The 57,671-nt window shown below is 69.8% G+C and carries 44 protein-coding genes, 1 tRNA gene, 1 pseudogene and 1 riboswitch (2 of these 47 only partly in view); of the genes and pseudogenes, 8 read left to right on the forward strand and 38 right to left on the reverse strand.

What is annotated here, in order from left to right:
• The 7 genes from ACFO6Q_RS15005 to ACFO6Q_RS15035 form a co-directional block, all read right to left on the reverse strand.
• Positions 1-253, reverse strand: partial view of a c-type cytochrome biogenesis protein CcmI/CycH gene (locus ACFO6Q_RS15005; RefSeq protein ID WP_380021919.1) — the beginning only. It extends 977 nt beyond the left edge of the window; the window shows 253 of its 1,230 coding nt (coding positions 1-253); it begins with the start codon at positions 251-253; its stop codon lies beyond the left edge, outside the window.
• Position 254: 1 nt separating this feature from the next.
• A complete protein-coding gene (locus ACFO6Q_RS15010; protein WP_380021920.1) occupies positions 255-716 on the reverse strand; it encodes a cytochrome c-type biogenesis protein in 462 nt (153 codons plus the stop codon).
• A gap of 221 nt (positions 717-937) precedes the next feature.
• Positions 938-1,483, reverse strand: a complete 546-nt coding sequence (locus ACFO6Q_RS15015) for a DsbE family thiol:disulfide interchange protein (RefSeq protein WP_380021921.1) — start codon at positions 1,481-1,483, stop codon at positions 938-940.
• Positions 1,480-3,504, reverse strand: a complete 2,025-nt coding sequence (locus ACFO6Q_RS15020; RefSeq protein WP_380021922.1) for a heme lyase CcmF/NrfE family subunit — start codon at positions 3,502-3,504, stop codon at positions 1,480-1,482. The genes ACFO6Q_RS15015 and ACFO6Q_RS15020 overlap by 4 nt, the downstream gene beginning before the upstream one ends.
• 149 nt (positions 3,505-3,653) lie before the next feature.
• On the reverse strand, positions 3,654-4,343 hold the full coding sequence (locus ACFO6Q_RS15025) for a c-type cytochrome (protein ID WP_380021923.1): 690 nt from the start codon (positions 4,341-4,343) through the stop codon (positions 3,654-3,656).
• Between the two features lie 94 nt (positions 4,344-4,437).
• Complete coding sequence (locus ACFO6Q_RS15030; protein WP_380021924.1) at positions 4,438-7,023, reverse strand: MtrB/PioB family outer membrane beta-barrel protein; 2,586 nt, start codon at positions 7,021-7,023, stop codon at positions 4,438-4,440.
• 17 nt (positions 7,024-7,040) lie between these two features.
• Positions 7,041-8,099 (reverse strand): DmsE family decaheme c-type cytochrome, encoded by a 1,059-nt coding sequence (locus tag ACFO6Q_RS15035; protein ID WP_380021925.1) that lies wholly within the window; start codon positions 8,097-8,099, stop codon positions 7,041-7,043.
• 245 nt (positions 8,100-8,344) lie between these two features.
• Here ACFO6Q_RS15035 and ACFO6Q_RS15040 point away from each other — a divergent pair, with 245 nt between their 5' ends.
• A complete protein-coding gene (locus ACFO6Q_RS15040; RefSeq protein WP_380021926.1) occupies positions 8,345-9,331 on the forward strand; it encodes a LysR substrate-binding domain-containing protein in 987 nt (328 codons plus the stop codon).
• Positions 9,332-9,346: 15 nt separating this feature from the next.
• Here ACFO6Q_RS15040 and ccmE read toward each other — a convergent pair whose 3' ends face one another.
• The 19 genes from ccmE to ACFO6Q_RS15135 all read right to left on the reverse strand — a co-directional run bounded on the left by ccmE (position 9,347) and on the right by ACFO6Q_RS15135 (position 31,888).
• A complete protein-coding gene (ccmE, locus tag ACFO6Q_RS15045) occupies positions 9,347-9,790 on the reverse strand; it encodes a cytochrome c maturation protein CcmE (protein ID WP_380021927.1) in 444 nt (147 codons plus the stop codon).
• Entirely contained in the window at positions 9,787-9,969 is a 183-nt protein-coding gene (gene ccmD, locus ACFO6Q_RS15050; RefSeq protein ID WP_380021928.1) for a heme exporter protein CcmD, read from the reverse strand. The genes ccmE and ccmD overlap by 4 nt, the downstream gene beginning before the upstream one ends.
• A gap of 149 nt (positions 9,970-10,118) precedes the next feature.
• Positions 10,119-11,777: a hypothetical protein gene (locus ACFO6Q_RS15055; protein ID WP_380021929.1), complete on the reverse strand. Its 1,659-nt coding sequence runs from the start codon at positions 11,775-11,777 to the stop codon at positions 10,119-10,121.
• Between the two features lie 167 nt (positions 11,778-11,944).
• On the reverse strand, positions 11,945-12,697 hold the full coding sequence (locus ACFO6Q_RS15060) for a heme ABC transporter permease (RefSeq protein WP_380021930.1): 753 nt from the start codon (positions 12,695-12,697) through the stop codon (positions 11,945-11,947).
• Positions 12,694-13,377, reverse strand: a complete 684-nt coding sequence (ccmB, locus tag ACFO6Q_RS15065) for a heme exporter protein CcmB (protein WP_380021931.1) — start codon at positions 13,375-13,377, stop codon at positions 12,694-12,696. Before ccmB ends, ACFO6Q_RS15060 begins: the two co-directional genes overlap by 4 nt.
• A complete protein-coding gene (gene ccmA, locus ACFO6Q_RS15070; protein ID WP_380021932.1) occupies positions 13,374-14,147 on the reverse strand; it encodes a heme ABC exporter ATP-binding protein CcmA in 774 nt (257 codons plus the stop codon). The genes ccmB and ccmA overlap by 4 nt, the downstream gene beginning before the upstream one ends.
• A 100-nt stretch (positions 14,148-14,247) precedes the next feature.
• Positions 14,248-15,723, reverse strand: a complete 1,476-nt coding sequence (locus ACFO6Q_RS15075; protein ID WP_380021933.1) for a hypothetical protein — start codon at positions 15,721-15,723, stop codon at positions 14,248-14,250.
• 70 nt (positions 15,724-15,793) lie between these two features.
• A complete protein-coding gene (locus ACFO6Q_RS15080) occupies positions 15,794-16,348 on the reverse strand; it encodes an ECF-type sigma factor (protein ID WP_380021934.1) in 555 nt (184 codons plus the stop codon).
• A gap of 79 nt (positions 16,349-16,427) precedes the next feature.
• Positions 16,428-19,322 (reverse strand): serine/threonine-protein kinase, encoded by a 2,895-nt coding sequence (locus ACFO6Q_RS15085; protein ID WP_380021935.1) that lies wholly within the window; start codon positions 19,320-19,322, stop codon positions 16,428-16,430.
• Between the two features lie 94 nt (positions 19,323-19,416).
• Positions 19,417-19,899, reverse strand: a complete 483-nt coding sequence (locus ACFO6Q_RS15090; RefSeq protein ID WP_380021936.1) for a DUF3293 domain-containing protein — start codon at positions 19,897-19,899, stop codon at positions 19,417-19,419.
• Positions 19,896-21,311 (reverse strand): FAD-dependent oxidoreductase, encoded by a 1,416-nt coding sequence (locus tag ACFO6Q_RS15095; protein WP_380022213.1) that lies wholly within the window; start codon positions 21,309-21,311, stop codon positions 19,896-19,898. Before ACFO6Q_RS15095 ends, ACFO6Q_RS15090 begins: the two co-directional genes overlap by 4 nt.
• Positions 21,312-21,398: 87 nt before the next feature.
• Positions 21,399-22,724 carry a glycosyltransferase gene (locus ACFO6Q_RS15100; protein WP_380021937.1) on the reverse strand — a complete coding sequence of 442 codons (1,326 nt, stop codon included), beginning with the start codon at positions 22,722-22,724 and terminating at the stop codon, positions 21,399-21,401.
• 7 nt (positions 22,725-22,731) lie between these two features.
• Positions 22,732-23,841 (reverse strand): non-hydrolyzing UDP-N-acetylglucosamine 2-epimerase, encoded by a 1,110-nt coding sequence (wecB, locus tag ACFO6Q_RS15105; RefSeq protein WP_380021938.1) that lies wholly within the window; start codon positions 23,839-23,841, stop codon positions 22,732-22,734.
• The gene (locus tag ACFO6Q_RS15110) at positions 23,838-26,543 is read right to left on the reverse strand and encodes a methyltransferase domain-containing protein (RefSeq protein WP_380021939.1); all 2,706 of its coding nucleotides are present in this window, start codon (positions 26,541-26,543) and stop codon (positions 23,838-23,840) included. The genes wecB and ACFO6Q_RS15110 overlap by 4 nt, the downstream gene beginning before the upstream one ends.
• Positions 26,540-27,826, reverse strand: a complete 1,287-nt coding sequence (locus tag ACFO6Q_RS15115; protein ID WP_380021940.1) for an ABC transporter ATP-binding protein — start codon at positions 27,824-27,826, stop codon at positions 26,540-26,542. The genes ACFO6Q_RS15110 and ACFO6Q_RS15115 overlap by 4 nt, the downstream gene beginning before the upstream one ends.
• A complete protein-coding gene (locus ACFO6Q_RS15120) occupies positions 27,826-28,620 on the reverse strand; it encodes an ABC transporter permease (RefSeq protein WP_380021941.1) in 795 nt (264 codons plus the stop codon). The genes ACFO6Q_RS15115 and ACFO6Q_RS15120 overlap by 1 nt, the downstream gene beginning before the upstream one ends.
• A 282-nt stretch (positions 28,621-28,902) precedes the next feature.
• Positions 28,903-30,177: a kynureninase gene (gene kynU, locus ACFO6Q_RS15125; RefSeq protein WP_380021942.1), complete on the reverse strand. Its 1,275-nt coding sequence runs from the start codon at positions 30,175-30,177 to the stop codon at positions 28,903-28,905.
• Between the two features lie 173 nt (positions 30,178-30,350).
• The gene (locus tag ACFO6Q_RS15130) at positions 30,351-30,863 is read right to left on the reverse strand and encodes a hypothetical protein (RefSeq protein ID WP_380021943.1); all 513 of its coding nucleotides are present in this window, start codon (positions 30,861-30,863) and stop codon (positions 30,351-30,353) included.
• A gap of 5 nt (positions 30,864-30,868) precedes the next feature.
• Positions 30,869-31,888, reverse strand: a complete 1,020-nt coding sequence (locus ACFO6Q_RS15135; protein WP_380021944.1) for an amidohydrolase family protein — start codon at positions 31,886-31,888, stop codon at positions 30,869-30,871.
• 239 nt (positions 31,889-32,127) lie between these two features.
• Here ACFO6Q_RS15135 and ACFO6Q_RS15140 point away from each other — a divergent pair, with 239 nt between their 5' ends.
• The gene (locus ACFO6Q_RS15140; protein WP_380021945.1) at positions 32,128-33,771 is read left to right on the forward strand and encodes a hypothetical protein; all 1,644 of its coding nucleotides are present in this window, start codon (positions 32,128-32,130) and stop codon (positions 33,769-33,771) included.
• A 206-nt stretch (positions 33,772-33,977) separates the two neighbouring features.
• Here ACFO6Q_RS15140 and gcvP read toward each other — a convergent pair whose 3' ends face one another.
• From gcvP to ACFO6Q_RS15155, 3 genes are all read right to left on the reverse strand, one after another.
• The gene (gcvP, locus tag ACFO6Q_RS15145; RefSeq protein ID WP_380021946.1) at positions 33,978-36,884 is read right to left on the reverse strand and encodes an aminomethyl-transferring glycine dehydrogenase; all 2,907 of its coding nucleotides are present in this window, start codon (positions 36,882-36,884) and stop codon (positions 33,978-33,980) included.
• 40 nt (positions 36,885-36,924) lie between these two features.
• A riboswitch (glycine riboswitch) is annotated at positions 36,925-37,032 on the reverse strand.
• A 185-nt stretch (positions 37,033-37,217) separates the two neighbouring features.
• Entirely contained in the window at positions 37,218-40,970 is a 3,753-nt protein-coding gene (locus ACFO6Q_RS15150) for a GEVED domain-containing protein (protein WP_380021947.1), read from the reverse strand.
• Positions 40,971-41,187: 217 nt separating this feature from the next.
• A tRNA-Leu gene (locus ACFO6Q_RS15155) sits at positions 41,188-41,272 on the reverse strand.
• A gap of 124 nt (positions 41,273-41,396) precedes the next feature.
• Between ACFO6Q_RS15155 and rnr the strand changes: the two are divergent.
• Positions 41,397-43,718, forward strand: a pseudogene (rnr, locus tag ACFO6Q_RS15160) (ribonuclease R); the annotation flags it as partial.
• Between the two features lie 80 nt (positions 43,719-43,798).
• The gene (gene rlmB, locus ACFO6Q_RS15165) at positions 43,799-44,542 is read left to right on the forward strand and encodes a 23S rRNA (guanosine(2251)-2'-O)-methyltransferase RlmB (RefSeq protein ID WP_380021948.1); all 744 of its coding nucleotides are present in this window, start codon (positions 43,799-43,801) and stop codon (positions 44,540-44,542) included.
• A 183-nt stretch (positions 44,543-44,725) separates the two neighbouring features.
• On the opposite strand, the gene phoU is transcribed toward rlmB, so the two are convergent.
• The 7 genes from phoU to rnt all read right to left on the reverse strand — a co-directional run bounded on the left by phoU (position 44,726) and on the right by rnt (position 50,687).
• On the reverse strand, positions 44,726-45,457 hold the full coding sequence (gene phoU, locus ACFO6Q_RS15170; RefSeq protein WP_380021949.1) for a phosphate signaling complex protein PhoU: 732 nt from the start codon (positions 45,455-45,457) through the stop codon (positions 44,726-44,728).
• 134 nt (positions 45,458-45,591) lie between these two features.
• Positions 45,592-46,416 carry a phosphate ABC transporter ATP-binding protein PstB gene (pstB, locus tag ACFO6Q_RS15175; protein WP_380021950.1) on the reverse strand — a complete coding sequence of 275 codons (825 nt, stop codon included), beginning with the start codon at positions 46,414-46,416 and terminating at the stop codon, positions 45,592-45,594.
• On the reverse strand, positions 46,409-47,302 hold the full coding sequence (pstA, locus tag ACFO6Q_RS15180) for a phosphate ABC transporter permease PstA (RefSeq protein WP_380021951.1): 894 nt from the start codon (positions 47,300-47,302) through the stop codon (positions 46,409-46,411). The genes pstB and pstA overlap by 8 nt, the downstream gene beginning before the upstream one ends.
• Positions 47,299-48,294, reverse strand: a complete 996-nt coding sequence (pstC, locus tag ACFO6Q_RS15185; RefSeq protein WP_380021952.1) for a phosphate ABC transporter permease subunit PstC — start codon at positions 48,292-48,294, stop codon at positions 47,299-47,301. The genes pstA and pstC overlap by 4 nt, the downstream gene beginning before the upstream one ends.
• Before the next feature lie 168 nt (positions 48,295-48,462).
• Positions 48,463-49,539, reverse strand: a complete 1,077-nt coding sequence (pstS, locus tag ACFO6Q_RS15190; RefSeq protein WP_380022214.1) for a phosphate ABC transporter substrate-binding protein PstS — start codon at positions 49,537-49,539, stop codon at positions 48,463-48,465.
• A 174-nt stretch (positions 49,540-49,713) separates the two neighbouring features.
• The gene (locus tag ACFO6Q_RS15195) at positions 49,714-50,034 is read right to left on the reverse strand and encodes an FmdB family zinc ribbon protein (protein ID WP_380021953.1); all 321 of its coding nucleotides are present in this window, start codon (positions 50,032-50,034) and stop codon (positions 49,714-49,716) included.
• Positions 50,031-50,687 (reverse strand): ribonuclease T, encoded by a 657-nt coding sequence (gene rnt, locus ACFO6Q_RS15200; protein WP_380021954.1) that lies wholly within the window; start codon positions 50,685-50,687, stop codon positions 50,031-50,033. Before rnt ends, ACFO6Q_RS15195 begins: the two co-directional genes overlap by 4 nt.
• 197 nt (positions 50,688-50,884) lie before the next feature.
• Between rnt and ypfJ the strand changes: the two genes are divergently transcribed.
• On the forward strand, positions 50,885-51,760 hold the full coding sequence (gene ypfJ / locus ACFO6Q_RS15205) for a KPN_02809 family neutral zinc metallopeptidase (RefSeq protein WP_380021955.1): 876 nt from the start codon (positions 50,885-50,887) through the stop codon (positions 51,758-51,760).
• 9 nt (positions 51,761-51,769) lie between these two features.
• Here the strand turns inward: ypfJ and ACFO6Q_RS15210 are convergent, their stop codons facing one another.
• Positions 51,770-52,726: a peptidylprolyl isomerase gene (locus tag ACFO6Q_RS15210; protein WP_380021956.1), complete on the reverse strand. Its 957-nt coding sequence runs from the start codon at positions 52,724-52,726 to the stop codon at positions 51,770-51,772.
• 260 nt (positions 52,727-52,986) lie between these two features.
• On the opposite strand from ACFO6Q_RS15210, the gene ACFO6Q_RS15215 reads away from it, so the two are divergent.
• A complete protein-coding gene (locus ACFO6Q_RS15215; RefSeq protein ID WP_380021957.1) occupies positions 52,987-53,400 on the forward strand; it encodes a DoxX family protein in 414 nt (137 codons plus the stop codon).
• A 56-nt stretch (positions 53,401-53,456) separates the two neighbouring features.
• Here ACFO6Q_RS15215 and ACFO6Q_RS15220 read toward each other — a convergent pair whose 3' ends face one another.
• Entirely contained in the window at positions 53,457-54,704 is a 1,248-nt protein-coding gene (locus ACFO6Q_RS15220; RefSeq protein WP_380021958.1) for a polyhydroxyalkanoate depolymerase, read from the reverse strand.
• 269 nt (positions 54,705-54,973) lie between these two features.
• Between ACFO6Q_RS15220 and ACFO6Q_RS15225 the strand changes: the two genes are divergently transcribed.
• Complete coding sequence (locus tag ACFO6Q_RS15225; protein ID WP_380021959.1) at positions 54,974-56,905, forward strand: M61 family metallopeptidase; 1,932 nt, start codon at positions 54,974-54,976, stop codon at positions 56,903-56,905.
• A 14-nt stretch (positions 56,906-56,919) separates the two neighbouring features.
• A protein-coding gene (locus tag ACFO6Q_RS15230; protein WP_380021960.1) for a winged helix-turn-helix domain-containing protein crosses the window boundary here: on the forward strand, positions 56,920-57,671 show its 5' portion. The gene runs 511 nt beyond the window's last position; the window shows 752 of its 1,263 coding nt (coding positions 1-752); the start codon lies at positions 56,920-56,922; the stop codon falls past the right edge of the window.

The following is a 57,671-nucleotide window of genomic DNA, read 5'->3' on the forward strand; positions in this document are numbered from 1 at the left end:
CGAGCAGGACGCCGAAGGCCAGGCGCGAAGGCGCCGCCGGCCGCGCGTTCTCCGCCGCGCCGAGCGCGGCACGCTTGGCGGCGTACTCGTCGGCGTCGACGACGCCTTCGGCCAGCGCCTGGTCGAGCGCGCGCAGGCGGCGCGCCACGGTGTCGTGGGCGGGAGCGCTGCGCGCGTGGCGCAGCAGCGGCACGACGACGAAGGCCAGCGCGGCGCCGATCATCAGCGCCGCGAGCGGAAGAAATGCGCTCATATCACCAATCGTCCTCGAGATCGCCTGCCGGTCGCGTTGCCGAGGCCGCCGATGGCCGCGCGGTCTTCGCGCGCCGCCGCACCGTCACGAAGACGGCGCCGGCGCCGGCGGCCAGCACCAGCAGCGGGCCGAACCAGAGCAGCCAGGTCGCGCCGCGCAGCGGCGGGTCGTACAGCACGAAATCGCTGTAGCGCGCGGTCAGCCACTGCTTGATCTCCTCGTCGCTCTTGCCGGCCTGCATCTGCTCGAACACGTCGCGGCGCAGGTCCGCGGCGAGCGGCGCGCTGGAGTCGTTGAGGCTCTCGTTCTGGCAGACCAGGCAGCGCAGCTGCTTGGTCAGGTTCTGGAAGCGCAGCTCCTCGGCGCGGTCCTTGAACGGCAGCGGATCGACCGCGGCGAGGGCGGTTGTGCTCAGCACGAGTGCAGTCAGCAGCGTCCAGAGGGTCCGTTGCAGCGAACGCACGAGTCGCCGGGGCGCAGCGGCGCCGCGCCCGCGGCGGCCGGCATCCGTGGCGTGTCCCGCAATGGATTCCCGCGTTCGCGGGAATGACGGCGAGTGGGGTGCATCGCAGGCGCAGAGCGCGGGAGAAGAAATCGCGACGTCATGCCCGCGCAAGCGGGCATCCAAGGTGCTCCGCATGGCAGATTCCCGCGTCCACGACGGTGAGGAGGGTGGCAACGCCTTCATCGCGTTGTCTCCTTCATCTTCGCGATGCGCGGCAGCAGCTGCGTGGCGATGACGTCGGGCGTGATCGGGCTGATGTACTTGTAGACGACGATGCCGTTCGCGTCGACGAGGAAGCTTTCCGGCGCACCGGTCACGCCGAAGTCGATCGCGACGTCGCCGGGCAGGTCGGCGACGATGAGGTCGTAGGGATTGCCGTACTGCGCCAGCCAGCGCTTGGCGTCCGCAGGCTCGTCCTTGTAGTTGAAGCCGACCAGCCGGATGCCGAGCTGCTTGCCCAGTCCGCTCAGGATCGGGTGCTCCTCGCGGCAGGCGAAGCACCAGCTGGCGAACACGTTGAGCAGATACGGCGCGCCGGCGAGGTCCTGGTTGGTGATGCGCCGCTCCGGGTCGTCCAGTGTCGGCAGCGAGAACGCCGGCGCGGGCTTGCCGATCAGCGGCGAGGGCACTTCCTGCGGATTCTTGTACTGGCTCCACCATACGCCGAAGCCGAGCAGGGCCAGCACCAGGACGAAGCCGGCGAGAGGCAGCAGACGGGCGTTCATGCTTGAGAACCGGGAATCGGGAGTCGGGAATCGGGAATGGGAGAAGCGGGGATATTTCCGTCGTCGCTGCTTGTGCGATTGCCGATTCCCGACTCCCGATTCCCGGCACTCAACCGAAACCGCCGATCTGCCGCCGCGACGAAGCCGCCGAGCATCATCAGCAGCGCGCCGAGCCAGATCCAGCGCACGAAGGGCTTGACGTAGATGCGTACGGCCCAGGCGCCGTCGTCGCCGACCGCCTCGCCGAGCGCGACGTAGACGTCGCGGAACAGGCCCGGGTCGATGGCCGACTCGGTCTGCACCTGCTCGTTGCGCGTGTACTTGCGCTTCTGCGGATGCAGCACCGCGACGACCGCGCCGTCCTTCGATACCGTGATCGCGCCCTGTTCGGCGGCGTAGTTCGGGCCCGGCATCGACTTCACGCCGTCGAAGCGGAAGCTCAAGGCGCCGATCTCCACGCTCTGCTCCGGTGCCAGGCGCACGTCCTTCTCCACGCTGGTCGCCTCGACGATCAGCACGCCGGCGAGGAACACCGCGACGCCGAAGTGCGCGCAGATCATGCCGAGCATCTCCGGCGTGAAGCGGCGACCCGCCGGCGCGTTGCGCCAGCGCGAGAGCGCGTACAGCGCGATGCCGAGGCCGACCCAGAGCGAGGCGGCGACGCCGAACAAGGCCTTCCACGGCAGCTCGCCGGCGATCAGCCAGGCCGCGATCGCGGCGAGCACGGCGACCGCCGCCGCCGGCCGCAGCGCGCGCAGGGTCGTGTCGAGCCTGCCGGCGCGCCATTTCAGCATCGGCCCGAACGGCAGCAGTGCGACCACCGGCAGCATCAGCAGCACGAACATGAAGCCGAAGTAGGGCGGGCCGACCGAGATGCGACCGAGGTTGAAGGCCTCGCCGATCAGCGGATACAGCGTGCCGAGCAGGACCATCGCGGCGGCGCAGGTGAACATCAGGTTGTTCACCAGCAGCACGGTCTCGCGCGACACCGCCGCGAACGGTTCGCCGCCGGCGACCTTCGGTGCGCGCAGCGCGTACAGCAGCAGCGAGCCGCCGATGACCACGGCAAGGAAGCTCAGGATGAACAGGCCGCGCTCCGGATCGGCGGCGAACGAATGCACGCTGGTCAGCACGCCCGAGCGCACCAGGAAGGTGCCGAGCAGGGACAGCGAGAACGCGAAGATCGCCAGCAGCAGGGTCCAGGCGCGGAACGAGCCGCGCTTCTCGGTGACCGCCTGCGAGTGGATCAGCGCGGTGCCGACCAGCCACGGCATGAACGAGGCGTTCTCGACCGGATCCCAGAACCACCAGCCGCCCCAGCCCAGTTCGTAGTACGCCCACCAGGAACCGAGCGCGATGCCGAGCGTGAGGAAGCCCCAGGCGACGTTGGTCCACGGCCGCGCCCAGCGCACCCAGCGCACGTCGAGTTCGCCGCCGATCAGCGCGGCGAGCGCGAACGCGAACGCGACCGAGAAGCCGACGTAGCCGGTGTAGAGCATCGGCGGGTGCACGATCAGGCCGAAGTCCTGCAGCAGCGGATTGAGGTCGACGCCGTCTGCCGGCATCGGCAGCTCGCGTCCGAACGGATTGGAGGTCAGCACGGTGAACAGCAGGAAGCCGAAGCTGATGAAGCCGAGCACGCCGAGCACGCGCGCGATGAAGTCGTCCGGCAGCCTGCGGCTGAAGGCGGCGACGGCGACGGTCCAGACGTTGAGGATCAGGATCCACAGCAGCAGCGAACCCTCGTGCGCGCCCCACACCGCGGAGAAGCGGTAGTACCACGGCAGCAGCGAGTTCGAGTTCTGCGCGACGTAGGCGACCGAGAAATCCTGCGTGGCGAAGGCGTAGGTCAGGATCGCGAACGCGAAGACGACGAACACCGCCTGGCCGGCGACCGCCGGCCTGCCGACCGCCATCAGCGCGCGGTTGCCGGTGTGCGCGCCGAGGATCGGCAGCACGCACTGCGCGGCCGACAGCAGCAGGGCGAGGATCAGGGCGAGTTGGCCGAGTTCGGGGAGCATGCGCGAGCCGGGAGGAGCGGGGACTGCCTAGAGTACGCGAGACGGCCAGGCGACAGAACCGCGCCGCCCGCGGTGGATGGCTGCACTCGCGCTGCGCCGGGGAGCGAGGCGGCCGCCGGCGCGCGCCGGGCCGGGCCGCCGCGAGGCGTTCAGGGCGCGGTCGGCGGCAGCGAGGACAGGTACGCCGCCAGGGCCTGGATCGAGGCGTCGTCGAGCGTGCGTGCGACGCCGTGCATGATGAAGTCGTTGCTGGAATCGGCCAGCTTGCCGTCGCGGTAGTTCTTCAGGCGCTGCACGAGGTACTCGCCGTTCTGTCCGCGCAGGGACGGCCAGGCGCGGTAGTGGTCCGGCCCGGCCGCCGGGCCATTGGCGTCGGCGCCGTGGCAGCCCTGGCACGGCGGCGCGCCGCGCTCGGGTTCGCCGTGCGCGTACAACGCCTCGCCGCGCAACAGCACGGCCGTGTCCGGCGCCGGCTGCGGCGAGGCCTGCCGCGTCTGCGCGGCGAAGTAGACGGCCAGATTGCCGATGTCCTCGTCGGTCAGCGGCATCGCCAGCGCGGTCATCGGCGAATCGGGCCGCGTGCCGCGCTTGAACTTGAGCAGCTCGTCGTGGATGTACTCGGCGCGCTGCCCGGCCAGCTTCGGGAAGGCCGGCACGATCGCGTTGCCGTTCGGGCCGTGGCAGGCGACGCAAACAGCCGCCTTGGTGGCCCCGGCGGCGGCATCGCCGCGGACCGGCTCGACGTGCCGCTGGTCGAGATAGGGCGCGCCGGCCGCGGCGATGGCCGGTGCGGCGGCGAGGAGCAGCGGAACGAGAAATTTCGGCGTGAAGCGGCTCATGGGGCGGATTCCATCGATGGCCTTCCCTGGAACGTTCTGCGTTTCCCCGCGTCGCCGCAGGGCGGTGCCTTCGCTCGGCCGGACGGCTGCGGCCTCACAGCTTCACGTTGACCAGCAGGCCGACCATGTTGTTGCTGTAGCTCTGCGGCCCGCCGTCGGTGTAGAGCATGCCGCCGATGAAGCGGCTCTGGTCGAAGCCGAGGTAGTGCCAGTCGGCGAAGCGGCCGCGTTCGTAGTAGTCGAAGATGCGCAGCGAGACGCGCTCGACGATCGGGATCGTCACGCCGACGTTGAACGAGTTCACGCGGTAGACCGTCGGCGAGAACCCACCGCTGCCGGGGCCGGCCGGCACGGTGTCGGGGTAGGCGAGCGCGTCGGGACCGGCGTAGCGGTAGTCGTCGGTGCCGCGCGAATAGATGTAGTTCCAGCCCGCGTCCAGGCGCACGCGTCCGATGCGATGGTCGAACTGCGCGCCGGCGTAGTAGTCGCGCTGCTTGTCGCGCAGCCACCACTGCGCGTCGTACGGATAGGTCGGCCCGCCCAGGCGCGGATCGACGCCGGCGCCGTTCTCGAGCGCGTCGTTGACGTTGGACATCCTAAGGCGCGAGCGGTCGTAGCCGAAGAAGGCGCTGACGTTGGTGGTCGCCGCCGGCTGCCATTCCCACTGCAGGGTGGCGCTGCCGGTGTCGTAGTCCTGGCGGCCGATCTGCGCGTCGTAGGACTTGCGGTCCATGCGCGCCGAGGCGCTCAGGGTCATGTCGTCGCGGATCGCCCAGGTCACCATCACGTCGAGCTTGTTCTGGTCGTAGCTGGACATGTCGTACTTGCGCATCGTCGAGGTGGTGATCACCGGCGTGCCGCCCTCCGGCACCACGTAGCCGGGCAGGCCGGCGGAGACGAATTCCTCGTACGGGTCGTAGTCGTAGCGGTCGCCGCTCTGCTTGAGGTAGGTGTAGTTCACGCGCAGGGTCAGCGCGTCGAGCGAGCGGTTGACCCAGGTCAGCTTGACGCTGGAGTCGTTGATCTCCTGGCGCTCGCGGTTGGTCGGCTCGTAGCGGCTGTAGCCGAAGGTGAAGCCGAGCGTGTTCTTGTCGTCGAACTTCCAGTCCGCGCCGAGGTTGGCGTCGACGGTCTGGATGTCCAGCGGGATGTTGTGGATGCGCATGTTGCCGACGCTGGTGACCGGCCCGACCGGAAATCCCTCGCCGGGGATGATGCTCGGCTGCGAGCCGTTCTCGGCGATGTAGCCGTACTGGCCGGTCAGCGGGTTGTACAGCGTGTAGCCGCCGGTGCGGTAGTCCTGGCGGTCGTACTTCACGTTGCCGCGCACGGTCCACTGGGCGGTGGGGTTCAGCACGATGCGCGCGTCGGCCATGGTGGTATCGATGCGCATGTTCGCGCTGCGCCGCGACAGCGCGGCCGGCGTGTTCCACTGGCTGCAGTCGCCCAGCAACGGGTTCTGCGGACCGAGCTGCAGGTTGCCGAAGCCGATGCCGAACACGCCGCGGCAGTCGATCGGCGCGATCAGCGTGTCGTCCTGCTCCATGCGCCCGCCGGCGGCGCTGAAGGACACCTCGCCGTTCCACGGCAGCTTGCGCGTCAGCGTTGCCTGCAGGTTGTGGTAGTCGTTGTCCGGCTCGGTCGACATCTGGCCCTGGTAGACCGGCGCCGACAGCGCGCCGGGCACCGGCGAGGCCATCACGAACGGCGATTCGAACGTGTAGCGCGTGTTGGCGTCGCGGTAGAACGAGCCGCTGTAGCTGAAGTCCATGCGCCAGAGCTTTCCGGCGTAGCGCACGCCGCCGTTGACGTTGATCGTGCTGTCGTCGATCGGCTTGACCGTCTCCATCGAGCCGCCCAGGCCGGGAAAGAAGAACGAGCCGCCGTACGGCCGCGCGCCCTTGCGCTGCTCGTTGGTGGCGTTGGCGTAGGCGGTCCATTCCGGCGTCAGGTACATGCTGTAGCCGAGCCCCTGCTTCTCGCGCGTGACGCGCAGCATGCGCTCGGGCGCGGCGGCGGAGGCGGCGGCGATCTGCTGCGGCGTGCTGCCGCCGGGCACCAGGCTGCTGGGCAGGGTCAGGCGGTTCGAGCCGGTGCCGTTCCAGATCGACTTGGCGTTGCTCGACAGCACGTTGGGCATGTCGCGCAGGAAGGCCTGGATCTTGTAGCTGCCGGCGCGGCCGAAGGTGGCCTGGTAGTACTCGTCGTCGTCGCTGATGCGGCTGGCGCGGATGTTGGCGTAGGTGCCGTCGGAAGGGCGCTCCAGCGTGTAGTCGAGCAGGCCGAGGATCGGGCCTTCGTCCCAGTCGGCGTAGCGGTTCCACAGCGCGTTGCGCTCGTCGCCGGTCGGCACCATCACCGCGCCGATCTGCAGCGTGCCGTAGCCGCGCCAGTCGCCGTATTCCTCCGGCTTCGGCGGCGTGTACGGGCCCGGATACAGGTTGCCGGTCGGCGAGCGCTTCTGCCCGGGACGCAGCCACGTGGTGCCGTTCTCGTCCGGCGTTTCGCTCTTGCTGCCGGCGCTCGGATCGAGCTTGTTGCCGCGCCAGGTGTCGATGCCGATGCCGCTGTCGGCATGAGCGAAGGAGGCGCAGCACAGCGCCGTCATCGCCGCGCAGGCGGCGGCCAGCGTCCGCCGGCGCGGAAACAAGGGACGGGAGGAAGCCGAAAACACGTTCATCGCATGCCTCCTCGGTCTCATTCGTGGAGTTTCGGACCCGACGGCGCATTCGAGCCGTGGATGTTGGCGTGGCAGGTCAGGCAGCCGCGGCCCATGACGCGGAAGTCCGGGTTGGAGCCCGTGCCGGTGGACTGCATCGTGTGCAGGTTGTCGGGGTGGCGCTGCGCCGTGTGGCACTGCTGGCACAGGAACGGGATCGGCGCGACCAGCAGCGCGTGCTGGTTGGAGCCGTGCGGGCTGTGGCAGTTGAGGCAGCCTTCGCGCACCGGCGGATGCTCGAACAGGAACGGCCCGCGCTTCTCGGCGTGGCACTGGTAGCAGGTCTCGTTGACGGTGTTGGTCTTCAGCAGCGGGCTGGTCAGGCTGCCGTGCGGGTTGTGGCAGTCCACGCAGCTCATCTGGCCTTCCGGCAGCGGCATGTGCGAGCGGCGGTTGAACTGCATGCGCACGTCCTGGTGGCACTGCGCGCAGGTGTCGTTGATCGAGTTCCTGGCGAGCGAGCCCTCGATCGAGAACTTCGCCATCGGGTTGTGGCAGTCGCTGCACGACAGCCCGTTGCGCTGGTGGATCGAGCCGAGCCAGTGGTCGCGCGGGCCGCCTTCGTGGCAGGTCAGACAGGTCTGGGTCTGCACTTGGATCGGCGTGCCGCCGTTCCTGGTGTAGGCGATGATCGAGCCCTTGGTCAGCGGCGCCTGCGCGTGCTGCGAGCCGGGGCCATGGCAGGTCTCGCACACCGGAATCGAGGCGTCGGCCTTGTTCGCCGCGTGCAGGCCGAGCGAATGCAGCGTATGCGTGAAGTGATCGGCCTCGAGCTGGTGGCAGGCGGTGCAGGTGCGCTCGCCGACCGGCGTCGCATCGGGAAAGGCCGGATTGACCGCGACTTTCGCCTTGGCGAAGCCCGGCGCGGCGAGCAGGGTCTGGCCGGTGGACTGCACGTCCTCGTTGGACAGCCCCGAGGAGGGCAGGTCGCGCGCGAGTTCGGCGCGCGTCTGCTGGGCCTGGGCGAGGGGAAGGCAGGCGAAGAACCAGACGCTGGCGAGGGCGACGGCGCGAAGGACGCGGTTTCGCGGATGCATGTTCGGGTCGTCTCCCTGGCTGGCGTGACGCTGGCTGGCTTGAGCGGACGAGTCCTGCGGCTTCGCGACAGGCCGTGCGGTCGTCCTGCGACCGGTGGCCGTGCGAGCGGAGCTTTACCCTTCCTTCACATCCGAGTGTGTCTGGCGGCCGCTGCTTTGAGTAGGCGCATCTGGCGAAAACATTGTTCGGAAATCGGAACAGTTCTAAGCTCGCGACGCCGCTCGTGCGCATGGAGTGCCATCGCTTGAACGATCTCAACGACCTGTTCTACTTCGCCAAGATCGTCGAGCACGGCAGTCTCAGCGCCGCCAGCGCGGCACTGGGCATCGCCAAGTCCGTGCTGAGCCAGCACCTGTCGCGGCTCGAGGCGCACCTGGGCGTGCGCCTGTTGCAGCGCGATACGCGCAAGCTGCAGATCACCGATGTCGGCGCGCGCTACTACCAGCGCTGCCGCGCGGTGCTGGCCGAAGTGGAGCGCGCCAACTCGGTCATCGACGATGCGCGCGGCACGCCGCGCGGCGTCGTGCGCGTGACCAGCCCGGTCAATTTCGCGCAGACGATCCTGGCGCCGCTGCTGGCCGACTTCATGCTCGAGTATCCGGAAGTGGAGATCGTGCTCGACATGACCAACCGCGAGGTCGACCTGATCGCCGAGGGCTACGACGTCGTGCTGCGCATCGCGCCGGGCATCCGCGCCTCCTCGCTGGCGGTGCGCTCGTTCGTGCTGCGCCGCCACCAGCTGGTGGCGAGCCCGGCCTACGTCGAGCGGCACGGACTGCCGCGCGCGCCGGAAGACCTGCGCGGCGCGATCGGTCTCGGCGGCCTGCTCGACCTGGGGCGCGGCAACCGCCACAGCTGGCGCCTGACCGGACCGGACGGGCAGATCACCGAGATCGCGTTCTCGCCGCGACTGGTCACCGAGGACATCGTCGTGATCCGGCATGCCGCGCTCGGCGGCTGCGGCATCGCCGAGCTGCCGACCGTCATGTGCCGCGACGAGATCGCCGACGGGCGCCTCATCGTGCTGCTGCCGGAATGGTCGCTGCCGGAGATGACCCTGTACACGGTGTTCCCGTCGCGCAAGGGGCTGGCGCCGGCGGTGCGCTGCTTCATCGACTATCTGTCCGAACACCTGCGCGAGGCGCTCGACAGCGCGTTCTCCGGCGTGCAGCCGTTCGGCGAGGTCTGGTCCGCGGCGTCGCCGCGGCTGCGCGTGGCGTCGTCGGGCTGAGACGGCTCGCCGAGGCTACTTGCCGTCGGCGTGGGCGGTCTTGGCCTTGGCGATCGCGTCGGCGACTTCCTTCGGCATGTAGGTCTCGTCGTGCTTGGCCAGCACCTCGGTGGCGACGAAGCGGCCGTCCTGCAGAGCGCCGGTGGCGACCACGCTCTGACCTTCGCGGAACAGGTCGGGCAGGATGCCGGTGTATTCCACCGGCAGCTGCTTGAAGCGGTCGGTGACGACGAAATCGACCTTCAGCGAATCGTTCGCGCGCGCGATCGACTTCTCCAGCACGACGCCGCCGAGGCGGAAGCGCGCCGAGTCCGGTGCGTGCCCGGCTTCGACCTCGCTCGGCGAGTAGAGGTAGGTCATGTTCTGCTGCAGCGCGAGCACGGTCAGGCCGGCCGCCACGAACACGGCGACCAGGATCAGCGAAATCAGGATCAGGCGGCGCCTGCGCGTCGGCGTCATGGCTGCGCGCCGCCGGAGTCGCGCGCGGTGCGGCGCTGGATGCGGCCGCGGATCTCGGCCAGCACGCGCCGGCGCTGCGCGCGCGGCGCCAGCGCCTCGATCGCCAGCACGACGAAGAACACGGCGTAGGCGGGCCAGACGTACCCGGCGTAGCCGCCCATCGAGAGGAATTCGTTCATGGTTGCAGGTCTTCGCGCCGGCGGCGCGACGAAGGAACGCGCAGCCTACCAAATTCCCGCGAAGCCTCCTTCGGGCCCGGCGGCGCGCAGCGGCGAAACGCCGCACGCCGGCAGCCCTGAAAGGCCGGCGTGCGGAGGCCACGCAACGCTCAGGAGCCGTCGAAGCCGTTGCGGAAGATCACGTCGCCGCGCGGCGCGACGCGCAGCGTCGCCACCATCTGCCGGCCGCGCTGGTCCGCCGGCACCGAGGCCTGGTTGAAATAGCGCACGTCGCCGGCGACCGAGAACGAGTCGTCGCCGTTCGCCGCAATGCCCCAGAAGCCCGAGTGCCGCGACCGCGCCGCGCCGACCGTGTCGGCGTAGGCGTAGCCGCGCCAGGATTCGAGAGCGCCGGTGGCGGCGTCGATGACGGCGACCTCGCCGTCGACGTTGTCCTCCGGACAGGTCTGTCCGATCGGGCAGAGCACGCCGGGGCCGTAGACGTTCAGGCCGGACACGCCGAGCTTGCCGTTCGACAGCACGATGTCGGTCGGATAGTCCGCGCGGATCGACTGCTGCAGCCAGCCGAGGTTGCACGAGGTCGCGCTGGCCTGGTCGCTGCCGCCGTAGCGGACGTGACCGTTGATGCCGAACGTGGTCACCGCGCTGCCGCTCTGCCCGAGCTTGAGCACGGCGATGCCGTTCCTGCACGCCAGCTCGACGTCGGCGAGCAGGAAGACCTCGTCCTGCGAGATCGTGCCGAAGCCGCCGTCGACGACCAGCTTCTGGCCGCCGCTCTGCGAACTCACGGCGAGGGATTCGGTGGTGTAGAGGCCGTTGCTGCCGAAGCCGGTGCGCGGCGTGCCGCTGGAGTTGAGGCTGGCGGCGAATGCGTCCCAGCCGGCGTCCCAGCCGATCGTGCCCGGCGGCGGGCCGGCGTGCCAGCGCGAACCGGCGACGTAGATGCGCGGCGCCGAGGTCAGGGTGGTGCGGCCGCCGAGCGCGATGCCGCCGAACTGGCAGAAGTCGCCGGGGCCGCAGTAGCTGCCGAAGGCCGGCTCCATCGCGTCGACCTCGCTCGTCAGCGTGCCGTCGCTTTCGACCTTGAAGCGCGCGAAGCGCGGACGGTAGATGCCGTCGACGATGCCGGTGCCGGCGTAGACCAGCGAGGTCACGGTCGGAAACGAGCCGTTGTCGTACAGGGCGATGCCGCCGCCCATCACTGTGCGCGAGCCGTCGTCGGCGTACGCGTCCGAATCCATCACCCCATAGGACTGCAGCGCGCCGTCGGTGCCGAACACGAAGACGTCGACCGACGGCCGCGCCACCCACACCGGCAGCGGCGGATTGCCGCCGCCCGATTCGAGGCGGAAGTCCTCGGTGTCGGCGAGCACGAACACGCGGTCGCCGAAGCGGTAGATGCCCTTGACGTCCTTGACGTCGCCGCACCACAGGCCGCTGACGCAGGGCGTGATGACGTACTGGCCGTCGTAGAAGCCGTTGGTGCCCGGATTGCTCCAGGTCTGGCGGACGCCGGCCGCGTCGTAGCGCACCAGTCCGAGCTTCTGGTGGCCGGCCGCGGCGCCGACGCCCGGCACCACACTCGCCACGATGACGTCGCCGTTGTCCAGGCGCGCGATCTTCTTGCCGACGCGGTAGTCGTAGGTGGACGCGGCGAAATTGTCGGCGCCGATCAGACCGTGGTTCCAGGTCGGGTCGGGCACGTAGTCCTCGGCCTGCGCCGGGAGCGCGAGCCCCGTCGCGGCCAGCAGAGCCAGGCGGGCGACGATCCGCCTGCGGCGTGCGGCGGCGGTGAGTGGGCGATCCATGGGTTCCTCCTTGCGAATCGGCGGCAGGGGCCGGTCGCCAGGGGATACGCGGGTTTTCGCGCGGACCGGACATGCCGGCCGAGCCGCGGGCGTTCGAGGTCCTGTCCGCGCAGGCGGACGTCGCATCGTGAATCGCGGGGGCGTCCGCCCAGGCGAGCAGTGCCCGCCTAGGCGCGCTCGCCGAGCGCGATCTTGCGCACCCAGTCCTTGCCGGCGTCGAGTTCGAGCAGGCCGATGCGCGTGCGTGCGAGCACGCTGCCGAAGAACCAGATGTGGGTGGCCAGCGCCATCGTCAGCAGCGGCCAGATCATCGCCGAATCGATCTTCGACGGACCCATCAGGCGCACGGTCGAGCCCTGGTGCAGCGTGTTCCACCAGTTCACCGAGAAGTGCACGATCGGCAGGTTGACGATGCCGATCAGGGCCAGGAAGCCGGCCGCGCGCGCCGCCTGGCGGCGGTCCTCGATCGCTGCGTACAGGCCGATCACGCCGAGGTAGAGGAACAGCAGCACCAGTTCGGAGGTCAGGCGCGCGTCCCAGGTCCACCACGTGCCCCACATCGGCTTGCCCCACAGCGAGCCGGTGACCAGCGTGATGAAGGTGAACGCGGCGCCGATCGGCGCGCTTGCCATGGCGAGGATCTCGCTGAGCTTGATGCGCCAGACCAGCGCGACGAACGCGTTCGCCGCCATGAAGAAGTACGCGAACAGGCTCATCCACGCGCACGGCACGTGGATGAAGATGATGCGGTAGGCGTCGCCCTGCTGGTAGTCGCGCGGCGCCAGCACCAGGCCGCCGTAGAGACCGGCCAGGCCGAGCAGCAGCGCGATGGCGTAGCACCACGGCGCCAGGCTGCCGGCGATGCGGTAGAACGTCGGCGGCGAGCCGATCTTGTGGAACCAGAGCGTCAGCGCATTCATGACAGGGAAATCCTGAGGGCCGCCGCGCAAGCCAGCGGCGCCAGCACCAGCGCCAGCACCAGCGCCGCGGCCAGCCACAGCAGCGGTGCGAGGTACGGCAGGCCGACCTGCGCGGCATTGCAGGCACCGGCACCGAAGATCAGCACCGGCACGTACAGCGGCAGCACGAGCAGGGCCAGCAGCATACCAGAGCGGTGCATGCCGACCGTCAGCGCCACGCACACCGCGCCGATCAGGCTCAGCAGCGGCGTCGCCAGCAGCAGCGCCGGCAGCATCACCCAGCGCACGTCGTCGGCCAGATGAAGCAGTTCGCCGAGCAGCGGCGCGACGACGATCAGCGGCAGCGCGGTGGTCAGCCAGTGCACGGCGATCTTGCACGCCAGCAGCAGCGACAGCGGATGCGGCGACAGCACCAGCTGTTCCAGCGAGCCGTCCTCGTAGTCGCTGCGGAACAGCGTGTCGAGGGCGAGCAGGCCGGCCAGCAGCAGGGCGACGAAGACGACGCCGGCGGCGATGCGCTGCAGCTGCTGCGGCTCCGGCCCGAGCGCGAGCGGAAACAGTGCGATCACGATCAGCGCGAACAGGATCGGGTTGAGCGCATCGCCGCGCCGGCGCCAGACCAGGGTCAGGTCGCGCCGAACCAGCGCGGCGCACGCGGAAAAGGTCGATCCGGAACTCATTCGGTCGCTTCCCCCGCGTGCGGGGGAAGCTCCCCGAAGGGGTGATGGGGGTTACGCGCCGATGCCCCCCGTTCCGCCCCTGCCGGGGCACCTTCCCCCGCACGCGGGGGACGGGAAGGCGAGAGCGGAATCCTGCGCGGCGTGCCGGAGGTATACGCATACGCGCCGTGCGAAGTGATCAGCGCCGCGCCGCCGCCGTTGGCGTGGCGTTCGAGCAGCCGGTTGACCAGCTTGATGCCGTCGAGGTCGAGGTTCGCGTACGGTTCGTCGAGCAGCCACAGCGCGACCGGCGCGAGCAGCACGCGGGCGAGGGCGACGCGTTTCTTCTGTCCGGCCGACAGCTGGCGCGTGGGCACCTCGCCGTAGCCGTCCAGGCCGACGCCGGCCAGCGCGGTGGCCGGCGAAATGCCCTTGCGCTGGCCGTGCAGTCCGGCGGCGAAGCGCAGGTTCTCCAGCGCGGTCAGTTCGTGCTTGAGCCCGCTCTGGTGCGACAGCAGCGCGACCTGCGGCGACAGCCGCGCCAGCGTCAGCGGCTCGCCGCGCAGGCGGATCTCGCCGGAACCCGGCGCGAGCAGCCCGGACAGCACGCGCAGCAGCGTGCTCTTGCCGGCGCCGTTGTCGCCTTCGATCAGCACGACCTCGCCGGCGTGCAGGGCGAAGTCGAGCGGGCCGAAGATCGGCTCGTCGTTGCGCGCGAAGGCGAGGCCGCGCGCTTCGAGCAGGGCGGGGCGGTCGTGAAAGTCGCGGGAGGCGTCGGAAATCGGCGGCATGCCGCGCGCATGCTAGCGGCAGCCGCGCCGCAAGGCCATGCGCGCGATGTCGCGCCCGGGCATTTCGCCGTCGCCGGGAAGCGCCCGGCGCGGCGCCGCTTCAATCGAAACCGTCGGCGAAGATCAGTTCCGATTGCAGACGCGTGATGACGCCGTCGAAGTCGGTCACGGACGAAATGCTGTCGACGGCGCTGCCGAGGATCACCGGCTGCGAGCCGTCGAACCGCACCTGCTTGAATTGCGTGTGATAGGCCTGCGAGCCGTTGCTCGGCGCGACGATCAGGACGCTGCCGCCGATGCCGAACCCGCTGTCCGGCGTGCCGTCCGCGTTCAGCCGCGTGACCAGGCCGGCGTGGGTGAAGGAGTTGCCGGCCGGGCTTTCGACGTCGTCGAGCGATGCCGGGCCGACGCCGAAGCTGGACGTGTCGCCGACCATCACGATGCGGCCGTCGCTGCGGATCGCCGCCGATTGGCCGGCCGAGCCGGCCGTGCTGCCGACGTAGCAGTCGTTGCAGCCGGCGGTGGCGGCGTGGCCGACGAAGGTCGGGTCCGAGGCCAGCGTGGTGTATTGACTGCTGCCGTTCTCGGTGCCGGCCTTGATGCGCATCGCGGCGAACCTGCCGCTGGCCGATCCGACCAGCACGATCGTGGTCGGATCGGCCAGGACCGCGTCTGCGAGGGTGTCGTAGAGCGAGCCGCCGGGTCCCGGCTCGTCGACCGGGAACGTGGCCGATCCGACGAAACCGGACCACGGCCCTCCCGACGGCGTCAGGATGCGTGCGGCGAAATCGGTATCGGTGGAGGAATACACCGAGGTGCCGGCGACGACGTAGTAGCCGCCGGCGATGCGCAGGATGCGGCTGGCGTAGGCGTCCCTGCCGTCGGCGAACTCGTCCTCCGTGCCGAGGAAGCCGCCGTGGCCGTCGCCGATGTTGCCGAACGTGGAGTCCTGCGTGCCGTCCGCATTGAAGCGCACGACGCCGAAGCGTTGCTCGCCGATGCTGTAGTGGACGTTGCCGGCGACGACGATGCGCCCGTCCGGATCGGCCAGCACCGAGGTCGGCGCATCGTCGGTGTCGATGCCGGTCACGTCGAAGCCGAACGAGGTGCCGCCGTCGCCGGCGAAACTGGTGTCGTCGCTGCCGTTCGCGTTGAAGCGCACGACGCCGAAATCGCCTGCGCCGCCCTGTCCCGGCGTGCTGCCGACCACGACGATGCGGCCCTGCGCGTCGATGGTCATGTCGGTGACGCTGCTCAGCCAGGCGTCCTTGACGATCTTGCCGTTGTCGCCGAAGCCGGAGGCGACGTAGTTGCCGTCGCGGTCGAGCCGGAACAGGCCGATGCGCTTACCGGTGCCGCCGTTGGCGCCGCCGCCGGGCAGTTCCGCGGCGATCACGTAGCCGCCGTCGGCGGTGCGCGCGAACGCGACCGCCTTCTCGTCCTGCGTGCCGCCGCCCGATTCGTACATCCTTCGCCAACCCGACTGGGCGAACGAGAAGTCGACGCCGGTGTCGGCGGCCAGTGCAGACGACGGCAGCGCGTACAGCGCGGTGAGAACGATGTTTCGCAGCAGCATGGCGACGCTCCGGACGGGTTTGGTCTTGCAGTACGCAAGCCGGAACCCGATCGGGACATCGCGTGGCGATTCAGCCGTGGGCGTTCATCGTCGCCGCCAGCACCAGCCGCGCCGCCTGCCAGTCGCGCTTGATCGTGCGCTCGTTCAGTCCTTCCAGTTCGGCGATCTCGGGAAAGGTGAGGCCGCCGAAGAAATGCAGCTGCACCACGCGTGCGGCGCGCGCGTCGATCTTCTCCAGCTCGTCGAGGGCCTGGTCGAGCGCGAGCACCTCGCACGCTTCCGACGGCATCTCCGGAATGCGCTCGTCGAGCGTGACCACGGCCGCGCCGCCGCCGCGCTTGCCGGCGCCGATGCGGCGCGCGTGGTCGACCAGCACCTGGCGCATCGCGCGCGCGGCCAGCGCCATGAAATGCTGGCGGCTGCGCAGGCGCAGCGTGTCGGCGGCGATCAGCTTGACGTAGGTCTCGTGCACCAGCGCGGTGGTCGACAGGGTCTGGCCGCCGCCGCCGAGCTGGCGATGCGCGCAGCGGCGCAGCTCGTCGTAGAGCAGGCAGAACACGCGGTTCTGCGCAGCCTCGTCGCCGCTCTCCGCCGCGCCCAGCAGCTCGGTGACGCTGTCGCTCATGGACTTCCGGTCCGCTCCCCCGTGGAGGGCGCAGCATCGCCGCCGCGCGGGTGCGCGTCAATGGAGCGCCGCGCCGGCGTCAGTGCCGCTCGATCTCGCGCAGCAGGTACGGATCGGGCGCGCTCATGCCGGCGGCGATGCGGCGCGCGAGCTCCCGCTGGCGCTGCGCCTCCGCGCCGCGGCCGCGCGCATCGGCGATGCGCGCGAGCAGCACGTGCAGCGCGGCGAGGCCGCTGGGGTCGCCGGGCGAGCGACGCTCGGCATTGGCCACCACGCTGTCGGCCAGGGCCTGCGCCTCGTCGAGCCGGCCCAGTCCGCGCAGCGCGTCGGCCCGCGCCGCGCGCGCCGCCGGCAGGCGCGACTCGTCGGCCGACAGTCCTTCGAGCGTCGCGATCGCGCCGTCGGCTTCCTTCAAGGCTTCCTCCGGCTGACCGGCGCGATTGAGGACGTTGGCGAACGAGATGTGCGCGTAGGCGCCCTCGCGCGGCGGGCTGGCGCCGGAATCGGCCACCGCCACGGCGCGGCGCGCGTGTTCGACCGCGCTGTCCAGATGGCCGCGGCGCAGGTCCAGCTGGGCCATCGAGTTGAGATCGCTCATCACGGCCGGATGCTTTTCGCCGAGACGCTGCAGATGCACGTCGAGCGCGTGGCGGATCAGCGGCTCGGCTTCTTCGTAGCGGCCGAGCTGGATCAGCACCGTCGCCAGGTTGTTGGCGGTGGTCGCTGCCGGCGGCGTGTCGCCCTCGCCGAGCGAACGGTAGATGTCGACCGCCTCGCGAAAATGGCGTTCGCCGTCGGCCGGGCGGCGGCGCGCGAACTCGAGCATGCCGAGCGAATTCAGCGTGTTGGCGATCAGCGTATGGCGGTCGCCGAACACCGTGCGCTGGATGCGCATGGCTTCCTCCAGCGCGGCCTGGGTCTCGTCCAGGCGCCCCTGCGCGCGCAGCGTCGCGCCGAGCACCTGCAGGGTCTCGGCGACGGCGGGGTGGGCATCGCCCAGGCGCTTGCGGCGGATCTCCAGCGCGGTGCGCAGCTCGGCTTCGGATTCCTTGCTGCGGCCCTTCTGGGCCAGCGCGGCGCCGTAGTCGTTGAGCATCAGGGCCACGCGCGTGTCCTCGTCGCCGTAGACCGCACGCGCGTCCGCGATGGCCTGTTCGAACGTCGCGGCAGCCTCGTCGAAGCGGGCGCGGCGCGCCAGCATCAGGGCCTCGATCTGGCGGTCGCGCGCCTGTTCGGCACGGGCTTCGGGGCCGCGGGCGAGGTCGGCCTGCAGTGCCTCGCGCGCATCGGCGAGGGCTTCCTCGAAACGGCCCTGCTTCTCGCGCAGCAGCGCGCGCTCGGCGAAGGCGCGCGAACGCAGCGCCGGTTCGGTCGCGCCGGCCGTCGCGGCCAGCGTGCGCTCGGCGTCGTCGAGCTTGCCCAGTTCGCGCTGCACCGCGCTCAGTTCCAGCGCGGCGCGCGTCGCGCTTGCGGGGTCGGTCGGCGCCAGCGTCGCGCGCGCTTCCTCCAGCTGGCGTGCGGCCTGGTCGTATTGGGCGAGCTGCGCGTAGAGCGCACCGAGCGTCAGCAGCATCTCGCCGCGCAGCCGCGGCTGGTCGGCCAGTTCCGAGGCGATGCGCTCGCTGCCGCGGTCGAGCAGTTCGCGTGCGGTGACGCGTTCGCCGGCGGTCGCATCCGGCGCGGCGGCGTCGAAGACGCTGGCCAGGAAGGCCTGCGCCGAACGGGCGAGGCGGGCTTCCTCGGCGGCCTTGCGCGCCTGCCACAGCGCCAGCGTCGCGCCGGCGAGGATCGCGGCGAGGGCGAGCGCCGCCGCCGCCGTCGCCACGCGGTGACGGCCGACGAAGCGGCGGAAGCGGTAGCCGGCGCTGTCGGGCCGCGCCGCGATCGGCCGGCTTTCGCGCCACGCGCGCACGTCGGCGCTGAGCGCCTCGACGGTGGCGTAGCGCCGCGCCGGGTCCGCGTCGGTGGCGCGCGCGACGATGATCGCCGCGTCGCCGCGCAGCCGCACCGCCGGCACCGCCTTGCGCGTGGCCGCGTCGCCCTGTGCCTGCGCGCGCACCAGCCAGCCGGAAACCGCGCCGGTCGGGCGCGGTTCGCCGATGCGCGCGCCGGTCAGGAGTTCGAACAGCAGCGCGCCGAGCTGGTAGACGTCGGTGGCGGTGGTCGCCGCGTCGCCGGCGATCTGCTCCGGCGCGGCGTAGGCGCGCGAGACGAAGCGCCGTTGCGTGGCGGTCTGCTCGCCGCCGTCGTCGGTGCTGAGCAGCTTGGCGATGCCGAAGTCGAGCAGGCGCGCGTGGCCGTCGCCGGCGATCAGCACGTTCTCCGGCTTGATGTCGCGATGCACGACCAGATGGCGGTGCGCGTGCGCGACCGCCTCGCACAGCTGCAGGAAGGCGTCCAGGCGCGCGTCGAGGCCGGGGCGCGAGTCCGCCATCCAGTGGCGCAGGGTCGCGCCGTCGACGTATTCCATGACGAAGTACGGCTGCCCCTCGGCGCTGACGCCGCCGTCGAGCAGGCGCGCGATGTTGGGATGCTCCAGGCGCGACAGGATCTGCCGCTCGCGGCGGAAGCGCGCCAGTACTGCGGCGGAATCCATGCCGCGCTTGACCAGCTTGAGTGCGCCGCGCTGGGCGTAGCCGTCGCCGCCGCGCTCGGCCAGGAACACGGTGCCCATGCCGCCGTGGCCGATGCGGCGCACCACGGTCCACTCGCCCAGCCGCGTGCCGGCGGGCAGCGGCTCGTGGGATTCCTCCTCCTCGATCAGGCGCGCGGCGACCGCGCCGACGTCCTCGTCGAGCAGGCCGCTGCGCTCCGTCGCCAGCAGGGCGCGCACTTCGCCGGCGAGCGCTTCGTCGCCGCCGCAGCGCTGCGTGATCCATTCCTCGCGCGTCTCGTCGGCGACGTCGAAGGCCTCGCGCAGCAGGACGAACGCGCGCCGCCGCCGCGCGAGGATGTCGCTCGAATCCGGATTCATGCCGCTCCCCGTTCCCCGCCGCGCGCATCGCGACGGCCCGTCCGCAAGAGTACGCGCTGGCGCGGCGGACGGGGACATCCGGCGGCGCCGGGAATCAGTCGTCGTCCGATTCCAGCGCGTCGTCGGCCTGCACCAGGCCGCGCCAGTCGCTGCGATGCAGGCGCAGGCGCGCCGGCGCATCCGTGCGCACGTGCAGGCTGGCGTTCTGGCCGAACGAGCGGGCCAGCGCGTCGATCCGCCGCAGCGGCAGGCCGGCCACCAGCACGCTCGGTTCGCGCCAGGGCTGGCCCGGTATCGCGGCGCTGCCTTCGAGCCAGCGCGTGCCCGCCACGTACAGGCGGCGGCGCAGGTCGGCCATGCGCGCCTCGTTGTCGTCCGTGGTCAGCACCTCCGACCGCGGGTTGCAGGCGGTCAGATAGACCGCGTAGCCGTCGCCACCGATCCAGGCGGTGACCGCCGGCGGCGGCGGTTCGCCGATGCGCAGCGTGGCCGAGTCGCCGCCGGGCAGGGCGACGTCGTAGTGCGTGCGCCGGTACAGCGCCAGCAGTTCGGCGATGCGCGGTGGTGGTTGCGTCACGTCAGCGACGTCAGGTTTTCCCGCACGCGCACGTCGGCGTGCGTCAGGTCGATCTCGTCGATGCGCGACTTGCCCTGGGTCAGATCGCGCAGCAGTGCGTCCTGCGTCGCGCCGCGCGCGAACGCCCGCGCGTATGGCATGCGCGTGAAGGTGACCATCGAATAGCGCGGCACGAAGCGCTGCGGATGGCGTTCGGCGAGAACGCGGCCGAGCTCGCGGCGCAGCAGGAAGCCGGCGTCGGCGACCGAATCGCGCATCTCGACGTAGTTCTCCAGCGCCATCGCGGCAATCGCCTCGGCGTTCGGCCGGCGGCGGCGTTCGAACTCGGCGAACGTCCATTCCAGGTCGTCGTGATGCTCGTCGAGCAGCTCGGCCAGCTCGACCGCGTCCTCGAAGCCGCAGTTCATGCCCTGGCCGTGGAACGGCACGATCGCGTGCGCGGCGTCGCCGAGCAGCATGGCGCGGCCGTCGAGGTGCCAGCGGTCGAGATACAGCGTGGCCAGCACGCCGACCGGATTGGTGGCGAAGTCGGTCTCGAGCTCCGGGATCAGCGGCACGAGGTCGGCGAAGTCGCGCTCGAACAGCGCGCGCGCGGCGGCCGGGCCGTCGACGGTGGCGAAGCTCGGATCGCCCTGCGAGGGCAGGAACAGCGTCACCGTGAAGCTGCCCTCGGCATTCGGCAGCGCGATGCACATGTAGGCACCGCGCGGCCAGATGTGCAGTGCGTTGCGCTCGATGGCGAAGGCTTCGCCGCGGGCGAGCTTCTCGGCCGCTGCGGTGGGCAGCGTGGCGGCAGGAAAGTCGGGCAGGGCCGGGATTTCCAGTTCCTTGTAGCCGTGGCCGAGTTCCTCGATGCGCTCGCCCAGCGGCCGTTCCAGCTGCATCGCCGTGCGCAGCGCCGAGCCGGCGCCGTCGGCGCCGAGCACGAAGGCGGCCGTGTGCTCGTGCGCGCTGCCGTCGAGGTCGTCGCGGAAGCGCAGCTTCACCCCTTGGCCGAAAAGCGCGGTTTCGAGGCGGCGCGAGAAGTGGAAGCGCGCGCCGGCGCTTTCCGCAGCGTCGATCAGCGCGATGTTGAGGCGGCCGCGGCTGATCGACCAGATCACCTCGCTGTCGTCGCGGCCGTAGCGCAGCAGCTCGCTGTGTCCGTCGCGGTGGTGGACCATGCGGCCGCGCATCATCACGGCCAGGCGCATGACCTCGTCGGTCAGGCCGGCCAGGCGCAGGCCGTGCAGGCCGCGTTCGGCCAGCGCCAGGTTGATCGAGCGCCCGCCGAGGTAGCCGGCCTGGTGCGGATCGGGCCGGCGCTCGAACACCTCGACGGCGAAGCCGCGCCGGGCCAGCAGGGTGGCGAGCAGGGCGCCGACGAGGCCGCCGCCGACGAGGGCGATTGCGGGCTTGGGCATGGCGTGAATTTCCGCTGGGCGTGAAACCCGCGACTTTCGCGGTCCCGCGGCGGAATTGCAATCGGTCCGGAGCGCGCCGCGCTCGCGGCGCCGGCGTCAGGCGCTGGAGGTGTGCCGGCGCTGGCCGGCGTAGCCCGCCACGCGCTGCAGCAGGCGGTCGATCTCGCCGCCGAGCGTGCGCCACTGGTAGGCGGCGACCGTCTCCAGGCCGAGGTCGAGGTCGTCGTCGAGCCGGCCGGCGCGCTTGCGCTGCACCAGCTGGCGCAGCACTTCGGCGATGGCGGCGGGCTCGTTCGCGCAGGACCAGCCGCGCGAGTGCCGCAGCAGCAGGTCCTCGGCCGGATCGTGTTCGCCCGAGGACAGGTGCAGGATCGGACGGAACGCGCCGAAGTACTCGAACAGCTTGCCCGGCGTCTGCTCCGGCGAGCGGTTGCCGATGTTGACGAGCACGTCGTGCGACTGCTGCAGCGAGCGGGTGGCCGTGTGGGTGAGGCGACCGAGCAGCTCGATCTTTTCCGGATTGGCCTGGCACATGCGCCGGATCGCCGGCGCCAGTTCGGGCGTGGCGACGTGCAGGCGCACGCCGGACACCGAGAGCACGGCCTCGATCAGCGCGCCCGGGTCGCGGAACGGATAGAAGCGGCCGCCGTAGAACAGGTTCAGGTCCGGCTGCGCACCGGTGCCGGCGTTCGTGCGGCGGGTCGGGCCGCAGGCGTCGAATCCCTGCGGCACCACCGCGATGCGCTGCGCCGAGGTGGCGTGCCGGTGCATCAGGCAGCTGCGCGTCGCCTCGGTGGTGACGATCACATGATCGGCCTCGCGGCAGACACGCGCCTCGAGCGCCTGCGCCTTGCGCCGCCAGCGCGCGGGCGTGTAGCTGGCCAGCACCGGATCGCCGAGGTCGGCGATCCACGGCGTGTCGCCGCGCACGTCGAGGGCGAGCTGCAGCACTCCGGCCGGCTCGTGCGAGCCGATCAGCACGTCCGGGCGCAGGTACGGCAGCAGACGCTGCAGTTGCGCCCGCGCCGGCGGCAGCCACTGCGAGGTGCTGTCCGGATACATGAAATAGCTGAGGCTGCTGTCGATGTTGCGGTGCAGGCGGCCTTTCCAGTTGAGTTCCGCGCCGTTCTCGGTCGCGCCTGCGGCGGCGGCGACCAGCGCGGGGGCCGGTTCCAGCGCGCGCGCGTCCTGCCGGCGCCGGCGGTGCTGGTGGATCTGCGCGGTCAGCCCGCCGGGGCTGCAGCGGTGCACGGTCACGCCGCGCGGCACCTCGATCGATTCCGCCTCGTCGACGACGAGATCGGGCGCCAGCACGTGCACGTCGTGCCCGCGCGCGGCCAGCTCGCGCGAGAAGTAGTACCAGCGCAGCGCCTGCGGTGTCGCCAGCGGCGGGAATGCGTAGGCAAGGAGCAGGATGCGCATGGCGTCCTCAGGCGGCGAGCTGGTGGCGGAGCACTTCGGTGATGCGCGAGGCGGCGCGGCCGTCGCCGTAGGGCGACACGCCGCGCGCCATCGCGCGCCAGGCGGCGCCGTCGCGCAGCAGCCGGTTGGTTTCGTTGACGACCGCGTCGTAGTCGGTGCCGATCAGCTTGACCACGCCGGCCTCGACCGCCTCGGGACGTTCGGTTTCGCGGCGCAGCACCAGCACCGGCTTGCCGAGCGCGGGCGCTTCCTCCTGCACGCCGCCCGAATCGGTGAGGATCACGTGCGCGCGCTTCATCGCGGCGACGAAGGGCAGGTAGTCGAGCGGCTTGCACAGCGTGATGCGTTCGTGGCCGGCGAGCATCTCGCGCGCCACTTCGCTGACGTTCGGGTTCGGATGCACGGGGTAGAGGAAGATCGTGTCCGGGTTCGAGTCCGCCAGGTGGCGGATCGCCCGGCACACCGCGCGGAACGGTTCGCCGAAGTTCTCGCGCCGGTGCGCGGTGACCAGCACGAGGCGCTTGTCGGGGTCGATGTCCACGCCGATGTCCAGTTCGCGCTCGGCGACCTGGTGCAGCGCATCGATGACAGTGTTGCCGGTGACGAAGATGTTGTCGCCGGCGAAGCCCTCGCGCAGCAGGTTGCCGCGCGAGGTCTCGGTGGGCGCGAAATGCCAGCGCGCCAGGCGTCCGGCGACGATGCGGTTCATCTCTTCCGGGAACGGGTTGTCCAGGTCGCCGGTGCGCAGGCCGGCCTCGACGTGGCCGATCGGGATGCGGTGGTAGAAGCAGGCCATGGCCACCGACATCACCGTGGTGGTGTCGCCCTGCAGCAGCACCAGGTCGGGCCGCTCCGTCGCCAGCACGTCGTCGATGCGCAGCAGCAGACGCGCGGTCAGCGCGGTCAGCGCCTGGCCGGGCTGCATGATGTCGAGGTCGATGTCCGGCACGATGCCGAACGCGGCGAGCACCTGGTCGAGCATCTGCCGGTGCTGCGCGGTGGCGAGCACGCGCACGTCGGCCCAGGGCTGCTCGCGCAGCGCGAGGATCACCGGAGCCATCTTGATGGCTTCGGGCCGCGTGCCGACCACGATCATGATGCGGCGGCGCGCGCTCATGCCGCCTGCTCCCGGCGCGCCGGCACGGGCGCGTATTCGGGCCATTGCCCGGCGATCGCGGCGGCGATGGCGGCCGCCTTCGAGTCCCAGGTGTTGGCGCGGGCGTCGGTGCGCAGCAGCTCCCTCGTCGCGGTGTCGCCGCGCATGTCGAGCGCGCGGTCGACCAGGGCGATGAACTGGCCGTGGTCGCGCGCGACCATCACCGAGGCGTACTTGCGGCACTCGGGCAGGTTGGTGGTGACGATCGGGTGCTCGAGCGACATGTACTCGAACAGCTTGATCGGCGAGGTCGATTCGGTGATGTCGTTGATGAGGAACGGGATCGTCGACACGTCGAAGAAACGCGCGTAGTCGGGCAGCTCCTGGTACGGAATCGGGCCGAGCACGTGCACGTTCGGGTACTGCTTGATGCCGCTGCGGTCGAGCGAGCCGTCGTAGTCCCAGCCGAGCAGCAGGATCGAATAGTCCGGCCGCGCGCTGGCCAGGCGCGCCACCAGCTCGTAGTCGAACCACACCGCGAACGCGCCGAAGTAGCCGATGATCGGCTTGCCGAGGGCGACCAGGCTGGCGATGGCGGCGGGCGGGTTCTGCCGCCCGCGCCCGTGGAAGTGCTCGTGCTCGACGCCGTTGGTGGCCATCACCAGGCCGCCGTCGCGGACGCCGTCGACCTCGTGGTAGAGCTTGTCGGCGCTGGCGATGCACAGCACGTCCGGCCGGCCGAGCAGCATCGCGTGCTTTTCCATCACGTGCGGCGGGATCGCGAAGCCGGAGATCGACGGGTGGATCTCGTCGATGTACTCGTACATCAGGCGATCACCCGCGGACAGGCGCTCGTTGACGTAGTCGGGCGTGCAGTGGTTGTCGGTGGAATACAGGTGCAGGACCTTGCCGCCGGGAATGCGGTTGACGAGCAGGAACTGGTCGGTGAGGTACAGGTTGTCGTCGAGGCGGCGGAAACCGCTGACGCCGTCGCGCCCGTTGGGCGTGCAGTAGAAATACAGGTAGCCGGCCTTGGCCAGGCGTGCGGCGATGTGGTGCGGACGCTGGAACAGCGGCAGATCCCAGTCGACGACCGGGCGCAGCACGACGATCGGCATGCCGGCGTGGCGCTCGAGGATTTCCTGCAGCGCGGAGCGGTGCTCGTCGACGATCACGAGGTCCTGCCGCGGCGGCTCGACCACGGTGCCCAGCGCGGGGGTCTCCAGCGGCGGCACGTGCGGCGCCTCGGAAACCTGCTGCAGGGTCTGCTTGCGGCTACTGCCGCGGAACCGGTACCAGCTGCCGGCGACCGAGCGCAGCGGGCCGGTGATGCGCCAGGAGGAACTGGTCATCAGGCGCGACACCTTCTCGCGTTCGCGTTCCAGCTCCTGCGCCAGCGCGTGCTCGGAAGCGCTCAGCCGCGCAATGTCGATGTCGGCGGCGGCGGCGGCGGTGCGCAGGGCGAGCACCTCGGCCTGCAGCGCCTGCACTTCGCGCTGCGCACCGATCTGCGCCTCCAGGATGTGGATCTTCTCGCCCAGCGCCTCTCCCTGCCGGGCAATGGCGGCGTCGAGCTTGCGTGCGGTGGTATCCAGCAGCACGGACGAGGACTGCTGCGACTTGGACACCAGCTCGGCCAGCGCATGGCCGCTGCGCTCGGCCTGCAGCGAGGCGAACGCGCGCTCGATGCGCTTTTCGACGCCGGCCAGGCGTTCGTCGTTGCGGAGCGTGGCGCCGTTGACCGCGTTGAGCGTCTCCAGCACCTGCTGCAGGTTGCGGCCGCTGGATTCGGCGGCCTCGCGCTCCTGCTGCAGCTGGCGTGACTGCTCCTCGCGCTCCTGCTGCAGCTGGCGCGACTGCTCGTCGCGCCCCTGCTGCAACTGGCGCGACTGCTCCTCGATCGCACGCGACAGCGCGTTGACCGCGTCGACGGTCTGCGACAGGCGTTCGTCGTAGGCGACCAGGCGGCTGCCCTGTTCGTCGGCGAGGGCGGCGGCGTGATGCATGGTCGATCCGAACGCGCGCGCCGAGATGACTTCGTCGACGGAAAGCGAGCGCGGCTGCAGGCCGTGGCCGAGCTGGTCGACGCTCAGCCGCAGGCGCTCGATCGCCTCCAGCGAGGAATACACGATCAGTGCCTGGAAGCCGTACCAGCTCGTGTTCGGCATCTTGGCGGTGTTCTGCACGTCGAAGTGGGTGCAGACGAAGCGGCCGGCGATCGAGGCCGGCAGCGAGGCGTGGTCGAAGGTGAACGCGTGCTCGGACTCGCGCCGCCATTCCCAGAACGGCAGCAGCAGCACGACGTGATGCTTCGCGTGCGCGGTCCAGGCGTCGAGCACGGCCAGCGGGTCGGGAAAGTGCTCGAGCGTGTTGGAGCTGAAGATGACGTCGAAGTCGGAATCGAGCGCGGTGAGGTCGCCGGTGCGGAAGCCGTCGCCGTGCTTGGCGCTGGCGCGCTCGACGGCCTCCTCGCTGAAGTCGATGCCCTCGATGCGGCAGTCGTGCCCGAAGCGGCGACGGAACAGCGCCACGGCTTCGCCTTCCGCGCAGCCGGCGTCGAGCAGCGAGCGCATGTTGGCGTGGATGTCGGTGGACAGCCACGGCGGCATCAGGCGCAGCGCGATGCGCGCGAACATCTCGGTTTGCTGCGGCCCGCCGAATTCGCGCCAGTCGGTGCGGAAACGCCGGTTCCAGTAGTCCTTGCTGTTGACTTCGTCGTTCATGTGCCTTCCGTTACCAAGGCGGCTTGCCGGGCCGCGTCGATCTGAATGCGGGTGGGGAGATTGAAGAGGCCGAAGCGCACCGTTTCGCTGGCGGTGGCGAAATAGTCGGCGCCTTCGACGTATTCGTAGTACTGCACGACCGGCGCGCTGCGATCCTCGATCGCCAGCACCAGCAGGTAGCGGCCGGGTGTGAGGCGGTTCTCGAACTCGAACGTCGCGCGCACCAGCCCGCCGTGGCCGCGGAAGCAGCCGCGGTTCTCGTCGTGGGTGGTGCACACGAGCAGGTCGGTGCCCTTGAGGTCCTTGATGGAGAAGGCCGCGCTCAGGTGCTCGGTGTCGGCGCCGTCGGGAATGCGGAAGACGACCTCCACGCGCATCGTCTGGCCGTACTCGAACACGCGCGACGGCCGCCCGTAGGCGTCGGCCAGACGGTGGTCGCGGATGCAGCCGATGTGGCTGCCCCAGTGGTTGATCGGTCCCTTGAGTTCCGCCTCGGTGTCGCCGGCCGCGCCTTCGGGCAAGGCGGAAGCGGCCGGTTGCGCGGTGTCGGACGCCTCGTCGGCGAACAGGTGTTCCATGTAGTGCGCGGTGACGTCGAACACGCTGCCCATGCGCACGATGCGGCCGCGGTCGAGCCACACCGAGCGGTCGCACAGGGTGCGCACGGAGGAGACGTCGTGGCTGACGAAGAACAGCGTCACGCCGTCCTCGCGCAGCGACTTGATGCGCTTCATGCACTTGGCCTGGAAGCGCGCATCGCCCACCGCCAGCGCCTCGTCGACGACCAGGATGTCCGGATCGGTGTGGATCGCCACCGCGAACGCCAGGCGCACGAACATGCCGCTGGAATAGGTCTTCACCGGTTCGTCGATGAAGTGGCCGATGTCGGCGAAGGCGGCGATGTCGTCGAAACGCTGTTCGGTGACGTGCCGCTGCATGCCGAGCACGGCGGCGTTCATGTAGACGTTCTGGCGTCCGCTGAATTCCGGGTCGAAGCCGGCGCCGAGCTCGAGCAGGGCGGCGACGCGTCCCTCCACGGCGATCGTTCCCTTGGTCGGCGGGTAGACGCCGCACAGCAGCTGCAGCAGCGTGCTCTTGCCGCTGCCGTTGCAGCCGACGATGCCGACCGCCTCGCCGCGCTCCACGCGCAGCGACACGTCGCGCAGCGCCCAGAACAGCTCCGTTTCCGGCGACTGGCCGCCGAACAGCGACTGCCGCAGCACCCGCGCCGGGTTCTCGATGCGGCGGAACGCCTTGCCGACGCGGTCGAATTCGATCGTCATCAGATCACGTCCGCGAAGCCGCGCCGCGTGCGCTGGAACCACAGGTAGCCGAGCACCGCGCAGACCAGCCCGGCGCCGAGCTGCAGCGCGTACAGCTGCGGATGGAACGGCTCACCGAACAGCAGCAGGCCGCGCATCTCCTCGATCGGGTAGGTCAGCGGGTTGAGGCGGATCAGCGCCGCCAGCTGCGGCGGCACGCCGCTCATCGGGTAGAAGATCGGCGACAGGAACATCAGCGCGAACACGATCGGCTGCACGATCTGCAGGGTGTCGCGGAAGTAGGTTCCCATCGAGGCGAGGAACCACGTACCGCCGAGCGCGAACAGCCCCAGCGGCAGGTAGATGAACGGTGCGACGAACACCAGCGGCGAGAATTCGTGGCGGATCGCCACGTAGAACGCGAGCCAGATCAGGTACGCGACCATCGCGTAGAAGAACGCGCTGACCACCGCGACGAGCGGCAGCATGGCGAGCGGGAAGCGCAGGCGCTTGACGTAGTTGGCGTGCGAGACGATCAGGACCGGTGCGCGGCCGATCGATTCCTGCGTGAAGATGTAGGGGATCTTGCCGAGGAACAGGACCACGACGTAGTCCCATCCGGTCTGCATGCCCGGCCAGCGCGGCTTGAAGATGTAGCCGAAGACGACCGTGTAGATCGCCAGCATGAACAGCGGCTGCGCCAGCGCCCAGGCGAAGCCGCCCAGCGAGCCGCGATAGCGCTGCGAAATATCCCGACGAAGGAGTTCGTCGAAGAGAAAGAACGACTGCGATTGAACGAGCCCGGAAATGGCCAAAACGACGTCCTTCCATCCATGACGAGTAGCCGTTCTTCCGCCCGTTGAGCGGGCATGAAAAACGGCTGCGGCACCCCTGCCATCGACGGGCCATGTCCGGCCAGCCGACTACGACGATCGACGTCGTCCCGCCTCAAGACTCTGGTGTTGCCCCTGTTTTTCCCGAATCGACGGCGCGGATCTTCTCAGAGCCGCCGAAAAAAACGTGTTAATGGAGCCAGAGACGAAGCGATGAAACATTTCGTCGCAATGCGCGACGAAAAAACGTGCGCAATTCGAAAATCAGCGACGCGCAGTCGCCCATTGCGTGACGGAATTCACAAAACGGAGGCAATCGATGCGCCGGTTGTACAGCGGCGTCGGCGCGGCGCGGATCACGTCGGGCTCGCGCCAGTCGACCACGATGCCGTTCGCGTGCAGATGATCGTAGAGGGAACGGCCGGCTTCGCGCGGACCGCGCACGCGCAGCGACAGCTGGCAGCCGCGGCGTTCGGATTCGCGCGGCGTGCTGATCTCGATCACCTCGGCCAGCTCGCTGCGGATCAGCGATTCGAAGTAGCCGGTCAGCGCGATCGACTTCTCGCGCAGCGCGGCCATGCCGGCGCGGCGGAACAGTTCCAGCGAGACGCGCAGCGGTGCCAGCGCGAGGATCGGCGGGTTGGACAGCTGCCAGCCGTCGGCACCGGCGGTCGCGGTGAACTGCGGCCCCATCTCGAATCGGGTGGACGGGTCGTGGCCCCACCAGCCGGCGAAGCGCGGCAGGTCGGCCTGCGCGTGGCGTTCGTGCACGAAGCAGCCGGCGACCGCGCCGGGGCCGGAGTTGAGGTACTTGTAGCTGCACCACACCGCGAAATCGCAGCCGCTGTCGTGCAGCTGCAGCGGCAGGTTGCCGACCGCGTGGGCGAGGTCGAAGCCGACCACGCAACCCTTCGCGTGCGCCGCCGTGGTGATGGCGCGAAGATCGAAGGCCTGGCCGCTGAGGTACTGCACGCCCGGCAGCAGGACCAGCGCGATGCGCTCGCCGTGCTCGTCGAGCGCGCGCACGATGGCGTCGGAGGAGATCGCGCCACCGGGCTCGTCGCCTTCCAGTTCGATCTTCGCCGTGGCCGGATCGTGGCCGTGGAAGCGGATCTGCGAGGCGACCGCGTGGTGGTCGGACGGAAACGCGCTCTTCTCGATCAGGATCGCGTTCCGCTCGCGCGTGGGCCGGTAGAAGCTGACCATCATCAGGTGCAGGTTCGCCGTCAGCGAGTTCATCGCGACCACTTCGTGCGGCAGCGCGCCGACCACGGCGGCGAGGTTCTCGCGCACCAGCTCGTGGTACGGCATCCACGGATGCTTGCCGCGGAAGTGCGCCTCGACGGCGAGATCGCGCCAGTCGTCCAGTTCGTCGAGCAGGGCCTGGCGCGTCGCACGCGGCTGCAGGCCGAGCGAATTGCCGCAGAAATACGCCTGCTCGGAGCCGTCGGTGTGACGCGGGATCAGGAATTCGTCGCGGAACGGGGCAAGCGCATCGCGCGCGTCGAGGGTGAGGGCTTGGGTTTCGGCAGGAGTCATCGCGGTACGTACGTTTTCAGAATGGGCGCTGCTTTTCCCCCTCTCCCGCTGGCGGGAGAGGGCTGGGGTGAGGGAAGTCGGAGTGACGCGCTTCGGTTTCCCTCACCCGCGCCTCCGGCGCGACCTCTCCCGCGAGCGGGAGAGGCGGACGGCATTTCGATGCGGATAGAAAATCACTTCAGCGAAGCAACCACGCCGTCGCAGGCAGCGTCGAACTGCGCGTTCCACGCCGACGGCGTCTTGTCGATCAGCGGCCGCTGGCAGCGCACCTCGACGGCGATCTCGCCGGTCAGGAAGTAGCTGTCGCGGATGAGATAGCGGGTCTGACCGCGCTGCACGAAGTACTGGTGCACCGAGGCGTTGCGGTTCGCGGCGTCCTTCTCGTAGCCGCCCTGCGACTGTGCGCGCGCGTGCTCGTCCTGCACGAAGCCGGCGAACGCCGCCGCGGCCTTGAGCTGGCGCGACTTGACCATGACGGTGGCGCTGTCCTCGCTGCCCTGGGCGGCTTCGTCGGGCACCTGGAAGGCGACCGCCTGCGGATCGCCGTCGGTCTTCTCCATGACGGCGCTCCAGCCGGGCGGCACGCGGAAGTGCACCTGGCCGTCGTTGAGCGTGAAGTCGGTCTTGCCTTGCGCGAAGGCGTGCGGAATGGACAGCAGCAGAACGGGAAGGAGAAGCAGCCTCACTGGGATCACTCCATGTCGTCGGCGAATCGTGCGTAGGGGAGACCGAGCCATTCCAGCGCGGTGCCGTGGAACAGGCGGGCCTGCTCGGCCGGCGGCAGGCCGAGCGCGAGGATGCCGCTGCCCGGCTCCTGCTCGCCGAGCGGGAACGGGTAGTCGGTGCCGAGCATGACGTGCGACGGCCCGGCCACGTCGAGCAGGTAGCGCAGCGCGGCCTTGTCGTGCACGCAGGAATCGAAATACAGGCGGTCGAGATACTCGCGCGGATTGCGCGCGTTGTCGGTCGCGACCAGGTCCGGGCGCATGCGGAAGCCGTGTTCGATGCGGCCGATGGTGTAGGGGAATGCGCCGCCGCCGTGGGCCAGGCACACCTTCAGTCGCGGCAGGCGCTCGAGCACGCCGCCGAAGATCAGGCAGCAGGCGGCGCGCGACTGCTCGGCCGGCATGCCGACCAGCCAGGGCAGCCAGTACTTCGGCATGGAAGGGCCGCCCATCATGTCCCACGGGTGCACCAGCACCGCCGCGCCGAGTTCGGCGGCTGCCTCGAAGAACGGGAACAGCTCCGGCGCGTCGAGGTTCCAGTTTTCGCAGTGCGAGCCGATCTGCACGCCCTGCAGGCCGAGTTCGTCGACGCAGCGCTCCATCTCCTGGATCGCCAGCCGCGGCGACTGCAGCGGCACGGTGCCGATGCCGGCGTAGTGGCGCGGGTAGTCGCGGCACAGGCCGGCGGTGTGGTCGTTGAGGTGGCGGTGCAGCTCCAGCGCCTGGTTCGGCTTGGCCCAGTACGAGAACAGCACCGGCACGGTGGAGACCACCTGCACGTCGACGCCGAAGCGGGCGTAGTCGGCGATGCGCACTTCCGGATCGAAGGCGTTCGCCCAGACCTCGCGGAAGAACTTGCCGTCCTTGTAGATGCGGTGGCGGCCCTCGGTCTGGACCATGACCGGGAAGCGGTCGTCGCCGTATTTCTCGGCGAAGTTCGGCCAGCTCGGCGGCAGGACGTGGGCGTGGGTGTCGATCTTGAGCATCCGCGCAGTTTAACCGGACGCTCACGTTCGCGCGGCGTGTCGCGGTCGACGAAAGCGCCGTCGGGGGCGCCAGGAAGCCGGTGCGAATGCTGCGCGAATGCTGCGCGAATGGCCTGCGAGTCCGTTTCGTGCTGCCGGGGGCTAGGTTGCTGGGGCTCGCTGGGGGGTGGCGCTCGATTCACGGTCGCATCGGCTCCCGGCGGCGGATCCGATCCCCATTCGTAAGGAGTCTGCCAGCAATGCGTCTCTCCCCCTACGCCGCAGCGGTCACCATGATCGCCTGCGCTTCCGCCCAGGCCGGCACGTTCATCCCGCTCCAGACGCCGCTCGGCCAGGCGGTCAAGTTCTCGCAGAACGGCGAGTACCTCTCGATCTTCGTCAACCAGGGCAGCGGCGTGCGCTGGACGCGCTCGACCGGCGTGGAGGAAGTGCTTTCCGGCCTGGGCTACTCGAATGGAATCAACAACCTCGGCGTCGTCGCCGGCTCCGTCGCGGTGAACGGCGGCGACGAGAACGGCGGCAACGACGTCCCGGCGCTGTTGCCGATCGGCGCCGCGACGCCGACCGAACTGGCGCTGCCCGCCGACACGCAGAACGCCAACGTCTACGACGTCTCCGACGACGGTTCCGCCGTCGGCCTGACCTGGACCAGCGATTTCAGCATCGCCCGCGCCTATTACTACTCCAGTACGGACGGCGCGGTGATCCAGCTGCCGGTCGACTCGCCGGACGAATCTTCGCGCGCCAACTCGATCAGCGCCGACGGCAGCGTGATCGTCGGCTGGAATGCCGATCCGCAGACCGGCGCCTGGCGCGGCGTGGTGTGGAAGGATCAGGTGGCGACCTATCCGACCGTCACCATCGACGGAACGGAGGTCAACATCGGCGACGCCTCGGTGGTCAGCGGCAATGGCCAGTGGGCGGTCGGCAACAGCTATCCGACCGCGGACGGCAGCTCGGCGGCCTGGCTGCTCAACGTGGAGACCGGCGAACTGACGGCGATCCCCGGCATCCCGTTCGCCTTCGGCGTCAGCGACGACGGCAAGACCGTGGTCGGCGCCAGCGGCTTCTTCGACTTCCCGCCGCGCGCGGCCTACATCTGGACCGAGAACGACGGCACGGTGATGTTCACCGACTACATGGCGTCCCGCGGCATCGAATATCCGACCGACTGGGGCTTCGAGGGCGGCCTGACCGCGGTCTCCGGCGACGGCAGCACGGTCGCCGGCTGGACCCGCGCCAGCCCGAACGGCATGCAGTCGTTCATCGTCACCGGCGTCGACGCGCCGGCCGACGCCCTGTTCAAGGACGGCTTCGACGGCGCCGCTGCACCCAACCCGGTGCAGGACGAGAGCTTCGAGCAGAGCGCCGGCGGTTCCGGACCGTGGGCCTCGACCTCGACCAACTTCGGCACCGCGCTGTGCACGCCCGGCTGCGGCAACGGCGGCGGCACGGCCACCGCGCGCACGGGTACGGCCTGGGCCTGGTTCGGCGGCGTGGACGGCGCGCCCGAAGAAGCCACGGCGTCGCAGTCGGTGACGATCCCGTCCGGCGGGCCGCAGTTCCTGAACTTCTGGCTGTGGATCGGCGCCGTCGGCGGCAGCGATTCGGTTCTGACGGTCAGCGTCGACGGCACGGAAGTGGCCTCCTATCCGGAGCCGGCCGAAGCCGAAGCCGGCTACACGCAGCGCAGCGTCGACGTCAGCGCCTACGCCGACGACGCCGCGCACACGATCGAGTTCCGCTACGTCGAAACCGCCGGCATCTCGTCCAACTACAGTCTGGACGACGTCACCATCGACGCCGGGCAGCCGCCGCTGCGCGCGCCGGTGCGTGCGCCGCAGCAGCCGGAAGCCGGCACGACCGCGCGCAAGCGCCACTGAACCGGCCTGCCGCCGGACGGCCAGCGCCGTCCGGCGGCAAGCGAGGGTCGGAGGGGGAGGGCGCCGGCGGGTCGCGGCGCCGTTCCCTCCCAAGCCGAGGCGCGAGCCTCGGCTTTTTTTCTGGTCTTTGCCGCACGTCTTACCCGCAAACGAAAAAGCCCCGCGCGAGCGGGGCTTTTCCTGTCCTGCGGCGCCGGGATCCGGCCTCAGGCTTCGGCTTCTTCCTTGTACGCGTCGATCGGAATGCAGGCGCACATGACGTTCTTGTCGCCGTAGACGTTGTCCACGCGCGACACCGGCGGCCAGTACTTCTGCAGTTTGAGCGACGGCAGCGGGAAGGCGGCCAGTTCGCGCGGGTAGGCGCGCGTCCATTCGCTGGCGCTGACCTGGCTCGCGGTGTGCGGCGCATGCTTGAGCGGGTTGTCCTCGCGGTCCAGGCGGCCGTCCTCGACCGCGCGGATCTCCTCGCGGATCTGGATCATCGCGTCGACGAAACGGTCCAGCTCGTGCAGCGATTCGCTCTCGGTCGGCTCCACCATCAAGGTGCCGGCGACCGGGAAGCTCAGGGTCGGCGCATGGAAGCCGAAGTCGATCAGGCGCTTGGCCACGTCCTCGGCGCTGATGCCGGTGGCGTCCTTGAGCGGGCGCAGGTCGAGGATGCACTCGTGCGCGACCAGTCCGTTGCGGCCGGTGTAGAGCGTCTCGTAGTGCGGCGCGAGGCGCTTGGCGATGTAGTTGGCGTTGAGCATCGCGACCTGGGTCGCCTTGCGCAGGCCGGCCTCGCCCATCAGGGTGACGTACATCCAGCTGATCGGCAGGATCGAGGCGCTGCCGAAGCTCGCCGCGCTGACCATCGCGCCGCCGCCGGTGCCCGGCGTGCGCACGCCGTCGTTGCCGAACGCCTTCGGCAGGAACGGGGCGAGGTGCGATTTCACCGCGCACGGACCGACGCCGGGGCCGCCGCCGCCGTGCGGGATGCAGAAGGTCTTGTGCAGGTTCAGGTGCGACACGTCCGAGCCCCACTTGCCCGGCTTGGCCAGGCCGACCAGCGCGTTCATGTTGGCGCCGTCGGTGTACACCTGGCCGCCGTGCCGGTGCACGATCTCGCAGATCTCGACCACGTCCTCCTCGAACACGCCGTGCGTGGACGGGTAGGTCATCATGATCGCGGCGAGGCGGTCGGAGTGCTTCTCGGCGGCGCGGCGGATGTCCTCGACGTCGACGTTGCCGTTGGCGTCGCACTTGGTCACCACCACGCTCATGCCGCACATCTGCGCCGAGGCGGGATTGGTGCCGTGCGCCGATTCGGGGATCAGGCAGATGTCGCGATGGCTCTCGCCGCGCGACTGGTGGTAGGCGCGGATCGCCAGCAGGCCGGCGTACTCGCCCTGCGCGCCGGAGTTCGGCTGCAGGCTGACCGCGTCGTAGCCGGTGATCTCCACCAGCATCGCCTCCAGGCCCTCGACCAGCTCCTTGTAGCCCTGCGCCTGGCGGTGCGGCACCAGCGGATGGATCGCGGCGAACTCCGGCCAGGTGACCGGGATCATCTCGGCCGTGGCGTTGAGCTTCATCGTGCACGAGCCGAGCGGGATCATCGTGCGGTCCATCGCCAGATCCTTGTCGGCGAGCGAGCGCATGTAGCGCAGCAGCTCGTGCTCGCTGTGGTGCGTGTTGAACACCGGGTGCTGCAGGAACGCCGACTGCCGCCGCAGCGCTGCCGGCAGCGCGTCGGGCGTGTCCGCGTCGAGCGCGTCGACGTCGTGGATCGCCACGCCGAAGGCGCGTGCGATCGCCACGAGGTCGGCGCGCGTGGTCGTCTCGTCGAGGCTGATGCCGACGCTCGACGCGTCGACGTGGCGCAGGTTGACGCGCTCGTGGCTGGCGTACAGGTGCACCTGGGCCGCGTCGACGCCGCTGACGCGCAGCGTGTCGAAGAAGCCTTCGCTCACCTGCAGGCCGGCGTCGCGCAGCGCGCCGGCGAGGATCGCCGCCAGGCGGTGCGTGCGGCGCGCGATGCGCGCCAGGCCGTCCGGGCCGTGGTAGACCGCGTACATCGAGGCCATCACCGCGAGCAGCACCTGCGCGGTGCAGATGTTCGAGGTCGCCTTCTCGCGGCGGATGTGCTGCTCGCGCGTCTGCAGGGTCAGGCGATAGGCCGGCTTGCCCTCGGTGTCGATCGAGACGCCGATCAGGCGGCCGGGCATCGAGCGCTTGTAGGCGTCGCGGCAGGCCATGAAGCCGGCGTGCGGACCGCCGAAGCCGAACGGCACGCCGAAGCGCTGCGAATTGCCGATCACGATGTCGGCGCCGAACTCGCCCGGCGCCTTCAGCAGGGTCAGGGCGAGCAGGTCGCTGGCCACCGCCAGGATGCCGCCGCGCGCGTGCACCGCGTCGGCCACGGCCTGGTAGTCGCGCACGCCGCCGAAGGTGTCGGGGTACTGCAGCAGCGCGCCGAACGCGTCGACAGTGCCTGCCTCGACGTCGGCGCCGATTTGCAGCGCGATGCCGAGCGGCTCGGCGCGCGTACGCAGCACTTCCAGCGTCTGCGGGTGCACGTTGTCGGCGACGAAGAACGTGCTGGACTTCGACTTCGACGAACGCTTGGCCAGGGTCATCGCCTCGGCGGCGGCGGTCGCCTCGTCGAGCAGGGAGGCGTTGGCGATCTCCATGCCGGTGAGGTCGGCGACCATCGTCTGGAAGTTGATCAGCGCTTCCATGCGGCCCTGCGAGATTTCCGCCTGGTACGGCGTGTAGGCCGTGTACCAGGCCGGGTTCTCGAGGATGTTGCGCAGGATGACGTTCGGCGTGTGCGTGCCGTAGTAGCCCTGGCCGATGAAGCTGCGGAAGACGTCGTTCTTGCCGGCGATCGCGCGGATCTTCGCCAGCGCCTCGACCTCGGTGGTCGAGGCGGGCAGGGCCAGCGGCGCCTGCGACTTGATCGAGGCGGGCACGATCGCGTCGGTCATCGCGTCGAGCGAGTCGTAGCCGACCGCGCGCAGCATCTGCGCGATCTCGGCGTCGTTCGGGCCGACGTGGCGTTCGACGAAGGCGGAATGGTGCTCCAGTTCGAGCAGGCTGGGAGCGCGCAGCGAAGGCGAGGCGTTGTGGGTCATGGAGGCGTCCGGAATGCGGAGGACGTGCGAAGCCGCACGCGGGCGCCCCTCTGTCCTTTTGCCTGAGAGTTTGGAAGCGCTCGCGCTTCTTGCCCCTTCGGCGCCGACGTGCGCCTTCGGCGCCGACGGTCTCTCCAGAGTGTGTGCACGCGCCGGTCTGGAGCCTGAGCGATTACGGGCGTTGCGCCTTCGGCAGCGGCGGGGCCGCTTCTCCCGGGGCGTGCATCAAGCGCCGATTATAACCTGCCAGGAGCGGCCATGACCGGGCCGCCGGCCGGCGGCCCGGAACGTGCGCAGCGGTCCGGCTCGTGCGAGCCGGACCGCGCATGGCGCCTACCGCGTCGGCGCGGCCGCCTCGAAGCCGTCGGCGAAGATGCGGTCGAACGAGCAGGTCACGGCGACGTCGGTCACGTCGGCCGCGGCGATGGCGCCGCTGCCGTTGGCGATCGAACAGTCGTGGCCGGGCGGCTGCGCGGCGATCGCTACCGCATAGCTGGCGCCGTCGGACAGGTGGTCGGGGAAGGCGAACGGCCCGTCCGCGTCGACCGCCAGCCCGGCGCCGTCGTTGAGCTTGAGCACGAGGCCGCTTTCGAGCAGGCCGCTGACGCTGCCGCCGACGGTGTAGCTCGACTTCGCCGTGCAGGTCACCGCGACGTCGGTGACGTTCGCCGCGCCGATCGTGCCGCTGCCGTTGGCCACGCTGCAGGCCTGTCCGGCGGGCTGGGTACCGACGACGACCTCGTACGCGGCACCGCTCGCCAGTCCGGTCGGGAAGGCGAACGCACCATTCGCGTTCACCGGCAGGGTCTGCGCGCCGGCGTTGAGCGACAGGACCAGTCCGCTGCCGCCGAGGCCGCCGACGCTGCCGCCGACGGTGTAGGTCGGAGTGCCGCCGCCGACGGTGATCGTGTAGTCCTCGGCCTGGCCCCAGCCGTCGGTGTTGCACGCGGTCGGATAGCTCGGCGAGCTGGAGTACTTCTTGATCACGCGCAGGCGCGTGTTTCCGGTCTGCGCACCGGCCGGGACGGGAAGCGTGCCGGTCGCCTGCTTGCCGTCGAGGCCGGTGGAATTGGCGATCGAGCCGATGTTGTAGCCCTCGCCGCTGTCGAAGCTGCCGTTGCGGTTCCAGTCGACGTAGGCGGAGATGTAGGTCGTGTAGTCGCCGGCGGTGTTGCCTTCGACGGCGATCGCGGCGCTGGCGCCGGGCACGACGTTGCCGATGATCGCGGTGAAGTCCTCCAGCGCCGGCGAGCCGTCGACCGTCGCGCTGCTGGGGTTGTCGATGCCGCCCAGCACCACGCGCGTGATCGGCTCGACCGCGTTGGAGAAGCCCACGCTGCAGTACGGCTCGGGGAAGGTCACGCCGGTGGTGAAGGTGAACACCGGCGAGCTGGCGCTGTCGCCGCAGGGGCTGTTGGCCTTCACGCGCCAGTAGTAGGTCGTCAACGGCTGCAGCGGCGCGGCTGGCGTCCAGGTCGCCGCGGTCGGCGTGCCGCTGGCGATGATCGCCGTGAAGCCCGAATCGGTCGCCACCTCGACGGTGTAGCCGACCGCGGCCGGATCGCTGGCCCAGGTGAACACCGGCTGGCGCGCGGTGCCGGTGGTGCCGTCGGCCGGAGCCGTCAGCGCCGGCGTGGCCGGCGTGCCGCTGCTCAGCTGCAGCTGCACGGCCGCCGAATGTCCGGGGCTGCCGCTGGCCGCGCCGTCGATGGTGATCGTCGACGAGCCGGCGGCGGCGCTGCCGCTGGCGGTCAGCGACAGCGTGGCGCTGGTGCCGGGCAGCGCCGGATTCGGCGTGAAGCTCGCGCTGACGCCGGACGGCGTGCCGCTCGCGCTCAGCGTGACCGGGTTGGCGAAGCCCATCTGCGAACCGATGTCGATCGTGTAGTTCGCGGTGCCCGGCGCGCAGCTGGCCTGCGAGGAGTTCTGCACGGTCAGCGAGAAGTCGGCCGAGTCGGCCGAGCAGACCGGGCGCGTGCCGCAGGCGATGCCGTGCGCGTTGAAGGCGTCCCAGATGCGGCAGGCGTTCGGCGTGCCGTTGGCGAGGTTGCCGTCGTCGTCGTCGGCCGCGAGGTAGACCGTGTACCAGTTGTTCGAGCCGCAGCCGTCGACCTGCGCTGCGACGTTGCACTGGCCGCCGGAGGTGACGCGGTAGGCGCTCTTGGACGGCACCAGCGAGCCGTACCAGATGCGGTCCATTTCCTGCCAGCCTTCGCTCTCGCCGAATTTCTCGATCAGGGCCTGGGTCAGGTCCCAGTTCGCCGAACCTGCGATGTAGCTCTCGCAGTGGCCCTCGTAGCCCATCGGTCCCTGGTACGGGAAGATGCCGAACTGCAGGTAGGGGCAGGCCCAGCGGTCGCAGTTCGGGCCGCCGTTGTCGACGATTGTGGACGGCTTGGCGATGGTCGAGGCGCCGTGCGTGCTGAACGCGCCGAGGTCGCGCACGCCGGTGCAGGTGGCCTCGCAGTTGGCGCACGGAACGCCGGGCTTGAAGTTCTTGCCGATGCAGGCGTCCTTCGTTTCCAGGAAGGCGAAGGTGTCGCCGACCGCTTCGCCGCTGCCGTTCTCGCTGGCGGCGCCGCCGGTGTTGGTGTCCATGCCGTGGCCCCACTCGTGCAGGAACACCGCGGCGATTTCGCCGGTGTTGGAGCAGCCGCCGCCGGACTTGAAGAAGTTCACCGTCGAGCCGTCCCAGCCGGCGTTGCACTGGTCGTCGACGTTCATGTTCGCCGTGACCTTGCTCGCCAGCCAGCTGTTGCCCGGGTGGTACAGCACCGCCTTCCGGTTGATGTTGGTCAGGTGGTAGAAGCCGGTGCGCGAGGCGTGCGTGTTGCCGGCGCCGCCGACGCCCGGCGTGGTGCAGTCGGTGCCGCCGCTGCTGCCGAGCGCGAGGTTGCCGTCGGTGGAACTGGACAGCGAGATCGCGCCGCAGTTGTCGCTCATGCGGAAGTACTTGCCGTCGAGCGCGGTGGAGGCGCTGCCGCCGCTGTAGTCGTAGATGCCGAGTACGTCGGTGACCTTGGCGCCGCCGTTGCTGACCGCGGCGAACGGCATCGGCCTGACCACTTCCGGATCGGTGTTGGTGGTCGGGTAGATGCCGCCGCTGACGGTGGCGTCGGCGTAGGCGGCGAGGTTGCGCACCTCGATGACCGAGCCGGCGTGCGCGTCGAACAGCACCTCGTAAGTGGCGTCGTCGCCGTCGATGCGGAACACGAAGCGCCAGGCCAGGCGATGCGCGTAGCCGGCGCCGGTCGGGCCGGCGTAGGTCTCGCCGCGCTGCTCGCCGCTGAGCGCCACCGGCAGCAGCACCAGCTCGCCGGGCTCGCGCGTCTCCACGATCTGCGTGCCGGCGGGGAAGGCCAGTTCGCGCCAGGCGGCGTCGAACGCGTCGGTGCGCGCGACCGACGGCCGCGTGTCGATCGCCACCGGAGCGACCAGCTCCTCGCCGAACTGCACGATGTTGCCGTGCGAAATGCGGAAGAAAAGATTCGCGCGGTCCACGCGCACGCCGCCGGCGTACTGCGCGAACTCGACGAACCAGTGCGTGTCGCCGCTGCCGTAGGCCGTGCTGGAAGCCGGATCGAGGCGGAACTGGAGATCGCGCGTCTGCAGCAGGTCGTCGTTCGCGGCGATGAAGTCGCGCAGCCTGGTCTCGACCACGGCGAGGTCGATCGCCGCATCGGCGGCCAGGCCCAGGCCGGTCGCGGTCAGCGAGTTGCCCTTGCCCGGCAGCAGCGGGACGCCGCTGCCCTGGATCAGGTTCGGCCGGTCCGAGCGACGATCCCAGCGCAGTTCCCAATTGCCGCCCTGGCGCTGCAGGAATGTGCCGACGCCGTTCTTCATCGGCACGTAGGCGCCGGCGGCGAGCTGCAGGCTCGGCGCCAGGTCCGGCTGCACCTGCAATTCGGGCGCAATGAAAGGCCGCGACAGTTTGGTGTGCAGGCCCTGGTCCGGCTCGACCGGCTGGATCGCCAGGAGCGGCGAGGAACACAGGCCGGCCAACAGCGCCGCGGCCGCGGCGCGAAACAGCCACTGGCCCGGACCACGCGCGAAGGCGCCCGGGCGGATGCGGGAAACGGATTTCATCGAGATCAAACTCCCCAAGAGTATCGGCAACGTACCGTGGTCTTCGCCACGGGCGGTTCCCTGGATGCTCACCCCGAGCGGGAACCTGCGCGCCGATCCTACACCGGCGGCGAAAACGAAAAACCCGCCGTCAGGCGGGTTCTCGTTGCGACGGCGATCCGTACCGATCGCCTTGATCCGCGCAGCGACCGTTGCGGTCGGGCTGCGCGTCGAATCTTGGTGCCCAGGAGAGGACTCGAACCTCCACGGTTTTACCCGCTAGTACCTGAAACTAGTGCGTCTACCAATTCCGCCACCTGGGCCTTCCCGTCGGCAGGGCCGTCCGGGGGCGCGAACAATACTGGCCTCGCCCAGTACTGTCAACGAATCGAGCTTGCAATCCGCTTCCCGCTCGGCGACGCTGCCGGCGACAACGAAGGAACGACCTTGAAAAGAAGAAAGAATACGCCCTCGCGTTCGGCCTCCGAACGCAAGCCGCGCGGCCCCGGCCAGCGCGTCGGCAAGCGCAAGTCCCTGCCAGGCTGGCTGCCGCAGCCGCCGGCCTCGCCGGCGCCGGCGGCCAAGCGCGGCAAGGCCGCCGCCCCGGCGATCCGTGATCCCTACGCCGACCGTGAGGCGAGCCGCTACGAACGACCGATCGCCAGCCGCGAAGCGATCATCGCGCTGCTGGAGGAGCGCGGCGAACTGATGACGGTCGAGGCGGTCGCGCGCGCGCTGCAGCTGACCGCGCCGCCGGACTTCGAGGCGCTCACGCGCCGCCTCGCGGCGATGCTGCGCGACGGCCAGCTGATCCAGAACCGCCGCGGCGGCTACGGCGTCGCCAGCAAGCTCGATCTGATCCCCGGCTCGGTGCTGGCCAATGCCGAAGGCTACGGTTTCCTGCGCCCGGACGAGGGCGGCGAGGACCTGTACCTGTCGCCGGCCGAGATGCGCAAGGTGCTGCACGGCGACCGCGTGCTCGCCAGCGTGGTCGGCGTCGACCGCCGCGGACGCCGCCAGGGCGCCGTCGTCGAGATCCTCGAACGCCGCTCGCCGCGACTGGTCGGCCGCGTCGTCGAGGAGAACGGGTTGGTACTGGTCACGCCGGACGACCGCCGCCTGCACCAGGACATCCTGATCACGCCTGGCAAGGAGCGCGGCGCGCGTTCCGGCCAGATCGTGATCGTCGAGATCACCGAGCAGCCGACCGCGCAGCGCGGCCCGATGGGGCGCGTGCTCGCCGTGCTCGGCGAGCGCCTGACGCCGTCGCTGGTGGTGGAGATGGCGATCGCCAGCCACGACCTGCCGCACGAATGGCCGGCCACGGTGCTGCGCGACGCCGCCAACGTCGCACCGGAAGTGTCGCCGGCCGAGATCAAGGGCCGCGTCGACCTGCGCGACACGCCGCTGGTCACGATCGACGGCGAGGACGCGCGCGATTTCGACGACGCCGTCTACGCCGAGCCGAACGCGAACGGCTTCCGGCTGATCGTGGCGATCGCCGACGTCTCGCACTACGTGCGGCCCGGCACGCCGCTCGACGAGGAAGCCTACAACCGCGCGACGTCGGTCTACTTCCCCGGCTTCGTCGTGCCGATGCTGCCGGAGACGCTGTCCAACGGCATCTGCTCGCTCAATCCGAAGGTCGAACGCCTGGCCATGGTCTGCGAGATGCAGGTCGACGAGGAAGGCGAGGTCGCGCGCTCGAAGTTCTATCCGGCGGTGATCCGCTCGCACGCGCGCCTGACCTACACGCGCGTGTGGCAGGCGATCGGCGAGAAGAACGCCGACGCGCGCGGCGAGCTGGCCGGCGTGATGCCGCAGCTCAAGCACCTGCACCGGCTGTACAAGCTGCTGGCGAAGGCGCGCCAGCGCCGCGGCGCGATCGATTTCGAGAGCAGCGAAGTGTCGTTCCGGCTCGGTCCGAACGGCGAGGTCGTGCAGATGGGCGCCTACGAGCGCAACGACGCGCACAAGCTGATCGAGGAATGCATGATCGCGGCCAACGTCGAGGCGGCGAAGTTCCTGCAGAAGCGGCACATCCCCACGCCGTACCGCGTGCACGCGCCGCCGCCGGCGTCCAAGTACGAGGACCTGCTCGAGTTCCTGCGCGAGTTCAAGCTGAGCCTGCCGCCGCACGACCAGGTCACGCCCGGCGACTTCTCGGCGCTGCTGAAGAAGGTGCGCAAGCGCCCGGACGCGAGCCTGATCGAATCGGTGCTGCTGCGCTCGCAGAGCCTGGCGGTGTACCAGTCCAGCGACCCCGGCCACTTCGGCCTGGGCCTGGAGTCCTACACGCACTTCACCTCGCCGATCCGGCGCTATCCGGACCTGCTCGTTCATCGCGCCATCCGCTACGCGCTCGGCGGCGGCAAGCCGGCCGGCTACGAGTACAGCCCGAGCACGATGGCCAGCCTGTGCGTGCACTGCTCGCACAACGAGCGCCGCGCCGACGAGGCCGAGCGCGACGTCGACGAGCGCTACAAGTGCGCCTGGATGGAGAAGCACGTCGGCAGCGAGTTCGACGGCATCGTCTCGGGCGTGGCCTCGTTCGGCCTGTTCGTCGAGCTGGCCGAGTCGAAGATCAACGGCCTGGTGCACATCAGCCAGCTGCCCAACGACTACTACCACTTCGACGCGACGCGGCGCCTGCTCGCCGGCGAGCGCCGCGGCCTGAAGTTCCGCCTCGGCGACGCCGTGCGCGTGCAGGTGCTGCGCGCGAGCCTGGAGGACCGCAAGATCGACTTCCGCCTGGTTCCGACGAAGGGCTGAGGGCCGAGGGTCGGAAAGACCCTATTCTTGTCGCGCTCGCATAGAATCGCCGCCCTTAGCCCTCAGCCCTCAGCCCCATGAGCAACGAACTCCTGATCGGCATCCACGCGGTCGAGGCTGCGCTGAACCACGACGTGGGCAACCTCGTCGAGCTGTACATCGAGACCGGTACGCAGAACGCGCGCGTGAAGGAGCTGGGCGAGCGTGCGCGCGAACTCGGCGTGAAGCCGCACGCGCGCGATCGCGCCGCGCTCGACCGCATGACCGGCGGTGCGCGGCACCAGGGCGTGGTCGCGCGCTACCACGCGCCGGCGGCGCTGCCCGAATCGTCGCTGGCGGAGCTGGCCGACAAGTCCGGCCGCGAGGCGCTGTTCCTGGTGCTCGACGGCGTCACCGATCCGCACAACTTCGGCGCCTGCCTGCGCAGCGCCGAAGCGGCCGGCGTCACCGCCGTGGTGGTGCCCAAGGACCGCGCCGTCGGCGTGACGCCGACCGTGCGCCGCGCGTCGGCCGGCGCGGCCGATCGCGTGCCGATCGTCGCGGCGACCAATCTCGCCCGCACGCTGAAGACGCTCAAGGACGCCGGCGTCTGGCTGGTCGGTCTGGTCGGCGAGACCGAACCGTCGATCCACGCGATCGATCTGACCGGCCCGATCGCGCTGGTGCTCGGCAGCGAAGGCGAGGGGCTGCGCCGCCTGACCCGCGAGGCCTGCGATTTCCTCGCGCGCATTCCGATGCGCGGCCAGGTCGAGAGCCTCAACGTGTCGGTGGCCACCGGTATCGTGCTGTTCGAGGCGCTGCGGCAGCGTCAGGCCGGGTGACACAGGCGCGATTGGCGCCGGTCCGGCCGCGTCGGTGCGGCCGTTAACCCCGTTTCCCGGCTTCCGGCGATCATGGAGTCATCACTCCAAGCACCGGACCTCATGCACGCAGCAGACATCCGCCGGGACGAGGGCCGCGGTCTCGATGTTTCGCAGTGACGCGCGCCGGATCGACGGTCCGCGTCAGCGCGGATCGTCGATCGTGGACAGGCTGGAGGTGGCGTCGCCCTTGCGGCGCGTCTGCGCGATCTGCGTGCCGTGGACGAGGAAGTAGACGTTCTCGGCGATGTTCGTGGCGTGGTCGCCGATGCGCTCGAGGTTCTTCGCCATGAACAGCAGGTGCGTGCACGGCGTGATGTTGCGCGGGTCTTCCATCATGTAGGTCAGCAGCTCGCGGAACAGGCCGGTGTACTGCTCGTCCAGTTCCTCGTCGCGCGTCCAGGCCTCGAGCGCGCGATCGGCGTCGTTCTCGCGGTAGGCGGCGAGCACTTCGCGCACCAGGTTCTCGGCCAGGCGCGCCAGGCGCGGCAGCGCGTAGGCGAGCTGCACCGGCGCGGACTGGTTGAGCACGATCGAACGCTTGGCCACGTTGGCGGCGTAGTCGCCGATGCGCTCGATGTCGGCGGCGATGCGCAGCGCGGCGAGGATCTCGCGCAGGTCGCGCGCCATCGGCTGGCGCAGCGCGAGCAGGCGCACCACGTCGTGGCTGACGTCGTGCTCGAGCGTGTCGATCGCCGCATCGGACTGCACCACCTTGCGCGCGGAGTCGCTGTCGCGCTCGAGCACGGCGTCGATCGCCGCGTCGAGCTGCGCGAGCGCGATCTCGCCCATGCGCTGGATTTCGCCGGTCAGGCGGTGCAGTTCCTCGTCGTAGCTCTTGACGATGTGTTCGCTGGTCGGGGCGTTTGCGTTCATGTCGTTGGTCTCGCTGTCCACCTCTCCCGTCGGCGGGAGAGGTCGCCCGCAGGGCGGGTGAGGGAAGGCGCAGTAGCGATTGGGGTATTCCTCCCGCTGCTCCTCTCCCGGGCGTGGGAGAGGCGGCCGCGGGATCAGCCGAACCGGCCGGTGATGTAGTCCTCGGTCTGCTTCTTGGTCGGCTTGGTGAACAGCGTCTCGGTGGCGCCGAACTCGACCAGCTCGCCCAGGTACATGAAGGCGGTGAAGTCCGAGCAGCGCGCGGCCTGCTGCATGTTGTGCGTCACGATCGCGATCGTGTAGTGGTCCTTCAGCTCGGAGATCAGCTGCTCGATCTTGCCGGTGGCGATCGGGTCGAGCGCCGAGGTCGGTTCGTCGAGCAGGATCACTTCCGGACGCAGCGCGATCGCGCGGGCGATGCACAGGCGCTGCTGCTGGCCGCCGGACAGGCCCAGCGCGCTCTGCTTGAGCTTGTCCTTCACCTCGCCCCACAGCGCGCCCTGCGTCAGCGCCAGCTCGACGCGCGCGTCCATCTCGGCGCGCGAGAGCTTTTCGTAGTGACGGATCGCGTAGGCGATGTTGTCGTAGATCGACATCGGGAACGGCACCGGCTTCTGGAACACCATGCCGACCTTCGAGCGCAGCCGGTTCAGCGGGAACTTCGGGTCGAGGATGTTCTCGCCGTCCAGCAGCACCTCGCCCTTGGCCTCGAGCTTGGGATAGATCGAGTAGATGCGGTTGAAGATGCGCAGCAGGGTCGACTTGCCGCAGCCGGACGGCCCGATCAGCGCGGTGACGCGCTTCTCGGCGATGTTGAAGTTGACGTCCTTCAGCGCGTGGAAGCCGTTGTAGAAGAAGTTCAGGTTGCGGGCGGCCATCTTGGTCGCGCCGGCCGGCGCGACCTCGCGGCCGGTGGCGCCGACGGTCGGCGTGGCGATGGCGAGGCGGGCGTCAGTCATGGCTGGTCTTGTTCCTGAGCAGGATGGCGCGGGCGAGCAGGCTGAGAAGAAGCACGAACATCGTGAGCACGAGTGCGCCGGCCCAGGCCAGCGTCTGCCACGATTCGTACGGGCTGCCGACGAACTGGTACATCACCACCGGCACGCTGGCCATCGGCTTGAGCAGGTCGGTGCTCCAGTACTGGTTGCCGAAGGCGGTGAACAGCAGCGGCGCGGTCTCGCCGGTGATGCGGGCGAGCGCCAGCAGGATGCCGGTGACGATGCCGGGCAGGGCGGCGCGGTAGAGCACCTGCACGGTGACCTTCCACTGCGGCACGCCGAGCGAAAGCGCGGCCTCGCGCATCTGGCTCGGCACCAGGCGCAGCATTTCGTCGGTGGTGCGCACCACCACCGGAATCACCAGCAGGGCGAGCGCGATCGCGCCGGCCAGCGCCGAGTACTGCTTGAACTGCATCACGATGACGATCGCGACGAACAGGCCGATGACGATCGACGGCGCCGAGATCAGGATGTCGTTGATGAAGCGCGTGACCGTGCCGATGCGCTTGGCGCCGGCGAACTCGGCCAGCCAGGTGCCGGCGGCGACGCCGAACAGCGAGCCGATCACGATCGCGATCAGGCAGATCACCGCGCTGCCGAAGAACGCGTTGAGCAGGCCGCCGACGGCCATCGGCGCGGGTGTCATCTTGGTGAACAGGTCGAGGTTGACGCCCTTCAGGCCGTAGCTGAGCGTCGTCCACAGGATCCAGAACAGGAACACCAGGCCGAACACCGCCGCGGCGCAGCCGAGCACCAGCGCGACGCGGTTGACGAGATTGCGGCGCAGGTACAGCCGGCGTTCGACCGCCCGGGCGGCGGAATCGGAAGTTGCGACGACGGAATTCATGCGTTGCCTTCCTTGCGCGACAGGCGCAGCAGCATCAGGCGGGCGGCGGCCAGCACGACGAAGGTGACGAGGAACAGGACGAAGCCGAGCAGCAGCAGCGAGGAGCGGTGCAGGCCGGTCGACTCGTTGAAGTCGTTGGCGATTAAGGCGGCGATCGTGGTGCTCGGTTCCAGCAGCGAGGGCGTGAACTTGACCGAGTTGCCGACCAGGTAGGCGACGGCCATCGTCTCGCCGAGCGCGCGGCCGAAGCCGAGGAACACGCCGCCGACCACCGCCGTGCGCGTGTACGGCAGCACGATGTCCCAGACCACCTCCCACTTGGTCGAGCCGAGCGCGTAGGCCGATTCCTTCAGGCGCGTGGGCACGGTCAGGAACACCTCGCGCATGACCGAGGAGATGAACGGGATCACCATGATCGCGAGCACGAAGCCGGCGGTGAGCATGCCGATGCCCAGCGGCGGACCGGTGAACAGCGGGCCGATCAGCGGCCAGCTGCCGAGGGTGTCGTTGAGCCACGGCGCGACGTGTTCGCCGACCAGCGGCACGAACACGAACAGGCCCCACATGCCGTAGATGATCGAGGGGATGCCGGCGAGCAGCTCGATCGCCGAGCTGACCGGGCCGCGCATCCAGGTCGGCGCGATCTCGGTCAGGAACAGCGCGATGCCGAAACTGACCGGCACCGCGATCAGCATCGCGATGAGCGCGCTGACCAGCGTGCCGTAGATCGGGATCAGCGCACCGAACTTGTGGTTGACCGGGTCCCACTCGGCCGAGAAGAAGAAGCCGATGCCGAATTCGGCCAGGGCTTCGCGTCCGCCCCACAGCATCGACAGCGCGATGCCGATCAGGGTGAGCAGGACGAAGATGCCCGCTGCGGCGAGCAGGCCGCGGAACAGCTTGTCGGCGCGGGCGTCGCGCTCGGCGCGTCGGCTCGCGTCGATGACGGCGGCCGGCAGCGCGGTGCCGACGGCGTGGGATTGGGCGGACATGCGGGGGATTCCGTGAGCGGGAGAGTCGCGGCGGAAAGGAGGGGAGCGCGGTCGGGCCGGTGTTCGTCCCGAGGCCGGCGAGCGCGGGTGTGCGCCGGCCGGCCGCGATGTCTCCCCGTCGAAAGCCGAACGGCGGCCGTTGCCGGTCCGCCGTTCGTCAATTCACACTCAGAGCTTGATCTGGGCCTGCCAGTAGGCTTCGATCTGCTCGACCAGGGACTTGGGCAGCGGCACGTAGTCCAGTTCCTCGGCCTGCTTGCCGCCGTTCTCGTAGGCCCACTTGAAGAAGTCGAGCACCGACTTGGCCGCGGCCGAATCCTTCGGCTGCTTGTAGACCAGGATGAAGTTGGTCGCGGTGATCGGCCAGGAGTTCTCGCCCGGCGCGTTGGTGATGACGAGGTTGAAGTCCTGCGCGTTCTTCCAGTCGGCGCTGGCGGCGGCGGCCTGGAAGGCGGCCAGGCTCGGCTGCACGAACTGGCCGGCCGAATTCTGCAGCGCGGTGTAGGTCATCTTGTTCTGCAGCGCGTAGGCGAGTTCGACGTAGCCGATCGAGCCCTTGATCTGCTTGACGTACGCGGCGACGCCTTCGTTGCCCTTGCCGCCGACGCCGACCGGCCACGACACCGTGGTGCCTTCACCGGCCTTGGACTTCCAGTCCGGCGAAACCTTGGACAGGTAGTTGGTGAAGTTGAACGTGGTGCCCGAACCGTCGGAGCGATGCACGACCGTGATGTTCGCATCGGCCAGCGTGACGCCCGGATTGACCTGCGCGATCGCCGGATCGTTCCACTTCTTGATCTTGCCCTGGTAGATGTCGGCGAGCAGCGGGCCGGTGAACTTCAGCTTGCCGGCGTCGATGCCTTCGACGTTGATCACCGGCACCACGCCGCCGATCACCGACGGGAACTGCGCCAGGCCCGCGTCGTCGAGCTCCTGCGGCGTCAGCGGCTTGTCGGACGAACCGAACGAGACGGTACCGGCCTTGATCTGCGTGATGCCGCCACCCGAGCCGATCGACTGGTAGTTGATCTTGTTGCCGGTGGCATTGTTGTAGCTGTCCGACCACTTCGACAGGATCGGATAGATGAAGGTGGCACCGGCGCCGGTGATGTCGGCGGCCTGCGCGGAGGCGGCCCCGAGGACGGTCGCCAGACCAACGGCGACGAAGCGGGTCTTGATCGAGGTGAGCACGCGAAGACTCCTCAAAGCAGTGGGAAAGCGAAGGCGGCACGTGAACCCGTTCAGGCTCCGGCCGGCTCCGCGCTTTGTAGGCCCGCGAGATTGCGAAACGATGAGACTTTTATTTCAGTAATGTTTCATCGACGCCTGGCGCCGCCGATTCGTCCGGCCCGAACCGTGACGTATCAGTCACTTATCGGGGCGGCCCGGGTCGCTGCAATATGACGGCAACGAAAGGTTTCAGTCGCCACTGATGGTGTCCGGCCCCTTGCCGGCGGTCTTCTCGTACTTGCCCTTGCCGACCCGGCGGTACTGCGTGAAGCCGTGCTTGGCGATGTGGCTCTCGCGCAGCACGTGTCCCTGTCCGGCGACGACCTGCGGCGCGCTGAGCACGCGGTGCACCGGAGCGCCGCAGTCGGGGCAGGCGTCCAGCGGCGTGTCGGCCAGCTTCTGCAGGCGTTCGAAGCCCGCGCTGCAGGTGGGACAGGAGCGCGGGGTGCTGGCGGCGTATTCGTAGATCGGCATGGTCGCGAAGATGCGCTCGACGCGGCGCAGGTTCAAGCGCCGGCGGTCGCGGCGACGTTGGCGTGGAAGTAGTCGTCCATCTGTTTCCAGCGGTTGACCACGTTGCAGAACAGTTCCGCCGTGCGCTCGGCGTCGTATACCGCCGAATGCGCCGCCTGCGCGTCCCAGCGCTGCCCGGAGGCCTCGACCACGCGGCTCAGCACGGTCTGCCCGTAGGCCAGGCCGCCCAGTGTCACCGTGTCGAAACAGCTGAACTGGTGGAACGGGCTGCGCTTGTGCGCGGTGCGGCGGATGGCGGCGTTCAGGAAGCCGAGGTCGAATGCGGCGTTGTGTCCGACCAGGATCGCGCGCTGGCAGTCGGCCTCGCGCATCGCTGCGCGGATCGGCCTGAAGATGTGATCGAGCGCCTCGCGCTCGGGCAGGGCGCCGCGGAACGGATGGCTGGGGTCGATGCCGGTCACCTCGAGCGAGCGCGGGTCGATTTCCGAGCCCGGAAAGGCGTCGACGTGCGTCGATACGGCCGGCGCGGGGCGCAGCAGGCCTTCCTCGTCCATCTGCACGATGACCGCCGCGATTTCCAGCAGGGCGTGACGTTCGGAATCGAAGCCGCCGGTCTCGACGTCGACGACGACCGGCAGGAAGCCGCGGAAGCGCTGCGCCATGCGCGCGGCGTTGAAGGAGCTAGTCATCCGCTGAGCATAGCAAGAGGCATCCTGAATCGGCGCCGGCCGCGGGTGCCGCCGGTGCCGGCGGCGTGTCGATGTGAACAATTCAAACCGATCGCGGCCCGCTGCGGTCCGATGGCCGTGGCGCCGCTTGCCGCAGACGAGCCGCGCAGAGTAGTGTCCGAGCCGGCCGGATTTCCGGGACGGACGAGGGACGAGCGATGCTCTGGCAGAAGGGTCGCGCGAGCGACAACGTGGTCGAAGACGGCGGCGGCGGAGGCGGCGGTCCGCGTTTCGGCGGCGGCCGCGGGCTCGGCCTCGGCGGCATCATTCTGGTGGTGATCGTCGGCCTGCTGTTCGGCAAGAACCCCGGCGAGATCCTGCAGCTGCTCGGCAACATGGCCGGCGACGGCGGCACGGAAGCGCCGCAGCAGACCGCTCCGGCCGGCAACGACGAGCAGACCCTGTTCGTGAAGAAGGTGCTCGGTTCGACCGAGGACGTGTGGGGCCAGGTGTTCCGCGCCAGCGGCCAGCAGTATCCGGCGCCCCGGCTCGTGCTGTTCCGCGGCGGCGTGCAGTCGGCCTGCGGCGCGGCCTCGTCGGCGATGGGACCGTTCTACTGTCCGGGCGACCGCCAGGTCTACCTCGACCTCGGCTTCTTCCAGGAAATGCAGGACCGCTTCCAGGCCGCCGGCGACTTCGCGCGCGCCTACGTGATCGCGCACGAGGTCGGCCACCACATCCAGAACATCATCGGCGTGATGGACCAGGTCGAGCAGCAGGCACGCCGCGGCGCGCCGATGCAGGGCGCCGACGGTCTGTCGGTGCGCCAGGAGTTGCAGGCGGACTGCTTCGCCGGCGTCTGGGCCAACCATGCGCAGCAGCAGCTGAACTGGCTGGAGACCGGTGACGTCGAGGCGGCCCTGAACGCGGCCAACCAGATCGGCGACGACGCGCTGCAGAAGCGCGCGCGCGGCTACGCGGTGCCGGACTCGTTCACGCACGGCAGCTCGGCCGAACGCGTGCGCTGGTTCCGCCAGGGGCTCTCCAGCGGCGACCTCAAGAACTGCGACACGTTCTCCGCCTCGCAGCTCTGACGCCGGCGATCAGCCGCCGGTCTTCGCCGGCGGCGTGCGCACCGGGATCGGCACGTTGCACAGGTCGATGCGGCCGGCCGGCACCTTGTACCAGTCGTCGCGGCGGTTGCGCCGCGACTCGACCAGGGCGGTGAACGTCGGCGTGTCGGTGCGCAGCACTTCCAGCGGCGTGCGTTCGGATTCCGGCACGTCGGCGGCGAGCCGCACCGACTTGATCGACGTGCGCTGTTCGGGCTTGTCGTAGAAGCCGAGCGGACCGCTTCCGCGCGGCAGCGCCGCCAGCCATTCCATGCCCTGCACGACGCGGCCGACCAGGGCGATGTTGCGGTCGAGCTGGCGCGGCGCCTGGCCGATCACCACGTACAGTTCGGCGCCGCTGCCGCTGTCCTCGGCGACGTCGCGTCCCGCGCCGACCATGCCGTAGCAGTGCGCCAGCCAGGTCTTGCCCGCTTTCGCGTCACGCGCCACCGGCATGCCGTCGGAGAAGCCGACTTCCGGCGCGTAGACGTCGCCGTCGGGCAGGTGCGTGAAGGAAAGCTCCTTGCCGATGCCACGTTCGAATTCGGGTGCGAGCGTGCGGCTCGCCTTGCCCGGCGAACGCGCCTTGGCTTTGTCTTCCGCGTCCGGATCGCCCCATTGCGTGACGAAGCCGTCCTGCACACGCAGGATCGCCAGTCCGTCGAAGTAGTGCTCGTGCGCCATCGTGCGGAGGTTGGCCGCGTGCAGCGGCGCGTAGGCGGACGCCAGTTCGATCACCACGCGTCCGGCGGCGAGGTCGAGGTACAGCGTGTTCTGCGGATCGAGCGGGCGCCAGTCGGCAGGCTTGGACGCCTCGATGACCTGCTGCATCGTCGGCGGCTTGGTCGCCGCCTTCGTGTCCGCGGGGGCGTCCGGCGACGCCAGTGACAAGGCGCCGACGGCGACGGCGCGCAGACCCGTCGCGAATCTCCGCTCGAACCGATTCATGCAAACCCCACGCTGGCCACGGTAGCGGCAGACTCTACCCGATCGCGAGCGCCGTTCGTTCCACGGCCGCGCTGGGATAGCATCGCGCCAATCGCGTGCTCGGCTTTCCGCTGCTGCTGATCCTGCGGTGGCTGTGGCGGCGAGCCACGCGGGCGCGCCGCCGAGACGGCGGACACCCGCTGCATCCTCGCCGGGCCGGCCTGCGCCGTGGCCGGGCTGTCGTATGATGGCGCCGTCAATTTCCGTACGGGGAGAGTGTCATGATCGACGGGTTGATCGAGCGGAACAGGGACGCGCTGATCCTGATTGCGCGCATCCTGCTGACGGCGCTTTTCGTGATCTCCGGCTTCGGCAAGCTGACCGACTACACCGGAACGGTGAACTATCTGACCTACGTGGGCGCGCCGATGCCGTCGGTGGCGGCGGCGGTGGCCATTGCGATGGAACTGCTCGTCGGGCTGGCCTTGCTGGTCGGATTCCGCGTGCGCACGCTCGCGCTCGTGCTGCTGCTGTTCGTCGCCGGCGCGGCGATCATCGGCCATCCGTTCTGGACGATGGAAGCGGCCGAGCGGGCCCTCAACCAGACCCAGTTCCTGAAGAACCTGTCGATCATGGGCGGCCTGCTGCTGCTGGCGATCACCGGTGCCGGCCGCTACGCGCTGACGCGCTCCTGACGGGGTCCGGCGGAACGGCTACGCCGCGCGCGTGAGGCGCGCGGCGGCGGGAGCGCTCAGGCCTTGTGGAAGCGCCGGATGAAGTCGCGCACGTCCGGATAGACGACCTCGCGCCAGCGGCGGCCGCTGAAGATGCCGTAATGGCCGGCGCCCTTCACTTCGAGATGGCTGCGGTTCTTCGCCGGGATGCCCGTGCACAGCTCGTGCGCGGCGCGGGTCTGGCCGAGGCCGGAAATGTCGTCGAGTTCGCCTTCGATGGTCAGCAGGGCGGAATGGCGGATCGCGGCCGGCGCGACGTGTTCGCCGCTGACCACCCACTCGCCGCGCGGCAGCGAGAACTCCTGGAACACGATGCGGATCGTGTCGAGATAGAACTCGGCCGGCAGGTCGAGCACGGCGTTGTACTCGTCGTAGAAGCGGCGGTGCGCGGCGGCGTCGTCGAGGTCGCCGCGCAGGAGATCCTGGTAGTAGTCCCAGTGCGCGGTGAAGTGGCGGCTCGGGTTCATCGCCACGAACCCGGCGTGCTGCAGGAAGCCCGGATAGACCCGGCGGCCCTTGCCCGGGTAGTTCGGCGGCAAGTCGAAGACCACGTTCGTCTCGAACCACGAGAACGGCTTGGTGGTGGCCAGATCGTTGACCTGGGTCGGGTGTTTGCGCGCGTCGATAGGGCCGCCCATCATGGTCAGGGTCAGCGGCGTCGCCTCGCCGGCCGCGGCCATCAGCGCCACCGCGCCGAGCACCGGCACGGTCGGCTGGCACACCGACATCACGTGCAGTTTCTCGGCGCCCAGGTGCGTGATGAAGCGGCGCACGTAGGCGACGTAGTCGTCCATGCCGAAGGCGCCCTTGTCCAGCGGCACCATGCGCGCGTCGACCCAGTCGGTGATGTACACGTCGTGATCGCGCAGCAGGGTGCGCACGGTGTCGCGCAGCAGCGTGGCGTGATGGCCGGACAGCGGTGCGACGACCAGCACCACCGGGTCCTGGCGCAGCTTCTGCAGCGCTTGCGGATCGTCACTGGCGCGCTTGAAGTGGCGCAGGTGGCAGAACGGCAGCTCGATCACGCGCTCTTCGATGACCGCCGCCTCGCGGCCGTGCGCGACCACCGAGGTGATGCCGAATTCCGGTTTCTCGTAGTCCTTGCCGAGCCGGTAGAACAGCTCGTAGCCGGCGGCGATGCGGTCCACGCCGGGCACCTTCGACAGCCAGTTGTCCGGTGCCGACAACGCATGCGCGGCCGCGCCCGACCAGGTCACCCAGGGATTGAGCAGGGCGCGGTTGATTTCATGCAGGTGGTACAGCATCCGGAGATTCCTGTTGCAGTGCGACAGGCGATTCTAGGGCATCGCGCACGCCGATGGCGCATGCGAAAGGTAGCCATTGGTCGCAAGCGCCGCTGTCCGGCGACGCCGGCGCGTACGCGACTTTCGCCATGCGTCGCCGCTGCGTGGGTGTGCGAACATCGGGCGCTTGTCCCGCCTGCGCGTGCGGGCCCCGACGGTGCCGTCGGGCGTTACGCGAACGCCAGGCGGGGAATGTCGCGAGTGGTCGCGGATCGGCAACGGGAGTCGGAATGGCGCAGAGATGGGTGTGGGCGGTCGCGATCGCGATCGCGAGCGGGGCGGTCGCTGGCGCGGCGAACGCGCAGGGCGAAGAGGTTCGAACGGTTCCGGCGCCGGCGGACGCGGCCTATCCGGGCACGATCACGCTGAACGTCGATGCCAGCGACGTCGGTCGCCGCATCTTCCGCGTGCGCGAGGAGATTCCCGTCGCGGCCGGACCGCTGACCCTGCTCTACCCGCAATGGCTGCCCGGCAACCACGCGCCGCGCGGACCGATCGACAAGCTGGCCGGCCTGACGATCCGCGGCAACGGCCAGCCGATCGCCTGGCGGCGCGATCCGGTGGAGGTGTACGCGTTCCATCTGGACGTGCCGCAGGGCGTCGGTTCGCTGTCGGTCGAGTTCGATTTCCTCTCGCCGCAGGATTCCGGCCAGGGCCGCGTGGTGATGACGCCGGACCTGCTCAACCTGCAGTGGAACACCGTCGCGCTGTACCCGGCCGGGCACTACTCCAGCCGCATCACGGTGGCGCCGAGCGTGAAGCTGCCGGCGGGCTGGCAGTTCGGTACCGCGCTCGAACGCGCGCAGGGCAGCGGCAACGCCGGCGACGCGGACGGCACGATTGCGTTCAAGCCGGTGCCGTTCGACGTGCTGGTGGATTCGCCGATGTTCGCCGGGCGCCACTACAAGCGCATCGACCTCGGCGGCACGCCGGCGCCGGTGCACCTGAACCTGTTCGCCGACGAGGCCAAGAGCCTGGAATTCAAGCCCGAGCAGATGGAGCCGCACAAGCGCCTCGTGCAGCAGGCGCGCAAGCTGTTCGGCTCGCAGCACTACGACCGCTACGAGTTCCTGTTCGCCCTGACCGACCAGCTCGGCGGCATCGGCCTGGAGCACCTGCGCTCGAGCGAGAACACGCGCTCGCCCGGCTACTTCACCGAGTGGGACAAGTGGGCGTCGGCGCGCGACCTGCTGCCGCATGAGTACACGCATTCGTGGAACGGCAAGTTCCGCCGCCCGGCCGACCTGTGGACGCCCAACTTCAACGTGCCGATGCAGGGATCGCTGCTGTGGGTCTACGAAGGGCAGACGCAGTACTGGGGCACCGTTCTCGCGGCGCGCTCCGGCCTGCTGACGCCCGAGCAGGCGCGTGACGACCTTGCCCTGGTCGCGGCCAGCTACGCCGAGAATCGTCCGGGTTTCGGCTGGCGCAACCTGCAGGACACCACCAACGACCCGATCGTCGCGCAGCGCCGCCCGCTGCCGTACCGCAACTACCAGATGAGCGAGGAGTACTACAGCGGCGGCCTGATGGTCTGGCTGGCGGTCGACGCCAAGCTGCGCGAGCTGAGCGGCAACCGGCGCTCGCTCGACGATTTCGCGCGCACCTTCTTCGGCGTCGACGACGGCGGCATGACGGTCAGGACCTACGCCTTCGACGACGTCGTCGCCGCGCTGAACACGGTCGCCGCCCACGACTGGGCCGCGTTCCTCCGCCAGCGCGTCGACGCACTCGCGCCGCCGCTCGACGGGCTGGCCGCCGCCGGCTGGAAGCTCGTCTACACCGACACGCCGAGCGACTACCACAAGCACCGCGACACGGGGCGCAAGGCCATCGACCAGTCGGCTTCGATCGGCCTGACGCTGGCCAGCAACGGCAACCGGATCACCGACGTGCGCTGGGACAGCCCGGCGTTCAAGGCGGGCATCTCGCCGAGCGGCACGCTGGTCGCGGTCAACGGCCGCGAGTTCTCCGCCGAGCGCTTGAAAGACGCCATCGCCGCCGCCAAGGACGGCAAGGCGCCGATCGAGCTGCTGCTGAAGAACGGCGACGAATACCGCACGGTGCGCGTCGATTACCGCGGCGGGCTCCGCTATCCGCATCTGGAACGCATCCCCGGCACGCCGGATCGGCTGAACGCGATCCTCGCACCGGCGAAGTAGGGCACGCACGACGCATGACGACATCGATCCGCCTCGGCACGCATCAGGCCCGCCTGCTGCATCTCGCCGCGCAAGGCCTGCTCGCGCGGCCCGGCCGGCGCGCGCGCAAGGCCGACGTGCTCGCCGCGATCGCGCGCATGCGCGTGCTGCAGATCGACACCATCAACGTCGTCGCGCGCAGCCCGTACCTGGTGCTGTTCTCCCGCCTCGGCGCCTATCGCAAGGAGTGGCTGGAGGAGTGGCTGGCCGAAGGCGCGATCTTCGAGTGCTGGGCACACGAGGCGAGCTTCGCGCCGATCGTCGACTACGCCCTGCATCGCCGCCACGGCGAGGGCAGGGACGGGCACTGGTCGATGAAGCACGCGCGCCGCATGCACCGCGAGCACGCCGCCGGCATGGACGGGCTGCTCGCGCACGTGCGCGAGCGCGGCGCGGTCAAGGCGGCCGATTTCGAGCGCCAGGACGGCGCCGGCGGCGGAGGCTGGTGGGGCTGGAAGAACGAGAAGCGCTGGCTCGAGGCGCTGTTCGCGCTGGGCGAGCTGATGATCGCGCGGCGCGAGAATTTCCAGCGCGTCTACGATCTCGGCGAGCGCGTCCGCGCCGCCGCGCAGGCGAACGGCCACGCCGCAGCGCACGCCGAAGTCTCCGAGGCACAGATGCGGCGCGAATTCGTGCTCGGCGCGGTGCGCGCGCTCGGCGTCGCCCAGGCGCGCTGGATCAACGACTACTTCCGCAGCGGACGCAAGCTGAAGGACGCCGACCTGGA

It is taken from the genome of Dokdonella ginsengisoli, assembly GCF_042652785.1.
In the GTDB taxonomy this organism is placed as follows: domain Bacteria; phylum Pseudomonadota; class Gammaproteobacteria; order Xanthomonadales; family Rhodanobacteraceae; genus Dokdonella_A; species Dokdonella_A ginsengisoli.

Excerpts from the sequence above, each read along its gene's own strand:
- ACFO6Q_RS15015 (WP_380021921.1), bottom strand. The coding sequence starts at position 1,483 with ATGAACGCCCGTCTGCTGCCTCTCGCCGGCTTCGTCCTGGTGCTGGCC.
- ACFO6Q_RS15020 (WP_380021922.1), bottom strand. The coding sequence starts at position 3,504 with ATGCTCCCCGAACTCGGCCAACTCGCCCTGATCCTCGCCCTGCTGCTG.
- ACFO6Q_RS15025 (WP_380021923.1), bottom strand. The coding sequence starts at position 4,343 with ATGAGCCGCTTCACGCCGAAATTTCTCGTTCCGCTGCTCCTCGCCGCC.
- ACFO6Q_RS15030 (WP_380021924.1), bottom strand. The coding sequence starts at position 7,023 with ATGAACGTGTTTTCGGCTTCCTCCCGTCCCTTGTTTCCGCGCCGGCGG.
- ACFO6Q_RS15035 (WP_380021925.1), bottom strand. The coding sequence starts at position 8,099 with ATGCATCCGCGAAACCGCGTCCTTCGCGCCGTCGCCCTCGCCAGCGTC.
- ccmE (WP_380021927.1), bottom strand. The coding sequence starts at position 9,790 with ATGACGCCGACGCGCAGGCGCCGCCTGATCCTGATTTCGCTGATCCTG.
- ccmD (WP_380021928.1), bottom strand. The coding sequence starts at position 9,969 with ATGAACGAATTCCTCTCGATGGGCGGCTACGCCGGGTACGTCTGGCCC.
- ACFO6Q_RS15055 (WP_380021929.1), bottom strand. The coding sequence starts at position 11,777 with ATGGATCGCCCACTCACCGCCGCCGCACGCCGCAGGCGGATCGTCGCC.
- ACFO6Q_RS15060 (WP_380021930.1), bottom strand. The coding sequence starts at position 12,697 with ATGAATGCGCTGACGCTCTGGTTCCACAAGATCGGCTCGCCGCCGACG.
- ccmB (WP_380021931.1), bottom strand. The coding sequence starts at position 13,377 with ATGAGTTCCGGATCGACCTTTTCCGCGTGCGCCGCGCTGGTTCGGCGC.
- ccmA (WP_380021932.1), bottom strand. The coding sequence starts at position 14,147 with ATGCCGCCGATTTCCGACGCCTCCCGCGACTTTCACGACCGCCCCGCC.
- ACFO6Q_RS15075 (WP_380021933.1), bottom strand. The coding sequence starts at position 15,723 with ATGCTGCTGCGAAACATCGTTCTCACCGCGCTGTACGCGCTGCCGTCG.
- ACFO6Q_RS15080 (WP_380021934.1), bottom strand. The coding sequence starts at position 16,348 with ATGAGCGACAGCGTCACCGAGCTGCTGGGCGCGGCGGAGAGCGGCGAC.
- ACFO6Q_RS15085 (WP_380021935.1), bottom strand. The coding sequence starts at position 19,322 with ATGAATCCGGATTCGAGCGACATCCTCGCGCGGCGGCGGCGCGCGTTC.
- ACFO6Q_RS15100 (WP_380021937.1), bottom strand. The coding sequence starts at position 22,724 with ATGCGCATCCTGCTCCTTGCCTACGCATTCCCGCCGCTGGCGACACCG.
- wecB (WP_380021938.1), bottom strand. The coding sequence starts at position 23,841 with ATGAGCGCGCGCCGCCGCATCATGATCGTGGTCGGCACGCGGCCCGAA.
- ACFO6Q_RS15110 (WP_380021939.1), bottom strand. The coding sequence starts at position 26,543 with ATGAACGACGAAGTCAACAGCAAGGACTACTGGAACCGGCGTTTCCGC.
- ACFO6Q_RS15115 (WP_380021940.1), bottom strand. The coding sequence starts at position 27,826 with ATGACGATCGAATTCGACCGCGTCGGCAAGGCGTTCCGCCGCATCGAG.
- kynU (WP_380021942.1), bottom strand. The coding sequence starts at position 30,177 with ATGACTCCTGCCGAAACCCAAGCCCTCACCCTCGACGCGCGCGATGCG.
- ACFO6Q_RS15135 (WP_380021944.1), bottom strand. The coding sequence starts at position 31,888 with ATGCTCAAGATCGACACCCACGCCCACGTCCTGCCGCCGAGCTGGCCG.
- ACFO6Q_RS15140 (WP_380021945.1), top strand. The coding sequence starts at position 32,128 with ATGCGTCTCTCCCCCTACGCCGCAGCGGTCACCATGATCGCCTGCGCT.
- gcvP (WP_380021946.1), bottom strand. The coding sequence starts at position 36,884 with ATGACCCACAACGCCTCGCCTTCGCTGCGCGCTCCCAGCCTGCTCGAA.
- ACFO6Q_RS15150 (WP_380021947.1), bottom strand. The coding sequence starts at position 40,970 with ATGAAATCCGTTTCCCGCATCCGCCCGGGCGCCTTCGCGCGTGGTCCG.
- rlmB (WP_380021948.1), top strand. The coding sequence starts at position 43,799 with ATGAGCAACGAACTCCTGATCGGCATCCACGCGGTCGAGGCTGCGCTG.
- phoU (WP_380021949.1), bottom strand. The coding sequence starts at position 45,457 with ATGAACGCAAACGCCCCGACCAGCGAACACATCGTCAAGAGCTACGAC.
- pstB (WP_380021950.1), bottom strand. The coding sequence starts at position 46,416 with ATGACTGACGCCCGCCTCGCCATCGCCACGCCGACCGTCGGCGCCACC.
- pstA (WP_380021951.1), bottom strand. The coding sequence starts at position 47,302 with ATGAATTCCGTCGTCGCAACTTCCGATTCCGCCGCCCGGGCGGTCGAA.
- pstC (WP_380021952.1), bottom strand. The coding sequence starts at position 48,294 with ATGTCCGCCCAATCCCACGCCGTCGGCACCGCGCTGCCGGCCGCCGTC.
- rnt (WP_380021954.1), bottom strand. The coding sequence starts at position 50,687 with ATGACTAGCTCCTTCAACGCCGCGCGCATGGCGCAGCGCTTCCGCGGC.
- ypfJ (WP_380021955.1), top strand. The coding sequence starts at position 50,885 with ATGCTCTGGCAGAAGGGTCGCGCGAGCGACAACGTGGTCGAAGACGGC.
- ACFO6Q_RS15210 (WP_380021956.1), bottom strand. The coding sequence starts at position 52,726 with ATGAATCGGTTCGAGCGGAGATTCGCGACGGGTCTGCGCGCCGTCGCC.
- ACFO6Q_RS15215 (WP_380021957.1), top strand. The coding sequence starts at position 52,987 with ATGATCGACGGGTTGATCGAGCGGAACAGGGACGCGCTGATCCTGATT.
- ACFO6Q_RS15220 (WP_380021958.1), bottom strand. The coding sequence starts at position 54,704 with ATGCTGTACCACCTGCATGAAATCAACCGCGCCCTGCTCAATCCCTGG.
- ACFO6Q_RS15225 (WP_380021959.1), top strand. The coding sequence starts at position 54,974 with ATGGCGCAGAGATGGGTGTGGGCGGTCGCGATCGCGATCGCGAGCGGG.